The 55,722-nt window shown below is 58.0% G+C and carries 53 protein-coding genes and 2 pseudogenes (2 of these 55 running past the window's edge); 26 read left to right on the top strand and 29 right to left on the bottom strand.

Translation table 11 applies throughout. The features are described 5' to 3' along the window. The 4 genes from GHO32_RS07470 to GHO32_RS07455 form a co-directional block, all read left to right on the top strand. On the top strand, positions 1–63 hold the final stretch of the coding sequence (locus GHO32_RS07470) for a tail protein X (RefSeq protein ID WP_153334678.1). The gene continues 144 nt to the left of window position 1, outside the view; only the last 63 of its 207 coding nucleotides appear in the window; its start codon lies beyond the left edge, outside the window; it ends in the stop codon at positions 61–63. 172 nt (positions 64–235) lie between these two features. Beyond that, on the top strand, positions 236–1,489 hold the full coding sequence (locus GHO32_RS07465; RefSeq protein WP_256665482.1) for a hypothetical protein: 1,254 nt from the start codon (positions 236–238) through the stop codon (positions 1,487–1,489). Between the two features lie 93 nt (positions 1,490–1,582). Beyond that, complete coding sequence (locus GHO32_RS07460; protein ID WP_153334676.1) at positions 1,583–1,969, top strand: hypothetical protein; 387 nt, start codon at positions 1,583–1,585, stop codon at positions 1,967–1,969. Positions 1,970–2,015: 46 nt separating this feature from the next. Next, positions 2,016–2,192 (top strand): tail protein X, encoded by a 177-nt coding sequence (locus GHO32_RS07455; RefSeq protein ID WP_368668400.1) that lies wholly within the window; start codon positions 2,016–2,018, stop codon positions 2,190–2,192. A 15-nt stretch (positions 2,193–2,207) separates the two neighbouring features. Here the strand turns inward: GHO32_RS07455 and GHO32_RS07450 are convergent, their stop codons facing one another. Both GHO32_RS07450 and GHO32_RS07445 read right to left on the bottom strand, forming a co-directional pair. After that, the gene (locus GHO32_RS07450) at positions 2,208–2,498 is read right to left on the bottom strand and encodes a BrnA antitoxin family protein (protein ID WP_153334672.1); all 291 of its coding nucleotides are present in this window, start codon (positions 2,496–2,498) and stop codon (positions 2,208–2,210) included. Positions 2,499–2,554: 56 nt separating this feature from the next. Next, positions 2,555–2,752: a BrnT family toxin gene (locus GHO32_RS07445; protein ID WP_256665483.1), complete on the bottom strand. Its 198-nt coding sequence runs from the start codon at positions 2,750–2,752 to the stop codon at positions 2,555–2,557. A 152-nt stretch (positions 2,753–2,904) separates the two neighbouring features. Here GHO32_RS07445 and GHO32_RS07440 point away from each other — a divergent pair. Continuing rightward, a pseudogene (locus tag GHO32_RS07440) lies at positions 2,905–3,704 on the top strand (phage late control D family protein). Positions 3,705–3,781: 77 nt separating this feature from the next. Here the strand turns inward: GHO32_RS07440 and GHO32_RS07435 are convergent. Next, positions 3,782–7,015: a DEAD/DEAH box helicase gene (locus GHO32_RS07435; RefSeq protein WP_153338158.1), complete on the bottom strand. Its 3,234-nt coding sequence runs from the start codon at positions 7,013–7,015 to the stop codon at positions 3,782–3,784. A 375-nt stretch (positions 7,016–7,390) separates the two neighbouring features. Between GHO32_RS07435 and GHO32_RS07430 the strand changes: the two genes are divergently transcribed. Beyond that, on the top strand, positions 7,391–8,941 hold the full coding sequence (locus tag GHO32_RS07430) for a tyrosinase family protein (protein WP_153334670.1): 1,551 nt from the start codon (positions 7,391–7,393) through the stop codon (positions 8,939–8,941). Between the two features lie 18 nt (positions 8,942–8,959). Further along, entirely contained in the window at positions 8,960–9,235 is a 276-nt protein-coding gene (locus GHO32_RS07425; protein WP_153334668.1) for a hypothetical protein, read from the top strand. 197 nt (positions 9,236–9,432) lie between these two features. Here the strand turns inward: GHO32_RS07425 and GHO32_RS07420 are convergent, their stop codons facing one another. Then, positions 9,433–9,906 carry a hemerythrin domain-containing protein gene (locus tag GHO32_RS07420; protein ID WP_048369323.1) on the bottom strand — a complete coding sequence of 158 codons (474 nt, stop codon included), beginning with the start codon at positions 9,904–9,906 and terminating at the stop codon, positions 9,433–9,435. A gap of 448 nt (positions 9,907–10,354) precedes the next feature. Between GHO32_RS07420 and GHO32_RS07415 the strand changes: the two genes are divergently transcribed. Beyond that, a complete protein-coding gene (locus GHO32_RS07415) occupies positions 10,355–10,654 on the top strand; it encodes an RcnB family protein (protein WP_048369322.1) in 300 nt (99 codons plus the stop codon). 253 nt (positions 10,655–10,907) lie between these two features. On the opposite strand, the gene GHO32_RS07410 is transcribed toward GHO32_RS07415, so the two are convergent. Next, positions 10,908–11,795: an AraC family transcriptional regulator gene (locus tag GHO32_RS07410; RefSeq protein ID WP_153334666.1), complete on the bottom strand. Its 888-nt coding sequence runs from the start codon at positions 11,793–11,795 to the stop codon at positions 10,908–10,910. A gap of 137 nt (positions 11,796–11,932) precedes the next feature. On the opposite strand from GHO32_RS07410, the gene GHO32_RS07405 reads away from it, so the two are divergent. Genes GHO32_RS07405 through GHO32_RS07395 form a run of 3 tightly spaced genes read left to right on the top strand, consistent with a single transcriptional unit; the run spans position 11,933 to position 14,070 of the window. Continuing rightward, on the top strand, positions 11,933–12,676 hold the full coding sequence (locus tag GHO32_RS07405) for an SDR family NAD(P)-dependent oxidoreductase (RefSeq protein ID WP_048386865.1): 744 nt from the start codon (positions 11,933–11,935) through the stop codon (positions 12,674–12,676). 18 nt (positions 12,677–12,694) lie between these two features. Next, positions 12,695–13,096 (top strand): VOC family protein, encoded by a 402-nt coding sequence (locus GHO32_RS07400; RefSeq protein ID WP_153334664.1) that lies wholly within the window; start codon positions 12,695–12,697, stop codon positions 13,094–13,096. Continuing rightward, positions 13,093–14,070 (top strand): trans-acting enoyl reductase family protein, encoded by a 978-nt coding sequence (locus tag GHO32_RS07395; RefSeq protein WP_153334662.1) that lies wholly within the window; start codon positions 13,093–13,095, stop codon positions 14,068–14,070. The genes GHO32_RS07400 and GHO32_RS07395 overlap by 4 nt, the downstream gene beginning before the upstream one ends. A gap of 16 nt (positions 14,071–14,086) precedes the next feature. Here the strand turns inward: GHO32_RS07395 and GHO32_RS07390 are convergent, their stop codons facing one another. Continuing rightward, a complete protein-coding gene (locus GHO32_RS07390) occupies positions 14,087–14,992 on the bottom strand; it encodes an AraC family transcriptional regulator N-terminal domain-containing protein (RefSeq protein WP_153334660.1) in 906 nt (301 codons plus the stop codon). 192 nt (positions 14,993–15,184) lie between these two features. Between GHO32_RS07390 and GHO32_RS07385 the strand changes: the two genes are divergently transcribed. Further along, on the top strand, positions 15,185–15,934 hold the full coding sequence (locus tag GHO32_RS07385) for a glucose 1-dehydrogenase (protein WP_048386876.1): 750 nt from the start codon (positions 15,185–15,187) through the stop codon (positions 15,932–15,934). A gap of 70 nt (positions 15,935–16,004) precedes the next feature. Here the strand turns inward: GHO32_RS07385 and GHO32_RS07380 are convergent. From GHO32_RS07380 to GHO32_RS07365, 4 genes and pseudogenes are all read right to left on the bottom strand, one after another. Further along, positions 16,005–16,761: pseudogene (locus GHO32_RS07380) on the bottom strand (SDR family oxidoreductase). A 157-nt stretch (positions 16,762–16,918) separates the two neighbouring features. Beyond that, the gene (locus GHO32_RS07375; protein ID WP_368668393.1) at positions 16,919–17,845 is read right to left on the bottom strand and encodes a LysR family transcriptional regulator; all 927 of its coding nucleotides are present in this window, start codon (positions 17,843–17,845) and stop codon (positions 16,919–16,921) included. Between the two features lie 302 nt (positions 17,846–18,147). Then, complete coding sequence (locus GHO32_RS07370) at positions 18,148–18,354, bottom strand: hypothetical protein (RefSeq protein ID WP_123751518.1); 207 nt, start codon at positions 18,352–18,354, stop codon at positions 18,148–18,150. A gap of 20 nt (positions 18,355–18,374) precedes the next feature. After that, a complete protein-coding gene (locus GHO32_RS07365; protein WP_082148698.1) occupies positions 18,375–18,584 on the bottom strand; it encodes a hypothetical protein in 210 nt (69 codons plus the stop codon). 221 nt (positions 18,585–18,805) lie between these two features. Here GHO32_RS07365 and GHO32_RS07360 point away from each other — a divergent pair, with 221 nt between their 5' ends. The 3 genes from GHO32_RS07360 to GHO32_RS07350 all read left to right on the top strand — a co-directional run bounded on the left by GHO32_RS07360 (position 18,806) and on the right by GHO32_RS07350 (position 20,570). Further along, positions 18,806–19,255 (top strand): glycine zipper 2TM domain-containing protein, encoded by a 450-nt coding sequence (locus GHO32_RS07360; RefSeq protein ID WP_048369308.1) that lies wholly within the window; start codon positions 18,806–18,808, stop codon positions 19,253–19,255. Positions 19,256–19,298: 43 nt separating this feature from the next. Further along, positions 19,299–20,231 (top strand): hypothetical protein, encoded by a 933-nt coding sequence (locus GHO32_RS07355; RefSeq protein ID WP_278937876.1) that lies wholly within the window; start codon positions 19,299–19,301, stop codon positions 20,229–20,231. Between the two features lie 114 nt (positions 20,232–20,345). After that, complete coding sequence (locus GHO32_RS07350; RefSeq protein ID WP_048369307.1) at positions 20,346–20,570, top strand: hypothetical protein; 225 nt, start codon at positions 20,346–20,348, stop codon at positions 20,568–20,570. Positions 20,571–20,709: 139 nt separating this feature from the next. Here the strand turns inward: GHO32_RS07350 and GHO32_RS07345 are convergent, their stop codons facing one another. Together GHO32_RS07345 and GHO32_RS07340 are read right to left on the bottom strand one after the other, a co-directional pair. Next, the gene (locus tag GHO32_RS07345) at positions 20,710–21,066 is read right to left on the bottom strand and encodes a DUF488 domain-containing protein (protein ID WP_153336311.1); all 357 of its coding nucleotides are present in this window, start codon (positions 21,064–21,066) and stop codon (positions 20,710–20,712) included. Positions 21,067–21,297: 231 nt separating this feature from the next. Next, positions 21,298–22,713: a cytosine permease gene (locus GHO32_RS07340; protein WP_153336310.1), complete on the bottom strand. Its 1,416-nt coding sequence runs from the start codon at positions 22,711–22,713 to the stop codon at positions 21,298–21,300. 250 nt (positions 22,714–22,963) lie between these two features. Between GHO32_RS07340 and GHO32_RS07335 the strand changes: the two genes are divergently transcribed. Beyond that, positions 22,964–23,875 (top strand): LysR family transcriptional regulator, encoded by a 912-nt coding sequence (locus tag GHO32_RS07335; protein WP_047294692.1) that lies wholly within the window; start codon positions 22,964–22,966, stop codon positions 23,873–23,875. 75 nt (positions 23,876–23,950) lie between these two features. On the opposite strand, the gene argE is transcribed toward GHO32_RS07335, so the two are convergent. From argE to GHO32_RS07315, 4 genes are read right to left on the bottom strand one after another with little or no spacing between them, the layout of a single operon-like run. After that, entirely contained in the window at positions 23,951–25,096 is a 1,146-nt protein-coding gene (gene argE / locus GHO32_RS07330) for an acetylornithine deacetylase (RefSeq protein ID WP_153336309.1), read from the bottom strand. Continuing rightward, positions 25,093–25,770, bottom strand: a complete 678-nt coding sequence (locus tag GHO32_RS07325) for a DUF1028 domain-containing protein (protein WP_153336308.1) — start codon at positions 25,768–25,770, stop codon at positions 25,093–25,095. Before GHO32_RS07325 ends, argE begins: the two co-directional genes overlap by 4 nt. A gap of 11 nt (positions 25,771–25,781) precedes the next feature. Next, positions 25,782–26,192: a RidA family protein gene (locus tag GHO32_RS07320; protein ID WP_153336307.1), complete on the bottom strand. Its 411-nt coding sequence runs from the start codon at positions 26,190–26,192 to the stop codon at positions 25,782–25,784. A gap of 24 nt (positions 26,193–26,216) precedes the next feature. Then, the gene (locus tag GHO32_RS07315; protein WP_178113850.1) at positions 26,217–27,548 is read right to left on the bottom strand and encodes an NAD(P)/FAD-dependent oxidoreductase; all 1,332 of its coding nucleotides are present in this window, start codon (positions 27,546–27,548) and stop codon (positions 26,217–26,219) included. An 870-nt stretch (positions 27,549–28,418) separates the two neighbouring features. Here GHO32_RS07315 and GHO32_RS07310 point away from each other — a divergent pair. Continuing rightward, the gene (locus tag GHO32_RS07310) at positions 28,419–28,883 is read left to right on the top strand and encodes a DUF3574 domain-containing protein (protein ID WP_153336305.1); all 465 of its coding nucleotides are present in this window, start codon (positions 28,419–28,421) and stop codon (positions 28,881–28,883) included. Here the strand turns inward: GHO32_RS07310 and GHO32_RS07305 are convergent. The 10 genes from GHO32_RS07305 to GHO32_RS07260 form a co-directional block, all read right to left on the bottom strand. After that, positions 28,880–29,326, bottom strand: coding sequence for a DUF3574 domain-containing protein (locus GHO32_RS07305; protein ID WP_153336304.1), 447 nt, complete (start codon positions 29,324–29,326; stop codon positions 28,880–28,882). The two genes, GHO32_RS07310 and GHO32_RS07305, sit on opposite strands and share 4 nt — an antisense overlap. Further along, positions 29,323–30,693, bottom strand: a complete 1,371-nt coding sequence (locus GHO32_RS07300) for an APC family permease (RefSeq protein WP_153336303.1) — start codon at positions 30,691–30,693, stop codon at positions 29,323–29,325. Before GHO32_RS07300 ends, GHO32_RS07305 begins: the two co-directional genes overlap by 4 nt. A 106-nt stretch (positions 30,694–30,799) precedes the next feature. Further along, positions 30,800–33,184 carry a TonB-dependent siderophore receptor gene (locus GHO32_RS07295; protein ID WP_153336302.1) on the bottom strand — a complete coding sequence of 795 codons (2,385 nt, stop codon included), beginning with the start codon at positions 33,182–33,184 and terminating at the stop codon, positions 30,800–30,802. A gap of 120 nt (positions 33,185–33,304) precedes the next feature. Then, positions 33,305–34,360 (bottom strand): substrate-binding domain-containing protein, encoded by a 1,056-nt coding sequence (locus GHO32_RS07290; RefSeq protein ID WP_153336301.1) that lies wholly within the window; start codon positions 34,358–34,360, stop codon positions 33,305–33,307. A gap of 30 nt (positions 34,361–34,390) precedes the next feature. After that, a complete protein-coding gene (locus GHO32_RS07285) occupies positions 34,391–35,407 on the bottom strand; it encodes an ABC transporter permease (RefSeq protein ID WP_088500386.1) in 1,017 nt (338 codons plus the stop codon). A gap of 1 nt (position 35,408) precedes the next feature. Next, positions 35,409–36,986, bottom strand: a complete 1,578-nt coding sequence (locus tag GHO32_RS07280; RefSeq protein WP_153336300.1) for a sugar ABC transporter ATP-binding protein — start codon at positions 36,984–36,986, stop codon at positions 35,409–35,411. A 236-nt stretch (positions 36,987–37,222) separates the two neighbouring features. Continuing rightward, positions 37,223–38,410, bottom strand: a complete 1,188-nt coding sequence (locus GHO32_RS07275) for a hypothetical protein (protein WP_153336299.1) — start codon at positions 38,408–38,410, stop codon at positions 37,223–37,225. A gap of 13 nt (positions 38,411–38,423) precedes the next feature. Continuing rightward, complete coding sequence (locus GHO32_RS07270; RefSeq protein ID WP_153336298.1) at positions 38,424–39,311, bottom strand: nitrilase family protein; 888 nt, start codon at positions 39,309–39,311, stop codon at positions 38,424–38,426. Positions 39,312–39,482: 171 nt separating this feature from the next. Continuing rightward, positions 39,483–41,423, bottom strand: coding sequence for a flavin monoamine oxidase family protein (locus GHO32_RS07265; RefSeq protein WP_368668394.1), 1,941 nt, complete (start codon positions 41,421–41,423; stop codon positions 39,483–39,485). A gap of 333 nt (positions 41,424–41,756) precedes the next feature. Then, entirely contained in the window at positions 41,757–42,794 is a 1,038-nt protein-coding gene (locus GHO32_RS07260; protein WP_153336297.1) for a LacI family DNA-binding transcriptional regulator, read from the bottom strand. 210 nt (positions 42,795–43,004) lie between these two features. Here GHO32_RS07260 and GHO32_RS07255 point away from each other — a divergent pair, with 210 nt between their 5' ends. Both GHO32_RS07255 and GHO32_RS07250 read left to right on the top strand, forming a co-directional pair. Continuing rightward, positions 43,005–44,333: an MFS transporter gene (locus GHO32_RS07255; RefSeq protein ID WP_153336296.1), complete on the top strand. Its 1,329-nt coding sequence runs from the start codon at positions 43,005–43,007 to the stop codon at positions 44,331–44,333. A 13-nt stretch (positions 44,334–44,346) separates the two neighbouring features. Next, complete coding sequence (locus GHO32_RS07250; protein WP_153338159.1) at positions 44,347–45,702, top strand: amidase; 1,356 nt, start codon at positions 44,347–44,349, stop codon at positions 45,700–45,702. Between the two features lie 102 nt (positions 45,703–45,804). Here the strand turns inward: GHO32_RS07250 and GHO32_RS07245 are convergent, their stop codons facing one another. The 3 genes from GHO32_RS07245 to GHO32_RS07235 form a co-directional block, all read right to left on the bottom strand. Continuing rightward, positions 45,805–46,545 carry an SDR family NAD(P)-dependent oxidoreductase gene (locus GHO32_RS07245; RefSeq protein WP_153337013.1) on the bottom strand — a complete coding sequence of 247 codons (741 nt, stop codon included), beginning with the start codon at positions 46,543–46,545 and terminating at the stop codon, positions 45,805–45,807. Between the two features lie 27 nt (positions 46,546–46,572). Beyond that, positions 46,573–47,400, bottom strand: coding sequence for a shikimate dehydrogenase (locus GHO32_RS07240; protein ID WP_218581131.1), 828 nt, complete (start codon positions 47,398–47,400; stop codon positions 46,573–46,575). 88 nt (positions 47,401–47,488) lie between these two features. Then, the gene (locus GHO32_RS07235; RefSeq protein WP_048369286.1) at positions 47,489–48,202 is read right to left on the bottom strand and encodes a FadR/GntR family transcriptional regulator; all 714 of its coding nucleotides are present in this window, start codon (positions 48,200–48,202) and stop codon (positions 47,489–47,491) included. A gap of 280 nt (positions 48,203–48,482) precedes the next feature. Here GHO32_RS07235 and GHO32_RS07230 point away from each other — a divergent pair, with 280 nt between their 5' ends. From GHO32_RS07230 to GHO32_RS07200, 7 genes are all read left to right on the top strand, one after another. Next, complete coding sequence (locus GHO32_RS07230; RefSeq protein ID WP_088500383.1) at positions 48,483–49,724, top strand: branched-chain amino acid ABC transporter substrate-binding protein; 1,242 nt, start codon at positions 48,483–48,485, stop codon at positions 49,722–49,724. A gap of 59 nt (positions 49,725–49,783) precedes the next feature. Next, entirely contained in the window at positions 49,784–50,725 is a 942-nt protein-coding gene (locus tag GHO32_RS07225; RefSeq protein ID WP_048369285.1) for a branched-chain amino acid ABC transporter permease, read from the top strand. 3 nt (positions 50,726–50,728) lie between these two features. Beyond that, entirely contained in the window at positions 50,729–52,006 is a 1,278-nt protein-coding gene (locus GHO32_RS07220; protein ID WP_153336816.1) for a branched-chain amino acid ABC transporter permease, read from the top strand. After that, positions 52,003–52,758: an ABC transporter ATP-binding protein gene (locus tag GHO32_RS07215; protein ID WP_153442806.1), complete on the top strand. Its 756-nt coding sequence runs from the start codon at positions 52,003–52,005 to the stop codon at positions 52,756–52,758. The genes GHO32_RS07220 and GHO32_RS07215 overlap by 4 nt, the downstream gene beginning before the upstream one ends. Then, entirely contained in the window at positions 52,755–53,477 is a 723-nt protein-coding gene (locus GHO32_RS07210; protein WP_048369282.1) for an ABC transporter ATP-binding protein, read from the top strand. The genes GHO32_RS07215 and GHO32_RS07210 overlap by 4 nt, the downstream gene beginning before the upstream one ends. Positions 53,478–53,595: 118 nt before the next feature. After that, a complete protein-coding gene (locus tag GHO32_RS07205) occupies positions 53,596–54,837 on the top strand; it encodes an OprD family porin (RefSeq protein WP_153336818.1) in 1,242 nt (413 codons plus the stop codon). 126 nt (positions 54,838–54,963) lie between these two features. Beyond that, on the top strand, positions 54,964–55,722 hold the 5' portion of the coding sequence (locus GHO32_RS07200) for an SDR family NAD(P)-dependent oxidoreductase (RefSeq protein WP_153336819.1). It continues 54 nt past the right edge of the window; 759 of the gene's 813 nt are visible here — the first part of the coding sequence; it begins with the start codon at positions 54,964–54,966; its stop codon lies beyond the right edge, outside the window.

The raw sequence follows: 55,722 nt of genomic DNA, 5'->3' as shown, positions 1-55,722 counted from the left end.
GTGGTGATTCACTTGCCGGATGTGGTGGGGGCGAGTGAGGAGGGGGTGATGTTGTGGGGTTGATGACTGCAAACGGCATCGTTTTTAAATGGCCGAGCATGAAATAGATAAAGCCTTCTCAATTAAAGGAAAGGTCTGACAGATCCTTGTTAGAACTGGCCGATACAGTCCGCGCTCTTCAAGACGTTGGCCGGTATCAATCGGCGCGGTCAGTTTTAATTAGGGAAAATACTGCATGCGCCTTATTCGTCGACAAGATCGCGAACGACTCGGAATTAGCTTCAGAAATATAGAATCACCATTCTTTGCAAAAGCGAACGTCGAGCTTGCTTTGCATTTGCCCCATACGCCTCTTAACTTATTTCATGTTGATGTGTTCGGTCGGCCAATGAGTGACCAACAAATCGTAGAGGCTGTTGAAAACGGAGACCTGTTGCTGGTCGACGCTGCTCCCTTCAGTCCGTTAAGCGATGACAACTTGGGTCGGTATGCGCACATTACGGGGCAAGGCAGGCCCGGCAGTTTTCATAGCCCCGTTGAGCGGGAGAGAGAACCACTCCCAGTCTCAAAGCCAGAGTTCAGGCAGCCACTGCAAGAGCCTGGCTTCTATGTTGTTCCCAAAAGTACGACAGTCGATCAGTTAAAGGCTGCTCTGTTCTCGTCGCAATACCCCGCAGTGATGAGCAAGTTTGATGCACTCAACCCCGGGCTGAGCAATGTTAATGCCGGTTCGATGATTGTGTTGAGCGATCCCAACAACCTGCAATGCACCCGCGAAGAAGCGATATTGATGGCGGCCGCTGCCAAAGCCAATGAGGCGGTAAAAGCGCTTAGTCCGGAAGAGGCTGATTTTATGGCCAGACACCGCGATGAAATCGAAACTGTTAATGCGCGGGGTGCAACAGCAATAGGTATTGGCGAGGCAATGTTTGCCAAGAACCTGGATGATGTAAGAAAGCTTTTTAAAGAAGTCGAAGTATTGCACATTCGCTCATTCCAAACGGATGGACATTTACGGTCCCCAGCCTTTTTTGCGGAGCGTAGGCGTTTGCTGGCCCAACTCAACACAAACCTGACCACTTTGACCCGTAAGAGTATAGGGTTTCCAGACCATCCGAATTTAAAAAGTGCGCTCGGGATCTCCAGCCGTAGCTTGGTTCACCGCTGGACGTTGGCCGGTGGTGCAGATCAAATTCCGGGGTATGCCACTCATATTGACAGTGTGTCCAAGGCCTCTAAATATCTTAAGCTCGGTGGTTGGATTGGCACTGGTATTGGTGGTGGTGCTTCGTACATGAAGGTTCAAGACGTTTGTTCGGCGGGTAATTCTGAGGCTTGCAAGCGCGTTAAGTTTACTGAGGCGGGTAATTTTGCTGGTGGGATTGGAGGGGGGGGCAATAGCGGGTGCGCTTTTAACGGCCCCAACCGTCGCCGGGATATGTTTAGCGATTGGCGTACCAACTGTCGGGGTGGGTACAGTAGTCTGTAGCGTGGTGGTTGTGGGGGCAGGATCTTATGTTGGCGGTGAAGTGTTTGGCTCTATAGGCGAGAAAGCTGGAGAGGTTATCTATGAAGCTATTAAATGAATACTGCTGAGTCTTTCTTCGGATACCTGTGTGGTGCTGTAATTCTCGGCGTATTTTCTTGGATAGGCATCGCGCTTCGCATTGCGTATACAAAAATGGATTTAATGTTGCGACATTTAAAAAACAGTTCTGTCGTAGCACATTTAACCCAGTTAAGAAAAGGTGGCCCTTGGGGTAAATTGCTGCTGGTCGGTAGTATTTCAGGGATCGTTACTTTCCCCGGTTTTTACGTCAAACGCGGGCGTGTTTGCCTGGACGATTTAAGCACTTTTCCCATACTGCTCAAGCGTAAATTGGTAATTTTACAATGGGGCGGAATAGTGCTGCTTAGCTTAGGGTTCGTAATGTGGCTTCTAGGTAAAAGTATTGGCTGGCTTGAGTAACTTTCATTCATTGGTTGCGAGCGCATCATCCGCATAGGCGCTATCCATCCTGCACAGCATCGGCATCCGCTGGGCTTACGGCTATCTCGACTGCACAGTCGAAGCCGTGCTCGATGCCAAGCAAGGGCTGGCCGATGAGGTGCCACCGTATCGGGGCGGGCTGGTGATTCACTTGCCGGATGCGGTGGGGGCGAGTGAAGAGGGGGTGATGTTGTGGGGGTGACTCTTAGCTCTGGTGCTATTGCACATACTGTTGCAGTGCTTGATCCAAGCGAGTTTGCCAGCCGCTACCACCCGCTTTGAAGTAGTCCACCACCTGTGGAGAAAGCCGCAACGTGACCCGCTCTTTGACGGGAGCTTTTTGTGGTCCGCGTTCGCCTCGACGACGGACAGTTGCTTGAGTGAAGAACGCATCAACGGCTGCCGGGTCATTGGGGTCATACAACTCACCGGTCTCTGGGGTTACGGGTTCATCGGCATCGGCTTCACGCTGGACACGTTCCCAATCAGTCTTGCTGGAGGTTTGCATAGTGTTTTCTCTCCTGTTTTGAAGCGCGGCGCAATGAGATAGCTCGAATATCCTGGTCACGTTCCACGTAAACCAACACCAGAACGCCCCCCCATAACCTCGACCATGGCGATGTCCAGCAACCGATCTTCATCCTGTCGAGGCGAGCAGAGTGTGATCTTGTTCGGCGCGTCGTACACCAAGCCAGCATCTGCCAAATTAAGACCATGCTTGGCAGGGTTGGCTTGACGCTTAGCATCGTCGAAAACGATCATTGATTTTATCGTGCTCACAAATAAATAAGCGGGCAAGGCGACTGTGGCAACAAGCAGACAGAAGGCGAGCGGCGAAACTAGCCTGTTTGGGCTTTTTTTAAACCTTCCTTGATTCTGTGTTTTGTGTGGGAATTTTCTAATTTGGAGTATTTATGACCCCCACCTTTCGCATCTTCGCAAACGGCGCTGACATCACGTCGTTGATCAATGACCGCCTGCTATTAATGCGCACCACGGACAAACCCGGCATGGAGTCCGACGACTTCGAACTGCGCATCGATGACCGCGACAGTGCCGTCTCCTTGCCAAATCGCGGGGCCAGTATCGAAATCTTCCTTGGCTAGACCGGCACAGTGCTGGCCCGGTTGGGCCGTTACACCGTGGATGAAGTTGAGTTGTCAGGCCCACCCGACACCTTGGTGATCCGAGGCAAAGCCAGCGACATGCGCGGCAGCTGCAAAACTACACACAGTGGCAGTTGGGAAGGCGTCAGCTTGGGCAGTATCGTCAATGACGTAGCAGCGCGAAATGGTTGGTTGCCCATCTGCCCGGTGACGACCGAAGTGCCTCGGGCTGACCAACTGAGCAAGTCAGACTGCAACAACAACGAAGACGCGCCTGAGGGGCTACCTCCCGTACACACCGACCGGCATATCTACCCAAACGAATCTGCCGCCGAACAAGCGGCCAAAGCTCGGCTGACAGCCTTCAACCGCTTTACCGCTGCTGTTCGACTGGAAATGCCCGGGCGTACCGACCTGTTCGCCGGGCGCAGTATCAACGCCCAAGGCTTCAAGACAGGGCTCGATGGCGAGTACCTGGTGGACTCGGTTGAGCAGGTCTTCACCCAAAGCGGCTGGAGCACCACCGTTGAATGCAACAGGGGGAACAAGGCAAAGCCAAGGCAAGTGGTTTGAAGCCTGTAGTGCCGCTGAAAATCGTTGACCTCTAACGATCAAAACCCCAAACCCATCCCGCTCTCTAATTCGGTATAAAGGTTAGAAGAAGTACTTAAGGCGTCGGTATTTGTCATAGATGGATGTCGGTGGTCATTTGGGAATGAGCTGGTAGCAGTTCAATAACGTCACAGAAGAGTTTCCGCTGCTTCCAGTCATTGCGATCGCCAATCACATACAAGCGGCGCTTGGCCCGAGTGGCAGCGACGTTGAGCAGGTTAGGCTTGGACACCGCCCATTCGCGAGCGCCGCCGTTTTCACTGCTCCCACCCAGGACAAGGATGATTATTGCAGCCTCTTTACCTTGCATGGTGTGAATCGTACCGCGCACGATCTTGGTATCTAATCGATCCCTAAGCTGGTTGCGCACGTCCTGAAAGGGCGTGATAACTGCGATGCTATCCAGCGGCACTCCGTAGCTATCTAGCAATGCCAACAAACGTTCGAGCGCCTTGCCTTCATTGTCGACCCAATTGCCAGAGGAGCGGCCACTTGCGTGCACCCAGCCGGTGAGTAGACCGGCAGGAGTTTCTTTGACGGGAGAAGGCTCGATGGTGCCATAGACCATGGCTCCGTCGTAGGCGATGCGATTAGCCAGGTCGAACATTGGTTTGTCACAGCGGCGATGCACCACCAGCGGCAGGCCGACCCAATGTTTCTTGTCCTTGGGACCAGCCATACGACCCCAAGGGGTGGCCTGGTCGGCTAAGGTTTGGGCTGACTGGCGATTGGGTAGCCAGTGTGCATCGACTTGATAGCGGGTACGCATGTGTTCGAGCACGGCATCAGATACGGTGACGATCGGTTCCAATTGCAGCGGATCACCGACCAGCACAGCCCGGCGTGAACGCCATAGGGCGCCCACTGCAGCCTGCGGTGTAGCTTGACCTGCTTCGTCCACCAACAGCCAGCCAATCTCTGCGCAGCCAAGGCTACCGAAGGAGCGGGCGAACGAGGCGAAGGTACTGCTGAGCACCGGTACTACCATGAACAGCGAGGCCCATGCAGAACGTACCACGGACTTGGACACCCCCCGATACTGACTGCCAGTAAGCGTGCTGGTGATGAAGTCCAGGTTAGCGCGTAAACGCGAGGCTTCGATCTGGAAGAAAACGCGGTGCAGCTTGAGCGCTTCAATGAATACCTGTGCCCGAGCCTGACGCCAGCCTTCGACTATCCATGGTTCGAGCAGCTCGATCTCGCTGCCTCTGCCGATCTGACCTTGTTCGAGCCAGACCTGCAAATGCTTGGCCTTGCCCGTTCGGGCAATGCTGCGAGCTTTGTCGAGTTGCAGGGCGGCGTTGAGCACGGCTTCATTGATCTCCTGTTCGTCTCTAGCCAATTGTTGATTGAGTTCGATGAGCCGGCCGCTTAGCCGCTGTGCCTGGCGTTGCGCACAGTCGAAGGCGTCCTTGGCCAAGCTGCAAGTGCTATTGAGCAGTCGTTGCCGAGCTGCCCACGTGCGATAAGCACCCCAAAGGCTGAATAGGTTGGCGAGAAAACCAGGTTTTTTTGCAAGGTGTGCTTCGAGAGCCTGGAGTTCGCGTTGCAGTTGCTCGCGAGCGGGCGTGAGTTGCAGTGTTTCCAGCGTAGCTTGTTCGTCATCAAGACCGCTGCGTTGGGTCAGACGGACTTGGCGCTCCTTTTCCTTCTGTTGTACTCGGGCTTTGGCACTGATCACTGCCTGAACCCGTTCCAGAATGTCGCTGACTTGAGTGCGTATCGCTTGTTCGGCGTTCTTGGCGTCCTGGTATTGCTTTACGGCGGTGCGCCAGAAATTGGTTTTTTCGGCGGACGAGAGCAACTTCATTTGTGGTACTTGCTCGGACAACCATTCGCGCATGCCCTTGGGGGCTGGCTTGTCTTGCGTATTGTTCGCTAAGGATGCGTCGGGCGTTGGATCGCTGTCGTAGAGGTCTTCGTCCAAGGTGCCGTTGTCGATGGCCTCTGGTTGGGAGAGTGTGGATTCGTCTTGGGTCTTATTAGGTGGACGCTTGCCATAGAAGAAGCGATCGACGAACTGGGTACGTTTGGCTTTGCTGCCCAATGCCGCAGAGATCATTGCCCAAGCCGGTTTGCCGCTGGTGAGTTCGCCCAGTTCGCTGAAGTATTCGGCATCGGGCAGCCAGGATGGGTCAACCTTATCCTGCTGGGGCAACTCGAGAGTGACGTTCTCCACGGCACCATTGTTGGAGGAGGCTACCACCATTTCGAAGCCAAACAGGCGGGGGTTGAGCTGATAGGCAAAGCGTTCAAGTCCGCCATTGTTGGCGGATTCGCGACCATCCTGGATGAAGGCGTCCGAGGCCTTGGTCAACGAGGCCAGTACGTCGGCTCGCTGTGTCACCACTGCTGCGATCAGGTCGCGGAGAAGGGTGGTCTTCCCGGTACCTGGCGGACCGTTAACGCCCATTATGCCGGTGTTGTTACTGAGGTTTTGGAGCAGGCTGTTGACTGCCAATTGTTGGGAGTGCACTAACCCCAAATGTCTTTCGGCAGGCCAGCAGCCGGTCGCATAGCGCGAGGGGGCGAGGCGATCAATCAGAGCCAGATCTGCTTCGGGCTTGTCGAGGTGCAGGCGCTGAGTGGTGTCGTGATGACTCAGGTAGCGGGCCAACGGTTCGCTGGTTTCGCCACGGGCCAGGGCATCGGCCATGTCGGCCAAATCGCTTAGCAGGAAACTGTTGAGCGGATCGTCTTCTTGTTCGGGTTTGTTCGGGTTGATCGGTGCTGAGCGGAAGCGATGTTTGCGCGACTCGTCTGCGAAAAACTTGTCGAGTCCCAAGGTTTGACGAATATAGCTTGTTAGGCGTGACAGGTCAGCAGCGTGGACCACGCCACTGAGCAGACTTTTAGCCTGTTCGCGGAGGGAGTCCTGGGTCTCCTCGAAGCCGCGTGTCCAATCTTTCTTGTTGATGGCGCAGCCGACGAACCATGCCTCGCTGGATAGCACCAAGCTATCAACCACCATCATTCCTTGATCGTTGAACTTGAGTGCGTACAGGGCGGTGAGCCTTTGTTGTGGCTCCTTGTAGCCTTGGTCAGCGCCGTAGAGAGTCTCTAGCTGGCGAGAAACATCCAGGTTGTTGTAGAGGTGTGCGTAGAGCGTGTGGCTCCATACGCGTTTGTTCGGCAGGCGCTGTCGGCTCAGAGGATTGGCTGGCATCCAGGGCAGGATTTGTGCCGAGGTGGGGATGTCTTGGAAAAACGGCTGGTAGTCGCTGTCGCGCTTTTTCAGCTTTGGGACTGCCTGAGGTTGCAGCAGTTCGACGGCGTGCCAATAACGGACGATATTTTGCGAATTCATTCACTACGTCCTTGAAAGCGCTGGGGGGCTTGGATTCCTGGCAGGGAAGGATATCAGGCATGTTGCATCGCTTGATGGCGCCCGGCGCGCAAAAGTGATGCTAATCGTGAGCCGGGTCACTTATGGCATCTGCTCAAACAAGTACGCAGCGTTGAATGTGTAAGATTTTTCGACAAATCCTGGCGGAGTTTTGCTGGCAGAGGAGGGTGTCGCCTTTGGCTTTGTCGGTTGTCGATCTTTCTCCGCGACACCTGCATGCAATGCTGTTGCGGCAGCCGAAAGCACACCCTGCGAATGGGGTTCTACCGGCCGGCAGGCCTGATTGACCGCGCGGTAGGACGTATACGCACTGCATAAATCCAAGCCCGCAGGTGCATGGTTGAGGTTGATCACCACCTCCAGCGCATCGGTGGGGGACTGGGTAACCCGCGGCGGCGATTTGCCCGGTTGCAGGCCTGTGCACAAGATCAAGGATTGACCGCTGTTTGTGATTTATTGGAAACACGCTCACGCTCATCGTTGCCGGTGAACGTTAGTTTCACCGCCGTGGCGTTGCTGGCAGGGAGGCACGCAGATGGCAAATCTGCATCCGTGCTGGTATCGCAAATTTACGATTTTTCAGCCTGGATCTGGAGGTCGATAATGAATGGCATGAATCGCAGGCGTTTTATCGTTGGCGCCGGGGTTGCTGGCACTTGCGTGCTGCTTGGGAGCAGTTCGCTATTCTCGATGAATCAAACACTGCCCGCTGCCCGCTCAGGGGTCGCACGATTTACCCGCCTGGATGTCAGTGCCCAAGACTTCCCGGTCGGCATTCTGCAGGACTACAGCAATGCCATTGCCACAATGTTGCGCCTGCCGCCGCAGGATCCACGCAACTGGTATCGTCAGGCGCTTGTCCATCTTCTCGATTGCCCACACATAAACTGGTGGTTTCTGCCGTGGCATCAGATCTATCTTGGCTGGTTCGAGAAAATCTGCCGGGAATTGAGCGGTAACAGTGCATTCGCACTTCCGTATTGGAACTGGACCCACGTGCAGCGCGCGCCCGAGGAATTTTTCTCAGCTGGGCTGGACCCGACCAGTGATATGTTCCAGCAATACATGTATGTGTTCAGGGACAAGCTCGACGAGACCCTGGACGGAATCTGGAGCGGACTCAGTGATCGACAACGCGTGCTGTTGGGGCTGCGCGGCTACACCGAGTTGGAGATCCTCGCTCCGGAGGTGCGGCTGTATTTTATGCAGAACAACAATTCAAGGGATCTTAGCCAGGCCAATCCGGAGTTCGACGACGATAGTAAACAAGGCACCAGCGCAGAGTCTATTCACCGAGTATTGGCATCGCGAAAATTCGTCGGCTTCGGTGGTCAACTGGCACCGCACCATAGCGTATTCAGCGGCTCGGATTTATTGGAGAGCTTGCCGCATAACTCGGTACATGCCGCGGTCGGCGGCACGATGCTTTCGATGTTCTCGCCAATTGATCCGCTGTTCTATCTGCACCACGCCAATGTCGATCGGCTCTGGCAGGTGTGGACTGAAATGCAGACGTCCGAAGACCTCCCTGGTCACCCCGAGCCCGAGCAATTCGAGGCCTGGGCGGGGGAGTATTTTGAATTCTTCAGCGACGAGCATGCGGCGCCGGTACGCGACCTCCCGCTCCAGCACTATCTGCAGGCTGATCGTTTCGACTATTCCTATCATCCGTTGATTGTGGGTGAGACGCGGCCCTTGCCACTGGCGCCGGTACGCAGCGGTACGGTATACGACTCCATATTGAGCGCCAACAGCATAGGCGCAGGCCAAACCATCGATGCTCAGGTGGACGTCCCCGCTGCGGTGCTGCTGGATGCACTGGACCGGGATGGAGCTTCACTGCTTGTGGATGTTCGTATGGAGTATCCGGTACCTGCCAGTGCCTGAGAGTTGGAGTTGCTGCTCATGCCAAACAGCGGCTCTGCTGCGCCTTCCATATCGATCGGTAAGCTGAAAATTCTGGACATGCGCATGCCGCATGCAAACGATCAGCATGGACATCACCATGCAGGCTCATTCGCTCTCAGCGTGAATGCGGCATTGAGCCGGCTGCATGGCACCGGCGGACTGGATCCAAACACCGCGCTCAAGCTTGCACTCAACGCAAGTTTGAGCGGACTACGGCCGCCGCAAAGCAATGCACTTCAGATCCATGGCATGCAGGTTCGGGTCGTGGGCTAGTTGCGTAGCCAAGCTGTCTGAGGTCACACCGGCGCTTTACAACAAGTTTGCCCGGACCAATGCCTTTCATTGGATCGGTGTATAAATCAGGGCTGAGCTTTACCAGTCGTGGTGTGCGGCTACTATTGGCTAGTTTGAGGATGGGTAACAGAAAGCCCGCTGAGTAGCGGGCTTGGGTTTAAATCAAAAAGGTTTTATCAAGCAGCTTTCGACGGGGTCAAACTTTTCTTCAGGCTTGCTTTGAGGGTAAGCATTTGATCCCCGAGCTCATCAAGTTTGGCTTTTCCCAAAATCTTTTTCGCGTGAGGAAACATGTCGGTTTCTTCTTCTTCAATGTGGTGTTCCAAGAGTTCTTTGATCACTTTCACGCGACCGGCGAACTCCGGGCTTGTCGGATCTGTGCCCTTCAGGTCAGGCAGTACCAGGGAGTCGACTGTGCGATGCTCCTCTTTGGCTTCATAGTACATTTCTGCCTCAGCTTTACCGCCTGCAGCTTTATAGGCCGGGTAAAGGATTTCCTCTTCAAGCTGAGTATGAATGCTTACTTCCAGTTCAAGTTTTTCCAATAGTTCCGTGCGTTTCTTGACGGCCCGATCAGTCGACTCGCTTAACTGACTAAGAATGCTTTTCACTTTTTCGTGGTCGGCTTTCAGAAGGTCGATGGCGTTCATGGTATTCCCTCACTATCACGGATGGCGGGTGCCGATCTTTGCCGGCAATGTCCTTATGCCTGTCGCATTTGCCGTGCCAGTTTTCCGGGAATATTTTTCCGCTTAAATTCAGTCGGTTGCGGTGGATGGTGGCTAATAGCGCTCATGCAGCATGCCCGATCCTGTCTTTAGGATGATGCATAAATCCCTGCGCAATTGTTCAAGCGGGATTACTTCTCACTTAGCCGGGATTTTAATGAACGCTTCCTGTGCAGGCTGGTCAACCTCATACCACCCCCAGCGAGCGCACAGCTGAGGTTGCTTCTTCATAAAGTCTGCTTGATTGGGTAAGCAACGTGTCCGCTATGAGTAGGCTAAAGGATTCTGAAAGCCCTGCCTTAGCACTGTCCGATCTGACAGAGGATTGATCAACACACTCGCTCCGCCACGTCTACAGAGGGAATAATTGATGACTTACAAAAAACCATTTGCCGCTTTAACCATCGGGCTGCTTTGCTCACTGTCCAGCCTGTCCTTTGCCGCCGATGAGCCTAGCGTGACGCTTGATCGACCAGGTGCCGGCGCAGTGGAAATGAAGATTGGCGATATAGTCCCGGCTGAATATCAACGTGAGAGCCTGGAAATCAAAGACTGGAAAAATCGCAAGCTTAAAGCACCTGAGCAGCATGAGCAGTGGGTGGAGATCAAGGGCAAATACATGTTGATTAGCGTCCCTACCGGGACCATTAAAGAGATGGTCGACAAGTAATGAAATAGCGCTGGCCTTACGTCGTACGCTTCTTTCAGAGCGCATGCTTTTCGGCCAGGTCAGTACTGTTACTGCCACTCAAAGAAAAGCCCGCTCGGCGGCGGGCTCTTTGAATCGCCCGGATTCTCTTAGCATCTTGCAAGCTGTGTCCGTTCGACAGGTCGCCGTGCGGTGAAATGAAAAAGCCTGAATGCATTTATGGCTATTCGATTGCAGCGACGTCGATAGCTGGCAGTCACTGTTATCTGAAACGCTATCGGGCTCTGGTGCGGCCTAAAATTCTGTTGGTATCTTGCGCAGGGGGAAGCCCAAACACTTTTGCATAATCACGGCTGAACTGTGTTGCACTTTCATAGCCGACTTCGTATGCAGCCGTCATGACGCTCTTCGCGCTTGCCACCATCAGGGTTCTGGCCTGAAGCAGGCGCACGCGTTTCTGATATTGCAACGGGCTCAGGTTGGTTACTGCCTTGAAGTGTCGATGGAACGCCGAGACGCTCATTGACGCTCGTTCTGCCAGGCGTTCTACACCAATGGGCTGCGCGAAGTCGCGGCGGATCCATTGGATGGCCATGTTTACACGCGCTATTGCGCTGTCCGGCGCCGCTATCTCTCGCAACATCCAGCCATGAGGCCCCTGGAGGACCCGGAAGATAATTTCACGCTCGTAAACCGGAGCCAGGGCAGCGATAGCGTCCGGATCACCCATTAATTTCAGCATCCGAACCCAGGCATCCATGAGGTCGCTGGTCATTGACGCGACTGAAAACCCAGGGTTGCTGTCGATACGGCTGGCAGGTTTGGGCAGGTCACTGAACAGCGCTGATAACACCACTGGGTCGAGCGTCAGACTGACCGCCAGGTAGGGCTCTCCGGATTCGGCAGGATGTACCGAGCCCACAGCGGGTAACTCGATAGACATGACAAAGTATGTCGCAGGGTCATACCTTAAGGTTCTGTCCCCTACCGTCATGCTCTTACTGCCTTGCAGGATCACATTGATCATCGGGTCATAGACCGCTGCGAGCATGTGCTCAGGAATTTCCCCCTGAACCATGGCCACACGGGGGATGCCCGTTTCGGTACGGCGATTTTCAGCAGTGGCCGCGAGTGACCTGAGTTCGTTCAGTTGATTGTCCATACAGGCATGCTGAGGCCAGGTGCCAGCAGCCTGCAAGCGAAAAGCACAAACAGGCAGGTTTGGAGCAGGAACAGGTACGTTCCTGGCAGGACCGATAAGTACTCTGGTCATACATTTGAATGACAGAGGAACAGCATATGAGCGTAATCGTCATAACGGGCGGCAGCCGCGGCATCGGTGCCAGTGCCGCCGAGCATATAGCTCAGCGTGGTCTGGGGGTCATCCTCACTTACAACGCTCATCCAGAGGCGGCCGCAAAGGTGGTCGAACGCATCGAAAAGGCGGGTGGCAAGGCGGTAGCGCTCAAGCTTGATGTATCCGACGTTGGCAGTTTTGAGGCGTTTCGCCAGTCAGTGGTCGAGACGTTGCACGAGACTTGGGCTGTCACCACGTTGAGCGGGCTGGTGAACAATGCCGGTTACGGTTTGTTCAATCCCTTGGCAACCGTCAGCGAAGCGCAGTTCGATGGACTGTTCAAGGTGCACCTTAAAGGTCCGTTTTTCCTCACTCAAACATTGCTGCCGCTGTTGGCGGAAAACGCCAGCATCGTCAATCTGACCAGCGCCACGACGCGTGTAGCCACCGCCGGCGTTGCACCTTATGCGGCATTCAAAGGTGGGCTAGAGGTGCTGACCCGCTATATGGCCAAGGAATTTGGCGGGCGGGGTATACGGGCCAATGCCGTATCACCCGGTGCCATTCGTACTGAGTTGGGCGGGGGATTGAACGACGAGTTCGAAGCGATGCTGGCCGCGCAAACTGCGCTGGGCAGAGTCGGCGAGCCGGATGACGTCGCGCGCGTCATTGCAATGTTGCTGTCGCAGGACAGCGAGTGGATCAATGCTCAGACCCTCGAAGTCGCGGGCGGCTACATCATCTGAACCCAGAAGGATTTTGTCATGCTGGATCACGTCTTTTTATCCGTGAGCGATATCAGCCGCTCCGTACGCTTTTACGAAGCAGTGTTGACGCCGTTGGGTATCACTGCGCGTCTGGACTACGACGGTAAGGACGGCCCGCCGGGGCATCCTGACTTGAAAGGCTTTGGCGCCAGGGGGCGAGTGTTTTTCTGGTTGCGCGAAGGGATCGTCGAAGGGCGTGCCGCTCACGTAGGTTTTGTTGCAAACAATAAAGCCGAGGTGGACGCGGCCTACAGTGCAGCCATGAAGCAGGGCGCCGTCGACAATGGTGCGCCTGGTGCCCGTTTGCACTACGACCCCGATTACTACGCTGCCAATGTGCTGGACCCTGATGGATACAGCCTGGAATTCGTCTATAAAAAATGGCAGCACACCCAATGAGCACTCTTCTGATCTACGGAGCAACAGGCTACACCGGCCGCATGGCGGCAGAGCGGGCGAAGGCGCTTGGTCTGAATTTTGAAATCGCCGGGCGCAATCATACCCGGCTGGCGGCACTGGCAGCGCATCTGGGCGTACCGTTTCGTGTGTTCGATGCCGATGTTGATGCCGATAACTCATTGTCTGGCATCTCGGTATTGCTCAACTTCGCGGGACCGTTTGCGTACACAGCTGAGGTATTAATGCGCGCCTGCATCAGGGCCGGGGTCGACTATCTGGACATTACGGCCGAGATCAACGTGTACCGTGTGGCAGAACGGTTAGGCGCTGAGGCCGCTTTACAGCAGGTCATGCTGTTGTCAGGCGTCGGATGGGATGTAGTGCCAACTGATGCGCTGTCGGTGCAGGTGGCCAAGCGTGTTGAGCAGCCTTTTACACTGAGCATTGCACTTCAGGTGCCAGGCTCAATGTCTCGTGGATCAGCCATGAGTGTCAGCGAAATCATCGGTGCGGGGGTGCTCGCGAGGGTCGCTGGGGAACTCGTTGCAACACCCGATGCGGCGCCCCGTCATTTTGATTTTGGTGAAGGTCCGGTTCTCTGCGTGCCACTCTCTTTCGGTGATCTGGTGACGGGCTGGCATTCGACCGGCATCCCTAATATCGCGATATTTGTGCATATTTCGGGGGACGCTTTTCCAGAAGGCGATCTGTCACTGTTGCCCGAGGGGCCCACCCCGGATCAGCGGGATGCGCATCGCGCCCGTGCAGCAGTTGAGGTCACAGGCAGCGATGGCGCCATTGCACGCTCAGTCATCGAAACCGTGAATGGCTATACCTACACGCCGCTGGCGGCAGTGGAAGCTGCACGGCGGGTATTGAACGGTGAGCGCCTGTCGGGTTTTGCAACACCGGCGAAGGTGTTTGGAAGTGGTTTTGCCGAGAGTATCGAAGGGACTCGGATCACCGATTTTTAAGGCTTGAGGCAGTTGTTCATGAGGCTGTTGCGAGCGCTTTGCTCACAACCTTCGCGGGCCTTGAGGGCTTGAATCGCGCCGCGTCCCGCGCCGGTGGCAGACCATACAGGCGCGCGTACTCCCGGTTGAATTGAGAGGCGCTTTCATACCCAACGGTGTAGGCGATGGATGTTGCATCTAGTGTGTCGAACAGCAACAACCATCGCGCCCTCAACAAACGCAGGCGCTTCTGATACTGAATCGGGGTCATGGCCGTTACCGATTTGAAGTGCCGGTAGAAGGCGGCCACGCTCATGTCTGCCATGACGGCCAGCGGCTCTACCCGAAAAGGTTCGGTGTAGTGATCGCGAATCCATTGAGTGACACGGCGGATCTGCATCATCCGGCCATCCGGCCGCGCGACATCCCGAAGAATCCCCCCTAGTGGCCCCTGTAACGCGCGGAACAAAATTTCGCGCTCAATCATCGGCGCCAAAATCGCAGCCTCATACGGGTGATCCATGAGCCGCATCATCCGCAGCCATGCGTCGATCATGTGCGCGGGTGCAAGCACGCCCTCGAAACATGCGCTTTGCGCCGCCCTTGGCGTTTTGCCTTCGTCCATCAACAGCCCAGCGATCACCTCGACGTCCAGCGTCAGGCTGACCGCGAGATAGGGTTGATCCACTGCATTTGCGTGAATCTGACCCGTAGCGGGCACATCGACAGGCACCAGGAAATAGTGGCCTGGCGAGTAACTGTAAACCTCTTCCCCGATTGACAGGGTCTTGGTGCCCTGAAGCACCAAATGCAGCATCGGTTGATAAACCTGGTTGGCACAGGCCTCGGCCCGCACCATCGCCACACGGGGCAATCCGGTATCGGTCCACTTGTCTTGTGCGCGCATCACGATGCTGCGCAGTTCTGCCATTGGTTTTTCCATGCCTTCCACCGTGAGCCAAACCCCGGGGCATAGCAAGCCAACTGATAAGAATAGGCAAGTATGTGCGACTAACCGGCAAACCTCGGTGGCTTCAATGCCCGAATACTGATGGCAAGCGGCTCGATGCCTTGCGGTTGTTTATCGCCTGACTGCACCGAAGCCTTCTGTCACGCAACGTCAAAAGGGCTGGTCATGAAACTCGAAGGAAAAATAGCAGTTGTCACAGGCGCATCGAAAGGCATCGGTGCCGGGATCGCCAAAGCTTTGGCCGCGCAGGGCGCAACAGTCATCGTCAACTATGCCTCCAGCAAGGCCGATGCGGATGTTGTGGTGGGCCATATCACAGAGCACGGCGGTTCAGCATTCGCCGTACAGGCTGACATGAGTCAGGCAACTGATGTTGTGCGGCTGTTTGAAACAGTCCGCACGAAGTACGGCTCCCTGGATATCTTGGTCAACAATGCCGGCGTCGCGGTGTTTCAGATGATCGATGACCTGACCGAAGAGGCCTTTCACAAACAATTCAATCTGAACGTGCTGGGCTACCTGCTTGCGGTACGTGAGGCCGTCAAACTGTTGGGGCCGACAGGCAGCATCATCAATATCAGCTCAATCCTGAGTACTGATCCCTACCTCGCGTCGAGTGTGTACTCAGCAACCAAGGGCGCAGTCGATACATTGACCTTCGCACTGGCCAGAGAGCTGGGGCCGCGTGGCATCAGAGTCAATTCGATTTTGCCGGGGCACACGAACACTCCAGCTACCGACGGCAATTTCGCCGGGGCGTTCGGTGAGAAACTTATTGCCGGAACTCCGCTGGGACGTTTCGCAGAGCCTGAAGACATCGCACCGCTGGCCGTGTTTCTGGCGTCTGCAGATTCGCACTGGGTGACAGGCGAATCCATCCGCGCAGCGGGCGGTGTGCGCGGTGTCGGTTACTAGCGCGACGGGTAAACCTTCAGGCCCACGCTGGCGTGCGCCTGAAGTGTTTGTTAGCGGGTAACCGGCCGGATCAGGCTTGGGCCATGCCGCCGTCTGCAAAGAGTTCGGTGCCATTGACGAAACTGGAGTCGTCACACGCCAGGAACAAAGCAGCCTTGGCGATCTCATCCGCTTCAGCGACTCGGCCCATCGGGATGAGGGTACCCAGATAGTCGATCATGCCTTGCTGCTGCGCCGGATCATCCCCCGCATACCCCAGTAAAGCAGGCGTGTGCACAGGCCCCGGGCTCAACACATTGACCCGGATGCCGGTGCCTTTGAGGTCAAGAATCCAGCTGCGAGCCAGATTACGTACCGCCGCTTTGGACGCAGAGTAGACGCTGAATGCCGCCGTGCCCGCGATGCTGGCGCTAGATCCTGCAAGAATGACTGACGAACCGCTGACCAGCAGTGGCAGTGCTTTCTGGACGGTGAATATCAGCGCTTTGACGTTCAGTCCAAACGTCTCATCCACTTGCTGTTCGGTGATCTGTCCCAAGGGCAGTAGCGTGCCACCGCCCGCGTTTGCATACAGCACATCGATTCGCCCTGCCTCGGTTTTGATCTGTTCGAACACATGATCAAGGATCGGCGATCCGGGTCGAGTCTGCCTGGATGTACGTGACGTTAGCGCCGATAGCGTTGTGCGCCGTTTTTAACGCCTCTGCGTCACGTCCGGTGATGTAGACATGTGCACCTTGTGCGGCGAACAGCTTGGCGGTTGCCAGGCCGATGCCTTGGGTGGCGCAGGTGATGAGTGCGATTTTGCCGTCGAGTCTGTCGGACATGATGAATACTCCTGGTGCCTGAAGAGCCTGGCCTGAAGGGTTCAGGTCAGTAACTTGGGGGGAGTCTAGGAGCGTCGTCTCTAGGGCAGAAGCCCGTGAAAATAGAGACATAATTCCTCTGGATGGATAATCAGACGTGTGTATTGCAACGGGTCCTTCAGCGTCGCTCAACGGCTTGGGTGCTACAACTTTCGTTGTTGAACAGCTCAACTGCCCAGTCGATAAAGGCATGCAATTTTGCGCTGGGGTGGCGCGCTCCCGGATAGACCAATTGCAGTGGATGGGGGGCAGGGGCCCAGTCCTCAAGTAACGGCACCAAACGCCCGGCAGCCAGGTGCGCCCGCGCGCTAAAACGAAAAATTTGCCCGATCCCCATCCCGGTCAGCACCGCTTCGGTCAGTGCCGTGCTCTCGCTCACGCAGAGGGCTGGCTGACCATTGACCTCGTATGTCTCATGACCTTTGGCGAAGTGAAGCGGCAGTGTCTTTCCGGTGTTCGAAAAGAAATAGCGAATCGTGCGGTGGTTTTGCTCAAGCGCTTGTGGGTGAGTCGGTATGCCAAAAGAGGCCAGGTAACCAGGCGTCGCACAGGTGACGAAGTCTGCATTGCACAAGTGGCGTCCAATCAGCGAACTGTCCGGTAATGCGCCGCCGCGAATGACACAGTCGACGCCATCGCCGATGAGATCCGCGGGGCGGTCGTTGACCCCAAGCAGCAATTGCAGGTCAGGGTAGCGGGCATGAAAATGCGGCAGTGCCGGGATAATGACCAGATTGGCCAGCGATGAACCAATGTCCACGCGAAGCCTGCCTCGGGGGCTGGCGCGTGCCTGACGTGCGGCGAGATCCATTTCGTCGAGTCCTGCAAGCAGGTTCAAGGCTTGCTCCCGGTAGGCTTCACCGGCCTGGGTAATAGTGAATGAGCGTGTACTGCGTTCGATCAGCTTGGTGCCCAGGTGTTGTTCAAGGTCCTGAAGCAGTTTGCTGACGGATGAGCGTGGAATGTTCAACGAATCGGCTGCTTTCGCAAACGAGCGGGCGTCAGTGATTCGGATGAAAACCCGTATGGCGAGAAGTTGATCCACAGCTGCGCTCCAGGAAAACTTTGAGGGATGGCTCACATTTCTCTAACATTCAAGTCGGTAGTGTCTCGATTTCTCGGGAGTCGAAATCAGCTTGGGCCTGCATGACCGCAGCCAAGTGGTCGAGCGTCCAGAGGTACAGGGCGTTGAAGGGGTGTTCAAGTGTCCTGCCCAGTTAGCTAAGCCAAGTTGATACGACCCATTCGGTCAGCAATCCCCGAGTGACAATTGAGGGCGATACGGCACATCGACTGAATGATTGCTAAGACCCAGTGAGTTGCCCGGCCAAGCCACGCATCCATCCCTCACTCCCGCTTCCAGGCCATCTCATTACCCGAAAGCATCGGCACCAGCGACCGATCACACATATCGGCCATGGACAACAGTTTCTGCGCTTCTTCGCGATCACCTGCCTGAATCAGTCGCCAGGCTTTGACGCGCATCCTCTGGCCGTGGTCATAAAGGTTTTCGGAGGCTCTGGCTATTCCCTCGTTACCTGAAGGCTTGTTCATGGAGTGGGTTCCTGCTGTGTTCAGTGGAGAGTCACAACACGGCGGCTTTCGCCAATGCGGATTCTGTCTAACGCCCGGTTTAATGCATCAAGGGCTTCAAGCAGTGCTTTAGCCTCGGTTTCTCTGCCATCTCCCCATAAACGTTCAGCCATTTTATTGAGCGTCAAAATGGATCGCTCGATGTCTGCAGCAGTAGCGGCTGCAGATGTTGCAGTTTGTTTCTTCGGCATTGTCACAACTTCTGCAGTTCTGGGTGGGCAGCCATCTAACTATCATTGATCCGCCTGGCTTGCCAGCACCCTTATGTATTCCATTGTTAATGAGGATATGTAAATGCCTGCTTTAGTGATTTGCCCGAACCGTCATGCGTACATCGATCCTGACGCCCGAAAACCATGTGCTACGCTCATTCGGGTTTGAATCTACCTTTCTTTTCAACAGGGAGTGCGCAATGAGAAGCATCATATCCACGTTAACAATCACCCTCGCAGCGCTAGTGCTCAGCGCCTGCGTCACTGGTGGATCTAATAACGGTGGGGAGTTTGAAATCCGTACGGGCGTGCTTGAGCAAGTTGAACTCACGCAAGTCAAGTCAAACCATGACAGTGGTATTGGCGCCATTGTGGGCGGTATCGCGGGTGCCGGTTTGGGCAGTTTGATCGGTGCAGGCACCGGGCGTGATGTGGCCATGGTGGCCGGGGCGCTGGCGGGGGCTGTGGGGGGTAATTACGCCGAGAAGCAAAATTACGACAAACCCCGTGAAGCGCAACAGCTCATTGTGCGTCTGAAAAGCGGTGTTCTGGTGTCAGTAACCCAGCCGGTTAACCCGGCCTTGGCGCCCGGCATGCATGTGTACATCGAAGGCTCCGGCAGCGGTGCGCGAGTTATTCCACAGAACTGATGTGCGCTGTTCGGGCGCACGATATTAAAAGCTCAGGGGCTGTGTGCCCCTGAGCTTTTTGCCAAATCAGTCACTGCTACAAATCCTCATTTCCTTCCTGCATCAGGTGCACCTGATAAATCATGCGTGCGCGATTTTTTGGCGTGCTATACCTAGTTCAAATCCCAACTTAAAAATTAAAAACATGCTCTCAATATTCCATCCCATTGATATGTATTCGTGGTTGATTCTAGTGTCGATGCTGCTGGTTTTGTGCCTGGCAGCGTTTGCAGGCAAGGTGGTGTGGGGCGGTAAAGCTGTTCGCAGTGCTGATTTCGATGATGAGCTAAAAGTTGTTTTAGGCTGCATCCTGTCGATGTTCGGTTTGTTGGTGGGTTTTATTCTTTCTTTTGCAATAAGCGGTTTGAACTCACGCATGGCCGCCGAAGAAAATGAAGCTGTCGCCATCGGTAATGCATTCCAGCGCACGACGTTGCTCACAGAGTCTCAGCAAGAGACCGCAGAGAAGCTGCTGGAGGAATACCTGGCCCTGCGGATTGCATTTTATGCCACCGATGATGACGCCAAACGCGCAGATATCCGTATGGAGTCCATCAAAAAACAAGCCTATATGTGGTTTCAAATCAGCAAGCTCGCGAAGGTTAACCCCAACCCGGTCATTGTGACCGTGCTTAATGCAAGCAGTGAGTTGTATGTGGCCCAACAAAAAACCATGTCCAGCTGGCGGCATCAGATACCGGTCGTTGCCTGGGCACTGCTTGTGTTGAGTGCGGTCTGTTCCAACTTTTTGATTGGCTACAATGCGCGGGGCAAGTCCGGGAGTAATGTGTTGGTGTGCATCATGCCGATTTTTACAGCGCTGGCATTGTTCATGATTGCGGAGATCGATGTGCCGGGCAAAGGCCTGATACGCGTGGCCCCCGATAACTTGAACGCCTTGATCTTGACCCTCGAACAAGGAGGGCTGACGTTCTAGTGGGCTGAAGTTGCCTGAGCGTGTCAGCGAGTCGCCCCCTCGAATCGCTGACCGATTGGCAGCCAGCCCCATTACCGGGTAACGTTAGCGCTCCAGTCCTTATCGATTTACGCCATGTCCTCGCTCAAGTTGCATCGCCTCACCATCCTCGGTTTGATCTTTTTCATTCTCGGCCTGCTCGGCGTCCTTTTCGCCCTGTACAGCATCTATACCGGGCCAAAGCCTACAGAGCCTGCCCTCATGCGCAGTCTAGTGCTGGCCGGGTGCATGCAGTTGACCGGCTGGGTACTGCTCAACCGCAATCGCTGGCGCATGATGTTCGGCAAATCGCGTAAGTAGTCGTTAGCCTGGCACCCTGTGGGAGCGGGCTTGCTCGCGATACAGGCAACGCGGTGTGCCTGTAACAACTGGTCGGTGCAATCGCGAGCAAGCCCGCTCCCACAAGGTGGAGTTCTATATGCCGCGTTAAAAAAGCAACTCAACCCAGCACAAGGCGGCCCTCAAGCATCTCTTTGAGCACCACCGCCTCATTGTGTGATTGATCCTTGGCCGCATAGATCAGCGTGATGTCGCCTTGCTGCGCCTGTTGTTGGAGTTGCGACAGCGCGGGGTTGTTCTTGAGTTCTTCGCAGTAGCGCTTTTTGAACTCAGGCCATTTTTCAGGTGCGTGCCCGAACCATTGGCGAAGTTCGGTGCTGGGCGCGACCTCCTTGAGCCACAGATCAATGTGGGCTTTTGCCTTGGCCACGCCCCGTGGCCAAAGCCGGTCGACCAGAATGCGCTGGCCATCCGTGTCACTTGGGTGTTCATAAGCCCGCTTCAACATGACGCTCATGGCGTCCTCCCTGTTCACGCGACAAGACACATAGCGTAGCAGGGCAGGGTGCGCTTACGTGCAGTAGATCATGTCGTATGTACAGTCTCCACGCTCGCATGCAGGGTCTTCCAATGGCAACTGTTGTCACCAAATCCTGTAGTCGCTGCCAAGGCACGAAGGCTGCGATGAGTGCTTTCACATCCCATCGCAGCCTTATACATCGTCAGCGCTTAAAAGCCGGGCCTTTAATCAGACGCTACCCACCAGTTTCGATTCGTTCATTCGGCGCTTGTACGCACTGTCCCGGCTCGCCAGCCAGTAGTACAGCGGCGACGTCACCAGCAGCCCTACGATCCAGGACAAATCCGCCCCGTCGAGGTGTGCGGAGATCGGACCGACGTACAGCGGAGTGTTCATAAACGGGATCTGCACCGCAATGCCGATGGCGTAGGCCAGCAATGCCTGCGGGTTGTAGCGGCCATAAATGCCACCGTCGACGCGGAAGATCGAAGCGATGTCGTATTTGCCTTTGTGAATCGCATAGAAGTCGATCAGGTTGATCGCCGTCCACGGCACCAGGACCACCAACAGCACCAGCACCATGTCGACGAAATGGCCGATAAAGTCTTTCGAGGCGAAGACCGCCGCAATCGCACATGCCGCCAGTACCACGGTAGAGATCAGCGCTCGGCTTTTGGCCGTCGGAATCCAGCGATAAGCAAAGGTCTGAATCAAGGTGATAAGCGACAGCACGGCGCCGTACAGGTTGAGGGCGTTGTGGCTGATCACGCTGAGCAGAAACAGCACCAGCATCAACGGGCCAATCGCGCCGGTGGCGAGTTTCACGGCGTCCATGGTGTCCATCCCGACCGGCGTAGCGAGCACGGCCACCGCACCAAAGATGAAGGACAGGCTGGAGCCCAGCACCGAGCCCATGTAAGTGGCCCAGAAGGTGGACGCCACCGGCACATCCGCCGGGAGGTAGCGCGAGTAGTCAGACACGTACGGGGCAAACGCGATCTGCCACAGGGCCGCTAGCGACACAGTGGCCAGCCAGCCAGAGATGTTGAACTCGCCGCGGGTCAGAAAGTCGGTGGTCTGGATGTGGGTGAAGATATAACCGAAACCCAGCACGATACCGGCGCCCAGCACCCAGGTGCCGATGCGGTTGAGCACGTGGATAAAGCGGTAGCCGATGATGCCGATGATCCCGGAGCCGATGGCGCCGATCACGATCCCGACCGGTACGGGCACCGAGTCGACCACGCCATGCAGGGACTTACCGGCAAGCACGATGTTGGAAGCAAAGAAGCCGATGTACATGACGCCGGCGATCACCACCACCAGCAACGCGCCGAGAGAGCCGAACTGGGCGCGGCTCTGGATCATTTGCGGGATGCCCATTTGCGGGCCCTGGGCTGAGTGCAGCGCCATCAGCACGCCGCCGAGCAAGTGGCCGACCAGAATGGCGACAATGCCCCACACCAGATTCAGGTGGAACAGTTGCACACCCAGTGCGCCGGTCACAATCGGCAACGGCGCGATATTACCGCCGAACCACAGGGTGAAGAGGTCTCTTACCTTTCCATGGCGATCTTCCGGGGGCACGTAGCCAATCGTGTGCTTTTCGATGAGTGGTGCGGAGGATGTTGCAGTGGTGACCATGATGAACTCCAAGGCAGGAAGAGTACGTGGGCGTACTTCGCAGTGCGCTTTCAGGGCAGCGCTTTGTTGTTGGAGTGATCATCTGTAATGGTGGCAGGCAGGTAAATTAGTAAGTTTGTTGCTATAGACCTTAAAAAATATAGCTCATACCTTTTTTTGCTCCGGTATGTTGCATACACCGCCAACGCTGAAAAAAACGGCTTTTTCCTGCACTTGTTTGGGGCGAAACCCCACGTTTATCGAGGTTCCGATGGCTGCCTACAACCTGCGCCAACTCAAATATTTTATTACCACGGCCGAATGCGGGAGCGTCGCAGAGGCGTCACGCAAGCTTTATATCGCCCAGCCTTCGGTGTCTACCGCCATCAAGCAACTGGAAGACAGCTTTGGCGTGCAGCTGTTTATTCGTCACCACGCCCAAGGCGTTTCGCTGACGCCCAGCGGCGCGCGTTTTTATCGCAAGGCGCAGGAACTGCTTCGCGTGGCCCATGAATTTGAGCAAAACGCCTTGGCGGACAATGATGTGGTGTCGGGCCAGATCGACATCGGCTGCTTTGAGACTGTCGCGCCGCTGTACTTGCCGCGCCTGATTGCGGGGTTCAAAAAGCGCTGGCCGGGAGTGGAAATACGCATTCGCGACGGCGAACAGCAAGAGCTGGTGCAGGCGCTGACGGCGGGCAGCATCGACATGGCCATGCTTTTCGAACACGACCTGGGCGGCAGTATCGAAACCACGCCATTGATGCCGCCGCAGCAGCCGTACGCGCTGTTACCGGCGGACCACCGCTTTGCGCAGCAAGCCAAAGTGTCGTTGGCCGACCTGGTACTGGAACCGATGATTTTGCTCGACGTGCTGCCGAGCCGGACCTACTTCGTGAGCATCTTCGAAGAGCGCGGATTAACCCCGAACATCGTCTTCAGCTCGCCGTCGATCGAGATGGTGCGGGGCATGGTCGGCAGGGGATTCGGGTTCTCGATTCTGGTCACCAAACCCTTTACCGAATACACCTACGACGGGCAGAAACTGGTGTGCATTCCCTTGGCCGAAACCGTCACCGGCTCCGGGCTGTCAGCCGTCTGGCTGCGCCGGGCGCCGCTGACCAAACCGGTGCAATTGTTTGTCGATTACTGCCGCGAAGAACTGGCCAGAGTCCTCAGCTAACCTCACGGCCCAGTAGGAGCGAGCGTGCCTCGCGATCTTTTGATCTTTAAAAAGATCGCGAGGCAAGGGCAAAACTTAAACCCGAATAGAATCCAGCATCCGCAGCAGCATCGCATCACACCCGGCCAGTTGAGTCACGCTCACAAACTCATCGGGCTTATGCCCTTGGTCCATGCTGCCCGGACCGCAGACCACCGTGGGGATGCCCACGGCATCGAATAACCCGCCCTCAGTGCCAAACGCCACCGTGCCGAATTCCCGAGACCCGGAAAACGCCGCAATCAACTCGGCCGCCTGGCTGCGCTCATCGGTGACCAGCCCCGGGTACGCTGACAACTCGGTAAAACGGATCGCACTCTGCGCACTCACCGCCTTCATGCGTGGCAGCACGTGCTGCATGGCATAGGTTTGCAATGCCTCGGCCACTTCACCCGGATCCTGTGATGGCAAGGCGCGAATCTCAAAGTCAAAGCGGCAATCGGCGGGCACGATATTCAGCGCCTTGCCTCCGGCAATCACCCCGGTCTGCACGGTGCTGAAGGGCGGGTCAAAGCGCGGATCCTGGCGCTCGCGCAACTGGCGACCGAGGCGGCCCAACTCGCCAATCAACTCGGCAGCATGCTCGATGGCATTCACGCCATAGGGGGCATAGGCCGAATGGCAGGCTTCGCCGTGTACATCACAGCGCATCGCCAACTTGCCTTTATGCCCGAGCACCGGCTTGAGTTCTGTCGGCTCGCCAATAATGCACAGCATCGGCTTGACCGGGCGCTGCTCCAGCACGCTGAGCAACGAGCGCACGCCCAGGCAGCCGACTTCTTCGTCATACGAGAGGGCAATGTGCACCGGTATACGCAACGGCGTCTGCACCAGCGTCGGCACCAGTGCCAACACGCAGGCGATATAGCCCTTCATGTCTGCCGTGCCCCGGCCAAACAGCTTGCCGTCGTGTTCGGTCAGCTCGAACGGCGGCGTTGTCCAGGGCTGGCCATCCACCGGCACCACGTCGGTATGCCCCGACAGCACAATGCCGGGGCGCTCACTCGGGCCAATGCTGGCAAACAGATTGGCCTTGCTGCGTTCTTCGTTGTGAACCAGCTCGCAGCTCACGCCAAAACCTGCCAGGTAATCGCGTACAAACTCGATCAAATGCAGGTTGGACTCGCGGCTTGTAGTGTCAAACCCCACCAGCGTGTGCAGCAGTTCGCGGCTGCGGCTCATCGATCATCTCCCGCCACGCCGTAACCAGGGGAACGATCAGGCGCGAGGGCGCGGTCGATGTAATCCTGGACCTGCGGGCGGTAGGCGTCCCAGAGTTTTTGCAGCTCACCGATGGGGTTTTCATCGGCCCAATCCACCCGCAGGTTGATGATCGGCCAGGTCAATTCGCCCACCACCACCAACGCGGCAGAATGCACCGGGCCCGCTTCACCGCCGGCGGCAATAGCCGCGTGCATTGCGGCCAGCAGGCGGTCGGCCAACTGACCTTCGCCTTGCTCAAAGGCCTGCACCATCGCGGCAATCACTGTGCGGTCAGCGAGCATGTTGCCCGCCGCCACACACTGTTCGCCCGACAGCGCATTGTGCGTGCCCAGGGTTTCGCTGCCGCTGAAGTGCACGCTTCGGCCCTGATGATCAATCGCCGTCAGTTGCCGGTACTGGCTGTAGCCGTTGCGGGTCAGCGCCGTGTCGATGGCCGCGCCGGGCGCGAGGCCTTGCTCCAGCAGGTCGAGCACATCCGGGCCCAATGCCGGCAGCGTGATGTTCTGGGTCGACACCGCCCCCACGCCGGGGCGCAGCCAGGGGCAACGGGCGCCCACGGCGATGCTCGATGAGCTGATGGCGATGCCCAATTGGCCGGTTTCTGCGCAGCGGGCGACGATTGAAAAGGTCATGGCGAGCCTCCTTACTCCGGGATAACCGCGATCACGTCAATTTCCATCAGCCACTGCGGCTGACCCAGCGCCGACACCACCAGCCCGGTGGAAATCGGGAACACGCCCTTGAGCCATTTGCCGACTTCCTGGTACACCGGCTCGCGGTAGCGCGGATCGGTCAGGTAAGTGGTGGTTTTAACAATGTGGCTCAGGTCGCTGCCGGCTTCTTCCAGCAGTTGCTTGACGTTGCGCATGGCTTGCTCGGCCTGGGCACGCGGGTCGCCGAGGCCGATCAGGTTGCCCTCGAAATCGGTGCCCACCTGGCCACGGACATACACCGTGTTACCGGCACGCACGGTCTGGCACAGGTCGTTGTCCAGGCTCTGGTTCGGGTAGGTTTCTTTGGTGTTGAACATGCGGATGCGAGTGTGAGTAGGCATCAAAAAAACTCCAGTAATAGTTAATCAGGCGCTGACAGGTGATTGCCGAACAACCGGTGCGGCGTCGCGGTATTCAAGGTATTGGCGCTGGATGCTGATGTGATCGGCCACGTATTTGGCGTCGTGCCAAACGCCCCAGATAAACGACGAGCCACGGCGTGATTGCCATGGCAAACCGAGAAAGTAGATCCCCGATTCACTCGACACACCGCGCTGGTGCTGCGGCTTGCCAGCAGCGTCAAAGGCATCGACTTGCAACCAGCTGTAGTCCACGGCAAAGCCGGTGGCCCAGATAATCGAAGTGATCCCGGCGGCGGCCAGGTCCAGTTGCAGAATCGGGTTTTTCACGCAGTCGGCGTCCGGGAACACCCGGCGGGCCTCTGGCTCCAGCGGCAAGTCGAGGCCATTGCGCTCGATGTAGGCGTCTGCCGCATCCAGCAGTGCCAGGTAGTTTTCATCGCCGCGCTTGAGGTTTTCCAGCAGGTTGGGCTGGAAGCTGGCGACGCCGTTGTTGAACGCCTGGGTCAGCCCCACCAGGATCATGCCTTGCTGGGCCAGCTCACGAAAATCGATGGTTTTGCCACCGTGGGCGCCGCTGACGGCAATCGTCACGTGCTCGCGGCCCGGCTTCATCGCCGCCTGATCCCATTCGCCCAGCACCCCCAGCCACCAGCAGAAATCGCGGTTACGGTAGGCGCGGGGAGGGCGGTCGTGAGCTCCCACCGACAAGTACACCTGGCGCCCGGAGCGTTGCAGTTCATCAGCGATCTGCACCCCGGACGAACCGGCGCCCACCACCAGCACGGCGCCCCCAGGCAGTTGCGCCGGGTTGCGGTAATCCGCTGAGTGGATCTGATGCAGCGCGCTGTCTTGCGGGGCAATGGCCGGGATCACCGGCTTCTGGAACGGGCCGGTGGCTGCAACCACACGCTTGGCGTCGATCACGCCTTCGCTGGTGTGCACGGTAAAGCCCGGACGGCCGACATTGCGCACCACCGAGAGAACATCCACACCGGTGCGGATCGGCGCATTGAACTTGCGTGCATAGGCTTCAAAGTAATCGGCGACGCGTTCTTTGGGGGCGAAGCCATCGGCGGCCACGTCATCGAATTCCAGGCCGGGGAAACGGTCATGCCAGGCCGGGCCGTTGGCGACCAGCGAATCCCAGCGACCGGTGCGCCAGCGTTCAGCGATACGACTGCGCTCCAGCACCAGATGAGGCACACCTTGCTTGCTCAGGTGCTCACTCATGGCCACACCCGCCTGGCCAGCCCCCACTACCAAGGTGTCTATTGTTGTTGTCGCTAACGTCATGTCTCTGTCCTTGCGTAATGCAGTTGGATTCAGTTCGTGCATGACTTCAAGGCTAGGGGGAGGGCTGTTTTAAATAAAATATTATTAAGCTGGGATGTGAGCATAAATATCAGATACAGAGACCTGATCCATGCCCGTAGGAGCCACTGTGTAGCTGCGCCATAGTGTCAGATTGCTAAAAACCTTCAGCATCCCCCAATCGGTTCCCTCTCCTTCGGGAGAGGGCTAGGGTGAGGGGCTTTTGATCTGATGGTGTCTTGAAATGTCAGGGTCAAAAGATCGCGAGGCAAGCTCGCTCTTATCAAACATGAAATAAGTGATTGATTCTAAAGACTCTGTAGGAGCGAGCTTGCTCGCGATCTGTTGATCTTGATCTGGCTTTTGATCTTGATCTAAGAGGCCCCGTTAAACCACGCTGGCCGAACGCAGGTTTTGCGCAGAGGGTAACCCGGCAGGACGCCGGGTTAGCCGCGACACGGCCAGGGATGGCCGATCGCGGCGGCCCTCTAAGCAAGGCCTGTGGCGAGGGCATGCCGAGCCTAAGCGAGGCACCGAGGGGTTGGGGCAAAAAGCGTTTGGCCACTTTGCGCTTTTCAAAGTGGCACGGCGTAAGGCCGGAACCCTAAGTGGCCGTTGCCGCAGCAACGGATATGTACAAAAAATCAAGGCCTCTCACCACGCCTCTCCCGAAGGAGAGGGAACCGATTGGGGGATGCTGAAGATACTCGCTGTCCTGTTTGCTGCGCGACAGCGCGGCGTCGAAGACGGGGCGGCCCCTCCTACGCGAGCAGGGGGCGATTCTTATGCCTTTAAGCTATTTAAAAAGCTTTTTTTAGTCTTGGATGAGCCATCAAAACGCCCTCTATAGTGTCGGCCTTTCCACCCCCACCCACCAAGATTGCAGGTCGTTTCATGCCGTCACGTTTTCTGTTCGCTGCACTGTTTCTGGCGCTTGCCGGTTGTGCCAGTGCACCTCCCGTTGCCGTCCACACCAAAGACCCGGCCAGTTCATCACTGCACGGCGACCCCACGCGACCTGCCCAGGCGCAATGGCTGCGCACGGAGCTGTATTTCTCATTGGGGACGCTGGGCGGCAGCGGCGCTGACGTCATCAGCCCGCAGCGCTGGACAGAGTTTTTGGACAAGGAGGTCACGCCACGCTTTCCGGACGGCTTCAGCGTGCTTGAAGCCTACGGCCAATGGCGCGACCATGGCGCCCCCGAGCCGGAGCGGCTGAGCACCAAGGTGATCGTCATCCTGCACGAAGGCACCGCGCAGCATGAGCAGGACATCGAAGCCATTCGCCTGGCCTGGAAGCGCATCACCGGCGATCTGTCTGTATTGCGCCTGTCACAACCGGCGCAGGTGTCGTTCTAGTGTGAGAGTTGCTGATTGTCGTCCAGACGTTCGGCTGTCCAGTCCGGGTCGCTGGCCCGGACCGGATTGACCACTTGCAGCACGGCATAGCCGAAGCGTTCCTGGAACAACCGGCCGATGGTGGCCAGCGCTTCACGGTTGGCGCTGTTGTCGGCATGGATCAGGATCATGATGCGCGACGCCAGCTTTTCTGGCTTGCCGGACGGCCCGCGCCATTGCCCGTTGACCTTGTACCAGCTCAGGCCATCCGGGAAGCGTGGCGTTACCTCGGCAGATAAAAACTCATCCCACGCCTGCGGGTCCACCGCAGCAAAGTACAGCTCACTGCGCACCATGGCGCGGCCATCAAGGTCGCCCGCCAGCGGTTTTTTGTCTCGCGTGACGCCCACGGCGACCACGGCGGCAACCACCAGCAGCAGCGCAAACACGCCCCATTTTTTCATAACAGCTCCTCAGTCGATGACGGCTTGATGCTGGTGTTGCCCAGCAACGCCAGCAAAATCGCGCCCAGCACCAGTACGGCAATCCCCAGCAGCGCGCCGTAACCAACGAACACCACGCTGGAATACAGCATGTACAGGCATAGCGAGAAAAACAGCAGCGGCAGCACCGGGTACAAAGGCACTTTGACCGGTCTTGGCGCATCGGGAAACTTGTGCCGCAAGATCAACAGGGCCAGGGTGCTCAGGCTCAGAAACAGCCAGTACACCGGGGTCAGGTATTCCACCATGGTGTTAAAGCCGCTTTGCGAAAAACTGCCAAACAGCACCAACATCAGCGATACGGCACCAATCGCCAGCAACGCCCGACGTGGCACCCCATGGCGTTTGTCCCACACCGCGAGGCCGCTCAGTTGCGGCACTTGCCTCGCCGCCGCAAAGGTGGTGCGGGCACCCACCAGCAGGGTTGAGTTAATGCTGGCAATCGCTGAAATACCCACCACCAGCAGAATCAGGCCGACACCGGGGGCACCAAATGCCCGGTTCAGCAGTTCGACACCCGGCGCCTCGCTGGCCGCCAGCCCCTCGTAGCCCAGCCCCTGAATAAAGGCCCAGTTCAAGGCCAGATAAATAGCCAACAGCAGGCTCAGCGCGCCGAGCATGGCGATGAACATACCACGCCGCCCATCACGCACCTCAGCCGACAACGTGGCCGCATCGCTCCAGCCACCAAAGGCCAGAAAAACAAAAATCATCGCCGCTGAAAAACCGGCAAAGCCGGTTTGCTCAGGCACCGCCAGCACTTTCGGCACCTCGGGTACAAAGTCCTGCCAGGCCAACCAGCCACCTGCTGCCGCAATGCTCAGAAACCCCAGGGCGAGCAACACCACCAAGGCTGTCTGGGTCAGAAAGCCGATCTCACGGCCGAGCAGATTCAACAGCACCAGGGCGATGATCACCCCGGCGGCAAACAGCCCGGAACCATAAGGCCCGAGCGGCAGAACCGCGTTGACGTAATCGGCAAACATAAAGGCTGAAAGCGCGATCCAGCCGGTGTGCATCACCGAAAAGCGCGACCAGGCAAACAGCATCCCCACGCGCTCGCCATAGGCCAGACGCAAAAAATGGTAGTCACCGCCGGGGTGCGGAAACGCCGTAGCCATCTCTGCAAAGCACAAGGCGCCCGCCATCGACAGCAGCCCGCCGACGATCCACACCCAATAAAAATGGTCGCTGCCCACATTGAGCGCGACCGTGGGTGCGGTTTTCAAAATATCGGTGGTAATCACCATGCCGAGGGTGACCAGTAATGCCTGGAAAACCGGCAAATGGCGCTGAACACCGGCAATGGCAGATACGTCTTCGCTCATAAAGTGTTCCCCAAAAGCCCGAATCCCCTGTAGGAGCCAACTTGCTCGCGATCTTTTGATTTTTTAAAAGCTCGCTCCTACAGTCGTTTATAGGCGCCCCCGAAATTTAAAACGCGTAAGTAAGACGGGTGTAGTAGTACGCGCCATTGGTGCCGATCGGCGACAGCACGTCATACGGCAGGTTGCCCCCGTAGTTGATCTGCGAGTTGGAGCGGTCCGGGTATTTGTCGGTCAGGTTGGTGCCACCCACCGCGATGTCGAACGCCGGGGTGAATTTGTATTGCGCTTCAGCATCCAGTTGCCAGACCGCGCCGTAGGTTTGCGTCGGCCAGGAATCGCCAAAATCGAACACGCGGGTGGTTTTGCCCTGACGCGTCAGGCGGCTCATCAGCCCCCAGTGCTGGTTGGACCAGTTGGTCGAGAGCACGATGCGGTCCTTGGGCGCCGCGTCGGTCAAGGTGTTGCGTTCCTCGACACCCACCAGCGCATCGCTGCCGATGCCCAGGCCCGACAATTGCGAAGGTGTGCCACGGGTCTTGGTGACTTTGGTGTGGTTGTAGGTGTAGGCACCGGTCACGCCCCACACGCCGTCGAACAGCGGCTGGTGGTAGTTGAGCACCAACTCGGCACCGTTGGTGCTGGTGTCGGCGGCGTTGGTGAAGAAGCTCACGTCATGCACGCCCGGCACACCAAAGTTGTCGTTGATGTACTGCTCCAGTGCGTCGCTGCCAATCCGCTGAGACAGGGTGATGCGGTCTTTGACGGCGATATGGAACACGTCCAGCGACGCATCAAAGCGGTCGTTGAGCTGAGCGGTCAGGCCGAGGCTGAAGTTTTTTGAGGTTTCCGGGTCGAGCTTCTGGGCCCCGAGGGCGCGGGCGATCGGGCTGTTGACCGGCAAAGTGCGGATGTCGGTCAGCACGCCGTTGTCACCGTAGTTGGTGGTGGTGTTCTGGAACCCGACCTGTGCCAGCGACGGCGCGCGGAAGTTGTTCGACACCGCACCTCGCAAGGCCAGTTGCTCAGTCAGGCGGTAGCGCCCGCTGAGCTTGCCGGTGAGTTTGCTGCCCGCGTCGTCGTAATGCTCAAAGCGTGTGGCCACGTCGACAAACAAACGGTCGGTGAGGTCGCCGGACAACTCGGCGTACGTACCGAACACATTGCGGTCCAGGTTCACCTCTTCGCTAGGGCGCAGGCCGTTGGCGCCGTCGGCACCGTTGCCGAAGTAAGAGGCCTGATCACCGGCAAACGTCAGGTAGTTTTCGTAACGGTATTCACCGCCCACGGCCAGCACGAACGAGCGATCGGCAAAACGTACTTCGCGGCTCAAGTCCAGGTTGGCGGTGGTCTGGCGGAACTCATAGTCGCCGGTGTTAAAGCGGGTTGGCGAATCAGCTCCGAGGCTGGGGTTGAAGGTGCGCTGGGTTGAGCCATCGAAGCGGTTGCGCCCGTGGGTGAGGCTGCTGTCGTAGTCCCAGTCATCATCGAGCATGCCTTTAAAGCCTGCGGTCAAAGACAAGTCTTTGTTGTCGCCAAGGGACTGGGGGAGGTAGCCGTTGGGGTAAAACTCCGGGTGCTCGGAAGCTTCGCGGTAAAAATCCGAGCCGGTGGTATGGCGCTCGTTGTAGGTGCCGAACGAGTAAGCTTTGCTGTCGCCAACAGGCAGCTCAGAGTTGAACCACACGTTCACATCCCGCGCGAGACCATCGCCCATGGCGAAGTTGCGTTGCCCTGGAGTGTCAGCGAAACCGTCATAACCGGCGCGGTTGGTCGGGTTGCGGTCCTTGTATTCGGTGCCCACGCGGATAAACCCGCCGTCTTCACCCAGGCGGGTGCCGATCTTGGCTGAAGTCTGGCTGCTCTGGCCGTCTGTGATGCGCTTGTCGATGGCGTTTTCACGGGTGTGATACGCGCCATACGTGGTGGACACTTCGCCGCCTTCCGGAGCGTCATCGAGAATGATGTTGATCACCCCGGCAATCGCGTCGGAACCGTATTGGGCGCCCGCGCCGTCGCGCAGCACTTCAATGCGTTTGATGGCGCTGATCGGGATTGAGTTGAAGTCCACTGGCGCCGTACCGCGACCGATTTTCGACGAGTCGTTGACCACCGCCGAAGTGTGTCGACGCTTGCCGTTGACCAGCACCAGCACCTGATCCGGGCTCATGCCACGCAATTGCGCGGCCCGCACGTGGTCAGCGCCGCCGGAGTTGGACTGGCGCGGAAAGTTGAACGAGGGCAGCAAGGTCTGTAATGCCTGGCCCAGCTCGCCGCTGTTGGCACCGGCAGACTTGAGGTCAGCAGCGGTCAGCACATCCACCGGGACCGGTGAGTCCAGCACAGTGCGGGCCTTGCCCCGTGTACCGGTGACCAGCACCGTGTCCAGACGCTCGCTGCTGTCGGCGCCGGGTGCCGGATCGTCGGCGTAGGCGGGCAGCAAAGTAAAGGTTGAGATCACTGCAGCCAGTAAAGAAAGTGAACGGTTATGCATATGCAACTCCTGAACTGCAGCTAATACTCGCCCGTTGCCGAGAACTTGCGTTTTCGGCATTAGCGTCGCGGCAGTACTGCTCTGTCGTTGTTGTTGAGTGTTGGTTGAGTGCGAAACGTGTTACTTGGCCAGCGGTATCCAGGACGCGGTGGCAATCCCTGATGTGTCCCCAAACGCAGGTAGTTTCTGCGCCAGATCGCGAACGTTCTTCACATCAAGGTCCAGCAACTGCTGACGGGTAATCAGCGTGGGTGGAACCAATACTTTTTGCCCCGGATTCTCGCCGGCAATCAGCATTGCCAGGCTGCGAACACTGATTGCCCCGGCCACTTGCGGGTTGACCGCTGCGGTCGCCACCCAGGCGCTGTCAGGTTCTTTCATGATCTGTATGTCGGCCGTGGAAATGTCGGCGCTGTAGATTTTCACTATGGAACTCAGGCCCGCCTCATCAACGGCAATTTTTGCGCCTTTGGCGAACTCGTCAAACGGCGCGAAAATCACGCTGATGCCCGGGTTGGCGCGCAACACGGCACTGGCCTGGTCGGCGACCGAGTTGGCAATCGGCGGGTTGAGCGTGCCAAAACGGGCCTTCTCGACAATGCCCGGATTTGCCGCCTTGACTTGGGTCCAGATCTCGTTGCGCAACTCCATCGGGGTAAAGCCGCTGATGTACACATACCCGGCATCGAACTTCGTGCCGTTGTCTTTAACTGCCTGCTCCAGCGCCAGGCGCGCCAGTGCGTGGTGGTCCTGCTCGACCTGAGTCACTTTCGGATTGTTCAGGTCGACGTCAAAGGTCACCACCTTGATGCCTTTGGCCACGGCTTTATCGATCGAGTCCTTGAGGGTTTCGGCCAGGCCCAGTTGCACGATGATGCCGTCGACCCCCAGGTCAATCGCCTGCTCGATCATCTCGCGCTGACTGGCCGCCTGTTGCCGCGCATCGAAAATCCGCAGCGTCGCACCCAGGGCTTTGGTCTGTTTCTCGACGCCTTGCAGATACGCCTCGGGGAAGTCGCCGGAAAACAGATAACCGACCATAGCAATCTGCACATTGCCTTTGTCGAAGGGCGCGGGGGCGCCCGGCAAGCCGGCTGCCTGCACGCCCAAAGCCGCGCCTGACAGCAGCGCACCGGCCAGAGCATGGCGGATGGCGCTTTTGATGGATGTGTACATAGGTGATCCTTGCAAGTAAGGGCGTCCAGATCAGCGCACGCGCTGTCCGACACCAAAGGTGAAAATCAGCGCCAGCACCAACACCAGTCCTTTGACGAAATCCTGGGCGTAATAGGGTGCGTTGAGCATCGTCAATCCATTGAGCAAGGTGGCCACCAGTAACGCGCCTATCAACGTGCCAAACGCGTTGGGTTTCTTCGCGCCCAGCACGGCAAAACCAATCAGCGCTGCGCCCAGTGCATCCAGCACCAGCCCGTTGCCGGAGCTGACATCGCCGCGCCCCAGTCGTGCCGCCAGCAGCAAACCGCCCACGGAGGCCAACAAGGACGACAGCACGTACGCCAGCAGTTTGTAGCGATGCACTGGAGCGCCCGCCAGGTGCGCCGCTTGCTCGTTGCCGCCGATGGCATAAAACAGCCGGCCGATGCGCGCCCGCTCCAGAAACAGCCACACGGCCAGCGCCGCGACAGCGGTAACCAGCACCGGCACCGGCACCGTGTCCCACAACCGCCCGCGCCCCAGCGCCAGAAATGCCGCGCTGAACACGCCTTCGGTTTCTTCGCCGTTGGGTAGCGTCATGCCTACCGCAATCGAGCGTCCGCCGGTGGGAATCAGTTGCACACCGATCACCAAAAACATGCTGCCCAAGGTGGCGAGAATGTCCGGCACGCGCATTTTGACGATCAGCCAGCCGTTAAAAAGACCGACCAAAGCCCCGCCCGCCAGGCTGATCAACACCGCCGGCACGGCGCCCCAGCCCAGCACCACCATCACGTAGCTGGCGATCATCAGGCTCATCGCCGCCACCGCGCCGATGGACAAATCAAGGCCGCCCACGGCCATGGTCAAGGTCACGCCAAGGGCCAGCAAGGCGACGATGGACACCGACTGCAAAATGATGAACAGGTTGTTGACCCGCAAAAAGGCCGGTTCGGCAATGCTGAAAAACACCACCACGGCGGCCAGCACCAGCAGCAGGCCATAACGGATCAACGCGTCCAGCACGCGCTTGGGCTTGGGGGCACTGCCCGGCAAAGAGGAAATCAAATCAGCCACGCGCACTACTCCCGGGCGTTGCGGTACGGTTTAAAGGGGAAGAGCAAGGGGTAGGGGGTGGAGCGTCACTGCCCACCAACTGCGCCACCAGCGTGGCGCGGTTCAGCCCGGCCCGGGCGTAGTCAGCGACCAGGGCAAAATCACGCACCACCAAAATTCTGTCGGCGATCTCCAGGGCCTCGTCCACGTCAGTGCAAATCACCAGCGTGGCCCGGCCTTCGCAGCTGTTACGCAGCAAATGGCCAATCTCGCGACGGGCGCGCACATCAACGCCCTGGAACGGTTCATCGAGCATCAGCACATGGCCGTTGCCCAGCAGCCAGCGGCCCAGCACGACTTTCTGCTGGTTACCGCCAGACAGCGTCTCCATGGGTAACTCGATACCCGCAGTCTTCACCCCCAGCGCGGACACGGCGTCTTCTACCGCCTGCGCCTCCAACCGGGTGTTGATAAAACCGTAGCGGGTAAAACGCTGCAAAAAGGGCAGGGTCAGAGTTTTGCGCAACGAAAAGCCGGGAATCAACGAGTGACTGGCGCGGTCTTCGGCGGCGTAAAACACCCCGGCTTTAACTGCGTGTTCCGGCGAATTGAACAGCCCGGCAACACCCTCCACGTGCAGCGTTCCGGCAGCCGGGCGACGCAAACCGAACAGCACCTCGGCAATTTCACTTTTGCCCGCGCCCAACAAACCGGTGAGCGCCACCACCTGGCCTTCGTGCAGGTTCAAATCAAACTCAGCTGAGTTCGCCGTAACCTTCGCTGCACGCAAACTCAGCACCTCGCGGCCCGCCGCACGCGGCTCAAAAGGCCGGGTGTCCGGCGCTTCACCGAGCATGGCGTACACCGCCTCGGTGAGTTGATCGGCAGCAAACTCACCGGCCAGCCTGCCGTCACGCAACACCACGGCGCGATCCGCCAGACGCTGCAAATCGGACAAGCGATGGGAGATATAAACAATCGCCACCCCGCGCTCGCGCAAGGTATCGACCAGGGCAAATAAACGCTGCGCTTCGGTATCCGAGAGAGCGGCGGTCGGCTCATCCAGAATCAGCAAACGGGGCTGCAAGGCAAAAGCCCGGGCCAACACCACCAATTGGCGTTCCGCCTGACCAAGGTGCTCAATCGGCTGCTCCAGCGGCAGATCCAGCCCCAGCCCGGCAGCGATTACCGAGGCACGTTGCAACACGCGTTTGCGCCCCAGCCAAAACCCGGCACCGGGTTGGCACAACTCATCCAGCAGCAGGTTTTGCGCCACGCTCAAACCCGGCGCAATCGCGTCATTGACGTGCTGATGCACCGCCACAATCCCGACCTCACGCGCCGCCAGCGGCGAATTGAAACGCTGCAACTGCCCGTCAACCAACAGCTCGCCCGCATCATGGGACTGGCTGCCGGCGAGAATCTTCACCAGCGTCGATTTGCCCGCGCCATTGGCACCCAACAACGCCACGACTTCGGCGGGGTAAATCTGCAAATCCACACGATCCAGGGCACGGTTGGCCCCGAACGATTTACTCAAACCGCGCACACGAATCAGCGGATCAGGCGCCACAGCGGCAGACGCGTTCATAAAAAGCACCGAAACAGAAGTCGCTGAAACATCAGCAAACACAAGACGTTGGGGCCGCGATTAAAAGCATTTCCCTAGGAACAATCCAATATATGTATCGAATATGAAATATCTTTTAGTTATATGAGGAAGCGCCCGAATGGGCGCAGAGGGGGGCTGTTCACCCTGTAGGAGCGAGCTTGCTCGCGATCTTTTGATCTTGATCTGGCGCTTGATCTAAAAGATCGCGGCCTCTCCTACGGGATGAAATAACCAATCACCGGCACAATCAGCAGCGTGCTGATCGCCATCGACAACACATTGCCAATGTAAGGGTGCATGTACTGGGGCAATCGCCGGGCAATGGCGTTGGCCAAAGGCGGGGCGACCAGAGCCCCCAGCACAGCGCTGGCGATCATCACCGTCGCGCTGGCGCCGTAGGTCAACACCGCCGCCGGAACCACTGACACCAGCGGCACATACGTGGGGTACCAGCCGAGTTTCTGCCATTGGCTGCGCCAAACAATCACGCCCAGCAACGAGGTGAATGCCTGTGCTGCGACCAAGTGCAGCAGTAAGCCGGAGCCATAAGCGGGGCTCAACGGGTTCAACGCATAGGCCAGTAAAACACCGGCCAACATTCCCAGGCTGGCCCACTCATTGCCAAAAAAAGGCGCTTCGGAAAAGTCTGCTAACACCCGGCGTAACGTCCAGATCACACCGTAGTCAGGCTTGGGCCTGGCGGCGGGCTTCTCAACGACGGTTTCGACCTGACTTTTGACCAGTACGGGCACACACCGGCACAAGCCAAAAGCCAGCGCACTGCCCAAAGCCATGCCCAGTACATTGCCAATCACAACGGGCAACCCCAACGGCAGGCAGACGAAGTTAACGATCAGCAGGCAACAAGGTGTGACCAGCAGGGCCCCGAGAACCGCTCCGTTGAGGGTGACTTTCCAGCCGCCACCAAACAGCAACACCATCGCGGCGGGCAAGGACACAAAGGCGGCAAACGTTGGCTGCCAGGTGTCGGCAGTCAACGTCCAGCCCCACAGTGCATTGCTCAGCGCCAATCCCAACAGTGAACTGGTGACAAGCCAGGGCCACAGCCCCGTGCCGTAGCTGATGCTGAACCCTTGCCACGTTTTGGCGTACCGACTGGCCCAATACCCCAGGGCGCCCCCAAGCAATAACCCCAACGAGGCGAACTCGTGCTTGTAAAAAGCGACCTCGCTGATATCGCCGATCACCCAGCGCAGCCAGGCCAGCGGTGAAGGCCAGTCGCCCAGCATGTCGGCATATCCGGGCCAGTAACCGGCTGCCGATGCTGAGTAGAACCACGATAAACCGCCCATCAAAGTCATGATTAGCAGCGCGCTGGCTACAAGCAAAACCAGGTAGCGCACTGACGCAGTGGAAGACACTCTTGGTGATAAAGACGACATGATGGCGTCCTCATCAGCGTGGAAGGAGAGGGTGGTCGGTATAACCGAGCATGGCGTCATACACGTCGACGCGGCGGTCGCGATGCAGGTCGTTCAAACTGTTCCAGATCGGCGCACTGCGTGCGCTGGTCAGATCAATATCGGCATAGAGAATGGTCTGCTCATCCGCTGAGGCCACCTTGCCGATGGGCCAGCCATTGGTCCCGGTAATCAGCGAGCAGCCCAGATAGCGTTCGCCTTGTTCCTCACCGATGCGGTTGGCGGCGGCAATAAACACGTTGTTAGCGTGAGCAGCGGTCATCGTCAGGTACGAGGCCATGCATTTTCCGCTGTCATCGAACAGAGGCGGTGGCGTCCAGATCCAGTTGTTCAAACTGCAGATAATGTCAGCGCCTTGCAGGCTCAACAGGCGCGGTACTTCGGGAAACCAGATGTCCCAGCAAATCAGCAGGCCGATGCGGCCAATGGGTGTGTCAAACACCGGAAAACCCAGATTGCCGGGAGTAAACCAGAGCTTCTCGCGGTTCCATAAATGGGCCTTGCGGTACTTGCCAATAAATCCGCCAGGGCCCACCAGCACCGCGCTGTCAAACAACTGCACACCGTCTCGCTCCGCCAGCCCTGCGGCCAGATACACCTGATGCTTTCGGGCAAAATCGAGCCAGGCCTGCATGCTCGGACCCTCGGGAATCAACTCGGCATGCAGGAAGGCTTCCTGGCGAGTGCCGAACAAATACCCGGTATTGGCCAACTCCGGCAGCACAATAAGATTTGCCCCGTTAATGGCCGCCTCGCGGGCCAATTCAAGGCTGTGCTCCAGATTGGCCTGGCTATGTTGAATGCCCACCTGCGGATCGAATTGCACAACCGCAACGCGCACTGCACTGACCGCTTCGTTCATGGCTGACACCTCTTTTTTATTGTTATGACCCGCTGGGTTGCGGGTCTTTAGTAAGAGGATTTATCAGTGCGAGTGTATGTCGGTTGTGTCCCCTTGGTGTGTAGTCCGTTGCCTTGCCTGCGGTGCTATATATCCAATTGGACTACGTCAGAAGGGAATTTAAACGGTTCGCTAAGGGCGCGTTTGGTACTCGGGATAGTCATCCATACAGAAGCCTCCGTTGAACTCGGCCTGCGTGGTGTTGCACAAGTTGATGACTGCATCAATTGCACCTCGCAGGCAGGGTTCAGTCCAGCCGGCATCGACAGAGAATGATTCACCGGCAAGGTAGAGACCTGATACATGCGCATAGTCGCGGTTGTATTTCATTAGGCTGACTGCTTCGTAATAAGTACCTGCGCGATACAGTTTGGCGCAGCCGAGCGCGTTCTTGTCCGTGATCCAGCGTTGAACAACAGCATTCTGAGCGTCGATGTAAGGTGAAATTGGGCTCTTTATGTTTGAGGCTCGCAGCAGGATGCGATCGAGTTCAGTGATGCATTTTGCGACCAGGGTCTTGTCATCAAAAGAGGCAAGTTTAGTTGCATCATCTTCCCAAGTGTAACTAAGCAAGATGCAATCGTAGGGATAAGCATCGTGATAGCGGTAGGCATATACATCGTGGACAAAGCTATCAGTGACGATAACTTGCGGGATTTTTTTGTTTTTAGATAAGAAGCTTTTTTTCAGTGGTGCGTAGACTTTACAACTGGTTTCCCAGTGAGCAGTTTTGTATGCATTGATGATTGAATAAGGCAACATGTTTTGGCTGAAGTTTTCCAGCTGGATATGGGTTTCAATGATCCAGGAAGGAAGGGTCAAGATGACTGAATCGAAATCTTCATGGCGTTCAGATTTTTCCTCCGAACTACTGACTTTCCAGTCGTAGGTTACGCGAAGTTGTCCTGAGTCCAGCTTGGTCAGTCGAGTCACTGAGGTGTCTGTCAGGAAGCCTGCACCTCGATTCCGGCAATGATCGTAGAAAGACAGTCCATTGACCGAGGTCTGCGTGAACATCAAGCATTCATCAAGTGCTGCCAGACCTAGATAACGGGGTGGCTCAAAGTCCAGATCTTTACAGTCCTTCAGCGAAGGAACACCTAGATATGGCGAAGGTATAGGATTGCCATCTGTGTCTACGCGACCATGCACTAACTGCAATTGGCTGCTGAAGCCGAAAATTGCAGTACGTAAGGGATACAGGCAGCAAACATCATAAAAGGCGCCCCAACTGCCATCACCTATGCCGATGGAGTAGAAAATAGCGGATTCTTCTTGGTTCATGCCAAGCCCGCCGAAATCCCCCGGGTTCTCTGCTGCCCAATGAGTGAGTGCTTGCAGTGTTACCAAGTCGCGAAAGGACAGCGCTTGATAGCGTGCGACGATAGATGCCCACTGATTTTCCCATTGCGGTGAGCCATAGATGCGTGCGACTTCTCGTGTCATTAGTTCGGCAAAATGTCGCCACTTCCCGTAAACCTGTTGAAGTTTCTCAGTGGGCGGTGGCGTGTGACCCTGCGGATTTTTCCAGATCAGCATTTGTGGTTCTGGTTGGCCATCCAGTAAGCCTTCGCGCAGGTATATGCCTGTACTGCGGACCTGTGCGGTACCAGGATTAGGGAAGTCTGATAACTGCAAATCAAACAGTTTGCAGTAATAGGCCATGAGTGACTGGCCTTCTGTAGGAATTTCGCCTGTTGTGTTAAATAGCGGCATGCGCATTGCCCCCATTTCAAACGGCGTGCTTCCCATTAAGGGTGATTGTCCGTTTTTAACTACAGACAAGTGGCGACCGCCAATACGATGAGACTGTTCAATCAGAGTGACGTGAGTGAAACCGCATCGCAGAAGTTCCCGAGCTGCGGTGAGACCGGTAACGCCAGCGCCAATGATGCAAATTTTGTGGTCGGGTTTCGTTGCGCTGGCAATACCGAACTGTTGCTCAACTAATTTGCGGTAGTTAAAACATAAATCGGGAGGGCCTGGAAATCGCCCCCGCCATGAAGACGCTTCATGCGTGGGCAAATGCTTGGCGATGAATGCCGGATAGTCATAGGTTGATCCAATCGTCACAGTTTTGCGCTCCGTATGGTGTTCAGCGGTGGAGTGCGCACATTGCGAGTCAGCGATGGATCGCGGGTGGTAGATATTTACGACATCGTGCACCTGATGCACTGATTTTTCTGGTTATGAAAGCAAGGATAGAGATGGTTTCTACGTAGTTGTCGAGGGGCTTAGCGAGGCTGTGACTGGTTGGTTGCATCACCACGGGCAGTCAGTCTTTGCGAGGACTGCGTCCTCGTTCGCAGCCTCGCTACGCTGCTCAGCGGCTACATGAATTGACTGAGCCTCGAAGCTGCACCTCAAGGGGAAACGATATGAAGGGCTGAGACATGCCCTCAGCAGTTACAGCGGCTTGGGCGACACTGTAGAACTGGCCCGCACTTGCAACTGCGGGGTCAGCACAATCGATTCAACAGCCTCGCCCTTGATCCGTTTCAGCAATAACTCCACCGCCTGCTGGCCCATTTCGGCCAGTGGCAAGCGCACGCTGGTCAGTGGCACGGTGAGTTCGTGGGCGAGGGCGATGTCGTTGAAGCCGACCACGGCGATGTCTTTGCCCGGCAGCAGGCCTTTGTCCCGTGCGGCGCCCATCAGGCCGATGGCGAGGAAGTCGTTGACCGCGAAAAACGCTTGCGGGCGCGGGCTTAGCCCCAGCAGGCGCTCACCTTGCTGGTGCCCGGTGAGGCTGTCAAAGGGGCCGTTGAGGGTCCATTCCGGGCGCAAGGTGATGCCCTGTTCGCGAAAGTAGCGGGTGAAGCCGCGTGTGCGATCGGCGCCGGTTGAGGCGTGGCGTTCGCCTGCCAGAATCGCGACGTCGCGCCAGCCCAGGTTGTACAAATGCTCCGCCGCCAACCAGCCGCCCAGCTCATCGTTACTGCACGACGCGACTTGCCCGGCTATCTGGCGGCTGACCAGCACGTAGGGGATGTGTTTGCGGGTCAATAACTCGAACAGTGGCTGGGTTTCTCCCACGTGGGAGTCGGCCACGATCAGCCCGGCCACCGAGCGGCGCAGGGCGTGTTCGGCACGTTGCATCTGGCGCACGGGCTGGTCGTCGGTGTTGGACACGAATGTGAGGTAGCCCGCCTGTTCAGCGCTGCTGTCGATGCTGTCGTAAATGGTCGCCATTACCAGGTCGGTGATGCGCGGCATCAGCACGCAGATTTCCTCACTTTTTCGCAGTTTCAGGTTAGATGCCTGCGTGTTCGGTCGATAATCCAGCTCTTTCGCCAATGCACGAATACGCTCAATCACCTCGGCTGATGCCGCCCGTTCGACACCCGCCGGGTCGCCGTTGAGCACCCTGGACACGGTGGACACATGCACGCCAAGTGCAGTCGCCATGGACTTGAGGGTGGCGGGGCGGGCTGGGTTCGGCATGTTCGAGGGGTTTCCTGCTGTCTGTTATGAGCGCGCGGATTCTACCTGAACGAGCGATTTTCAGCCGGGCAAAATTTTTACCCAAACGTTTGACTAAAATTTTCACTCGCTCTACATTTCGTCAACCCAAACGTTTGGGTAAAAAAATAAAAATACGCCGGAAGCGGCCGACTTTTTGACTTCTGCCATCATTTGAAGAGTCAGATACCTATGAACAACCCAGCTATCCCTTCCTTCCGCTATCAGATTTTCTTCTTGATTATGCTGATGGCGCTGCTCAATTACATTGACCGCGGTGCCATTGCCTACGCATCGGCGAGCATCCTTCCCGAGTACGGTTTCGACAAAGCCGACTGGGGCAAGGTGCTGGGTTACTTCGGTTACGGTTACATTTTGGGTGCGTTGATCGGCGGCATTCTGGCCGACCGTTTTGGCGCCAAACGTATCTGGCTGATCGCCGGTGCCACCTGGTCGATCTTTGAAATTGCGACCGCTTTTGCCGGTGACTTTGGTCTGGCGTTTCTGGGCGGTTCGGCGATGGCCGGTTTCGCCACCATCCGGGTGATGTTCGGTTTCGCTGAAGGCCCGGCGTACTCGGTCATCAACAAGAGCGTGGCGAACTGGGCGACCCCCAAAGAGCGCGGTTTTGTGGTGTCGGTGGGTTTGCTCAGCACGCCGCTGGGTGCGCTGTTGACCGCGCCGATTGCGGTAGGCCTGCAAACCCTGACCGGCGACTGGCGCAGCATGTTCGTGATCCTGGGTGTGATCAGCCTGGCGCTGTTGATTTTCTTCATGACGCGCTTCACCAACACCCCCGATGAAAACCCGCGAGTGTCCAAGGCGGAGCTGGACTACCTGCGCAAAGAGCGCGCCGAAGCGGTCAATGCCTCGACGCCAACCACCACACTGACACCGGTCTGGCACTTCTTCAAAAACAAGGACCTGTTGCTCAACGCGGTCGGCTACTTCTCGTTCGTCTACGTGACCTTCTTGCTGCTGACCTGGACCCCCAAATACCTGCAGGACGAGTTCCACTACAACCTGTCCTCGCTGTGGTACATGGGCATGATCCCGTGGACCGGTGCCTGCTTTACCGTGCTGCTGGGCGGCAAAATCTCCGACCTGCTGCTGCGCCGTACCGGCAACCTGAAAGTCGCCCGCAGCTGGCTGGCCGCGACTTGCCTGCTGTTGACCACGCTGTGCTTCATCATGGTTTCACAGGCCCAGACCGTGTGGGGCGTGATTGCCCTGATGACCCTGGCCAACGCCCTCAATGCGCTGCCTAACTCGGTGTACTGGGCCGTGGTCATCGACACTGCGCCGTCCAACCGCGTCGGCGCCTACAGCGGCATGACCCACTTTATTGCCAACACCGCTTCGTTCATTGCCCCGATGCTGACCGGCTACCTGACCGTCCGCTATGGCTATTCGTCGATGTTCGTGGCCGCCGCCGTGGCGACCGCGTTGGGCATGAGCGCCATGTTGATGGTGCGCCCAGGCGGCCGTCCGGCTGCTTCCCCCCTTCCTGCTGCTGTTTGATTGAGGTGTTTGTATGAGCCCGGTACTACCTGCCCATGCTGGCTATTTTTTCGGTCGATCGGTCGTCGAGCTGGCTGAACGCCTGCGCGACGGCAGCTTGACCAGCGTTGAACTGACCCAAGCCGCTCTCGACAGCATCGAGCGGCTGAACCCGACCCTGAACGCCTTCGTTCAAGTGGATGCACCGGTTGCTCTGGCCCAGGCGCGCAAGGCCGATGACCTGTTGGCCCAAGGCCAGGACTTGGGGCCGCTGCACGGCATACCCGTAGCGGTCAAAGACAACATCGATACGTTGGATTACGTCAGCACTTATGGCTCGGCGCATTTCGAAGGCTTCAGGCCGCGTCGTGATGCCGTGTGTGTGCAGCGCTTGCGCGAGGCGGGTGCGGTAATTGTCGGCAAAACCTTGACCCATGAATTCGCCTACGGCCCGACGGGCGACCGCTCGCTACAGGGCGCGGCCCGCAACCCGTGGGACCCGGATTGCATTACGGGTGGCTCCAGCGCGGGCAGCGCGGCGGCCGTGGCCAGCGGCATGGTGCCGTTGGCCTTGGGCACGGACACTGGCGGCTCGATCCGGATTCCGGCGGCGTTGTGCGGTGTGGTCGGCTTCAAGCCGTCCTATGCTGCCGTGCCACTGGAAGGCGTATTCCCGCTGTCGTCCAGCCTCGACCACGCCGGGCCGATTGCCAACTCGGTTGAAGACGCGCGTCTGCTGTTCGAAGTGTTATCGGGCAAGGCATGCGCGGCGACGGCTACTGAACCACGTGCAGTACGGGTTGGCTGGATCCGCTCGGGCAGCTTCGGCCCGGTCGACGCCGAAGTGGATCAACAGGTTTACCAGGCGGCCAAGCAGGTGTTTGGCGATACCTTGCACGAAGTGACGGAATTGGCCGCCATGGCTGCTGGCATGAAAGAAACCCTGCTGATGCTGCAACGCGCCGAGGCCTACGACGTGCATGCCGAGCGCATGCAAGAGGCGCCGCAATTGTTCGACCAGGAAGTGCGCGAGCGCCTTGAACTGTCGCAAGACGCTCGCGGCTGGCAATACATTCGCGCGCAGCGGGGCCAGCAGCAGTATCAAGCGCAGATGGCGCGGTTATTCGAAGACTATGACCTGCTGGTTTCGCCCAGCGTACCGATCATCGCCCCGGCAGTGAACGCACGGGAAACACTTGTGGACGAGCAACTCATCGACGTCCGCGCTGCAGTGCTCAGCTACACCAGCCCCTGGAATCTCACCGGCCTGCCCGCCATCAGCCTGCCAGCAGGGCAGGTGAGAGGCCTGCCCGTGGGCCTGCAAGTGATTGCAGCGGCGGGTGAAGATGAGCGTTTATTGCAGTGGCTGACCCACCACACCCCCACATAAACCCAAATCCCTGTAGGAGCGAGCTTGCCTCGCGATCTTTTGATCTTGAAAAGATCGCGAGGCAAGCTCGCTCCTACCGGGTTGTGGTTCAACAGAATTGCCTCACCCCGCGATATACAACCCGCCATTCACATGCAGCACTTCCCCGGTCATGAAGCTCGATCCGTCACTGCACAAAAAGGCGATGACAGAGGCGATTTCACTCGGCTGGCCGAGGCGTTTGAGCGGGGTTTGTTCCACCGAATCGCTGCCACGGGTGGCGATCAGGCTTTGTGTCATCGGGGTTTCGATGATGCCCGGCGACACCGCATTCACCCGCGTCTGCGGCCCCAGTTCACGGGCCAGCGCGCGAGTCAGGCTCAGCAGGCCGCCTTTGGAGCTGCCGTAGTGGGCGTTGGAATACGCGCCTCGGTGCGCAGCCACGGAGGTCAGGTTAACAATAGCGCTGTTGGCGCGCAGGGCAGGGATGGCGCGGCTGCACAGGTAAAACACGCCGTCGAGGTTGATGCCCAAGGTCTGGCGCCATTGCTCGTCGGTCATTTCGCGAATCGGTTGTGATTGGTACAGCCCGGCGGATGGCACCAGAAAATCAATCCCGCCAAAGCGATCGACCGCCAGTTGCACCGCTTTTGCCGAATCCTCCGGGTCGCCAGCGTTCATGCGCAAGGTGGCCACACGCTCACCCTGAGGGTCCAGCGTCCGGGCGAAGTCCGCCAGCCCTTCACCGTCCAGATCCGTCAGCACCATCGACGCGCCGTATTGATAAAACAGCTTCGCCACTTCGCGGCCGATACCGCCGTTGGCGCCGGTCAGCAGCAAGACGCGGTTGTTGAAGTCATACATGAGCAGTGTCTCCAGAGAGGGCAGGGGTCAATGGCCGAGAATGCGCGCAACGTGTTCAGGCTGCAGGTCAACACCGAGGAAGCGGCAGATTTGCACCACCTGCCCGTAAATCATGTGCTGACCGGGGTGAGTGCCGCAGCCGCGTTCGCGTGCCGCCGCCAGCAGCGCGGTGCCGTCGGCGCGCATCACGGCTTCGCAGACCAAAGCGCCTGCTCGCAAGGTGTTCGGATCGAGGGGCAGGGGATCATCGTCCTTGAGGCCCAGCGAGGTGGCGTTGATGACCACGTCGTAGTCCTGCGCATTGCCGTCACTGATGACCAGATCGAGCGCAGGAAAGTGTTTTTGCAGACGCTCCAGCAACGCTTGCGCACGGGCCGGTGAACGGTTGTAGAGGGCCAGTCGTGCAGGTTTCTGCTGGGCGAGGGACCAGGCAATAGACTTGCCCGCGCCTCCCGTGCCCACCAGCAACACACGTTTGCCAGCAACCGTATGCCCCTGTAGGTGCAGGCCGGCAAGCATGCCTTCGCCATCAAAATTGCCGCCCGTGAGGCGCCCGGTTTCAGGGTCGATGCGGATGGCATTCACCGAACCGACCTGGCGGGCGATGTCGGTCAGGTCGTCGCAGTATTCAAGGATGCTCTCCTTGTACGGGATGGTAACGACCAGGCCTTGCAGGTTGGCGAAGCCGCCTACGCCACCCAGCACCTTTTGCAGGTTTTCGGCGTGCACGTGCAGGGGTACGCAGACCACATCCAGACCTTGATTGGCCGTACTTTGATTGATGACTTGCGGGGTTTTTACATGGGCGATCGGATCAGCAACGATGCCGATCAAACGCGTTTGGCCAGTGATCATGAGGATTAACCTGTCTGACATTTGTTTTTGTTGTCTGACAGGATGGTAGGAGGCTTCCCTTTTCAGTGTCAAGGGTGCTGCAGGAGGATCAGTCCTGCAGGTACATGTCCATGCGCTTGGCGGCATTGCGCAAATGACGCTCGGCGGCTTCGCCCGCCCGCACCGGATCGCGCGCCTGAATGGCCTGGAAGATGGCCTGGTGTTCGTCCTGCACCGCCTGGATCAGCTCGTTGTAGATCGCCGCCGTGTTGCTGCGGGCCTCGCGAATCAGGCGCCGGACACTGTGATCGAGGTATTCATTCAGCGATTTGAAGTGCGGGTTATGGGTGGCCGCGACAATCGCCTGGTGGAAGGCATAGTCCTCTTCGTCGCCCAGTTGGTCGTTGACCATGGCGTATTCCATGCCGACCAACGCCTGGCGAATTTTCTTCAGGTCTTCGGGGGTATGGCGCAACGCCGCAAGGCGCGTGGCGCCCACCTCGATGGTGATCAGGAACTCGAGGATGTGCAGCAGGGAGTCTTCTTCGTCGAGCGACACTTCGTTGAGGCGGAAGGCGTGACGCTCGCCGCGCTTGGCCACGAAAGCGCCTTTGCCTTGCTGGGTGGTGATCAGTTCTTCGAACTTGAGTTGCGACAAGGCTTCGCGCACCACCGCCCGGCTGACCGAAAACTGTTCGCACAACTGCCGCTCGCTGGGCAGTTGATCGCCGGTGGCCAGCCGCCCGGAGTGGATTTCGCCACTGAGCCAGTTGACGATTTCCATTGGCAAGGGCTGGTTGCTTTGTACGTTAACGCTTTTCATTGTGAGTCCTCTGCCGCGAGGCAGCGCGGGTACGGGCATAAGTGATTGGCTGAGAATAGTGAAGGAATGGGCTGTGGTCTTACAAGTTTAGAAATTTTTTTCTCGGCTCAAGCCTGCACATTTCAAGGTGTTTGAGTGAATCAATCGGAAATAAATGCACTTTTTTGCCCGTGGGTGCTTTGACTTCGGCGCAGCGTTGTCGTAATTTTCGCCAACTGGTCTGACATGTAGTTAATGATGTTCGACCAGATCGTACATAAAAATAAAAAACGAGGCTTCCATGCACACAAAGACCACGCTGCGTCTGCTCACCTTCGGCACGACCCTGCTCGCCGGTATCGCCTGCGCTGATCCTTTGAAAGTAGCGTTGGTCGAGACCCTGTCGGGACCCTCCGCCGCCACCGGGCAAATGTTCCGGGCCGCCACGCGCTTCCAGATCGACCGCCTGAACGCTGAAGGTGGCTGGAATGGCGAACCCATCCAGCTGCTCGAATTCGATAGCCAAGGCACCCCGGCCGGCGCTTCCGAAAAACTCAAGGCCGCGATTGGCAGCGGCGCACAAATGATCGTTCAGGGCGCCTCGTCAGTGGCAGCCGGGCAAATCACAGAAGATGTACGCAAATACAACCTGCGCAACAAGGGCAAGGAGGTCGTGTTTCTCAATGTCGGCGGTGAGGCCCTGGAACTCACCGGCAGCAAATGCCACTTCTACCACTTCCGCTTCAACGGCAATGCGCCCATCCGGGTCAAAACCCTGGTGGCAGCCATGAAAGAAGCCGGCACCCTGGGCACTAAAGTCTATTCCATGAACCAGAACTACAGCTGGGGTCAGGACATGGAAAAAGCCATCACCGACAACGCGGCGGCGGGTGGTTACCAGTTGGTGGGCAAAAGCCTGCACGACACCCAGAAAGTCCAGGATTTCGCCCCTTACATCGCCCGTATCCAGGCCTCAGGCGCTGAAACCGTGCTCACCGGTAACTGGGGCAACGACTTGCTCTTGCTGATGAAGGCCAGCCGTGCGGCGGGCCTCAAACTGCGCTTTGGCACCGCCTTCCTCGATCAGCCAGGCAACCTGGCCAACGCCGGTGATGTTGCGTTGGGGCATTACGTTTCGCACCCGTTCAACATTGAAGCCGCAGGCGAGCAGGGCGAGAAATTCGCCACCGAGTACCAGGCCAAGACCGGGCACCTGCCAGCCTATATCGAGCCGCAAACCGTGTTCGCCTTGCAGATGGTGGGCAATGTGCTGAAAACCTTGCCGGCTGAAGACGGCCGCCTCAACACCCGCAGCTTCGCCCTGGCCCTGGAAAAAGCCAGCGACAGCAACCCGCTGGGTGCCGTGCGCATGCGCGCCGAAGACCACCAACTGTTGATGCCGTTCGTGGTGTCGGTGGTCTCCAAAGACGCGCGCTACAAAGTTGACGGCACTGACATGGGCTTTGTCCCGATCAAGTCGTTCAGCGCCGATGAAGCCGCAGCGCCGGTGCAAGCTGACTGCCGCATGCAACGGCCCGACTGACGCCGCCTGGCGTGCCACCCGGCACGCCTTTTTGTCCATCGCGAACGCTGGAGTCGCCTATGGAATTCCTCACAGTTTCACTGCTTAACGGCGTGATCTACGGCCTGCTGCTGTTCATGGTTTCAGCTGGCCTGACGCTGATCTTTGGCATGATGGGCGTGCTCAATTTCGCCCATGCCTCCTTTTATATGGTGGGCGCCTACCTGGCCTACACCCTGCAAAAATACGTCGGCTTTGTCGGCGCGGTGCTGCTTTCGACCGTGCTGGTGGGACTGATCGGGGTGATTGTCGAGCGCTTCTTCCTGCGTCGCGTACACAAGTACGGGCACGCCCACGAACTGCTGCTGACCTTTGGCTTGACGTTCATCATTGTTGAGCTGATCAAGTTGTTCTACGGCAACTTCTCGGTGGAATACCGGGTGCCGGAGTTCCTCAACTTCGCCGCGTTCCAGGTGTTCAGCACCGACTACCCGTTCTACCGGCTGCTGATGGGCATTGTCTCGCTGCTGGTATTTGCCCTCATCTATCTGCTGCTGACCCGCACCCGGGTCGGCATCGTGGTGCGCGCAGCAATCCATCGCCCGCAAATGGCCGAGGCCCTGGGGCATAACGTGCCGCTGGTGTTCATGGCGGTGTTCGGCATTGGCGCGGCCCTTGCCGGGCTGGCCGGTGCACTGGCGGGCGCCTTCTACACCACCAACCCGAACATGGCGCTGGAGCTTGGGGTGATTGTGTTTGTCGTGGTGGTGGTCGGCGGTTTGGGCTCAATGGCCGGGGCGATGGTGGCCTCGCTGTTGATCGGCCTGATTTCATCCTTCGCGGTGGGTGTGGACCTCAGCCTGGCGTCAGTGTTCGGCTTGTTTGGTGCCGGTGAATGGGCGCAGCAAATGGGTGGTTTGATGACCCTCAAAGTGTCCAGCGTCGCGGCCACCATTCCATTTGCGCTGATGCTGCTGATTTTGCTGATCCGGCCATCCGGGTTAATGGGCGAGAAGGGGTAGACCATGAAACTCACAAAAATCCTGCTGCTGGTCTTGCTGCTGGCACTCGTTGTGGTGCCCGCTGTTGTACCGGCGTCGATGGTCAACGCGGCCATTCAAATGCTGATCGCGGCCTTGTTTGCCTGTGCTTTTAACCTGCTGTGCGGGCAGGGCGGCATGCTTTCGTTTGGCCACGCGGCGTACTTTGGCGTCGGCTCGTTTGCCACGCTGCACGCGATGAACGCGCTCAATGGTCATGGCCTGCTGCCAACACCTTTGCTGCCGCTGATCGGCGCCCTCGGTGGTTTTATCTGCGGGGTGTGCGCGGGCTGGTTCGCGACCAAACGCGCTGGTGTGTACTTCTCGATGATCACCCTGGCGCTGGCCGAGTTGCTGCACTCGCTGGCTCCGCACCTGAGCGCGCTGTTTGGCGGTGAAGCGGGTATTTCGTCCATGCGCAGCCCGGCGTGGGGCCTGGATTTTGGCGATGCGACCCAAGTCTATTACCTGACCCTGGTGTGGGTGGTGATGTCGATTGCCTTGCTATACGCCTTCACCCTGACGCCCATGGGCCGCCTGACTTTCGCCCTGCGCGAGAACGGTCACCGGCTGCAATTTCTCGGCTACAACGTGCACCGTTTGCGGGTGCTGGTGTTTTCCCTGTCAGCGATGTTTTCCGGGATCGCCGGCGGCTTGCAGGCCCTGAATCTGGAGTCGGCCAACTACGTGCTGTTCGACATGCACTATTCCGCAGAGGTGGTCCTCAACACCTACATCGGCGGGGTCAACGTGTTTCTCGGGCCGGTTCTGGGCGCGGCCTTGATGACCTTTTTTGGCAACGCCGCCTCCGACCTCACTCAATCCTGGTTGCTCTATCAGGGCCTGTTGTTCGTGCTGGTGATGATGTTTATGCCCAGCGGTCTGGCCGGGCTGGTGCTGGCCTGGAGCGCGCAGATCCGGCGCAACGGCTGGCTGGCGGTGATCCCGGCTGCCGTGACGGCGTTGCTGACGGCAGCGCTGGTGAGCCTGGCCGTGGTGTTTGCCATCGAAACCTTGCAACGGGTGTTCAGCCAGGATTACCAGGCGCTGCTGATTGCCGGTCAGCCGTGGCCCGCCATCAGCCTGTTTGGCCGCGACTGGTTACCCGGTTCGCCACTGACCTGGGCCATGCCGCTGCTACTGGGCCTGGCCGGGCTGTTGATGCTCAAACTGGCACGGCGCCAATGGCTGCGCCTGCTGGACGATGAACGCGGGTCCAAACCTGCCGCCCTCACGCTGCAAGCCGAAGGAGATGCCCCATGAGCCGCGCGATTCTGCAGTTACACGACGTGCACAAATCCTTTGGCGAGGCCCACATCATTCGCGGCGCAGAGCTTGAACTGCGTGACGGCGAACGGCATGCGGTGATTGGCCCCAACGGTGCGGGCAAGTCGACGTTGTTCCACTTGATCTCCGGACAGTTGCAGCCCACCAGCGGCAAGATCGTGCTGGGCGATACGCCGATTCAGGGGCGCTCGCCGGAGCACATAAACCATTTGGGGCTGTCGCGCTCGTTTCAGATCACCAACATTTTTCCGGGGCTGACGGTGTTCGAAAACCTGCGCATTGCGGTCATGCGCAAGCACCACATGCAGTACCACTTCTGGCGCTCGGTCCAGCGTTACCCCGAGGTGCGCGAGCAGACCCAAAAGCTGCTGGAGCAAGTGCGCCTGCAAGACAAACAAAGCGTGTGCGCGGCGCAGCTGTCTTACTCCGAGCAGCGTGCACTGGAAATCGGCATGACCCTGGCCAGTGACCCGCGGGTGATCCTGCTCGACGAGCCCATGGCGGGCATGTCTCACGAAGAAACCGACTACGCCTTGCAGTTGATTCGTGAGGTGACCCAAGGCCGATCTTTGCTGATTGTCGAGCACGACATGGACGTGGTGTTTTCACTGTACGACCGCATCAGCGTGCTGGTCTACGGCCAGGTCATCGCCACCGGTACGCCGGATGAAATCCGTGCAGATCGCCGGGTACAGGAAGCCTATCTGGGTGAGGAGCAATGCGCATGAGTGCGACCCCGCAAAACCTGCTGTCGATTAGCGACCTGCATGTGCATTACGGCAAGAGCCACGTGCTGCACGGGGTCAACCTCAACATCGGCCACAACGAAGTGGTCAGCTTGCTGGGGCGCAATGGCGCCGGGCGCTCCACCACCATGAAAGCGGTGATGGGTCTTGTGCCTGCCAGCGCGGGCAGCATCCAACTGGCAGGCCGTGAATTGACCGGGCTCAGGCCGTACCGGGTCAGTCGGGCCGGGGTCGGTTTTGTCCCGGAAGAGCGCGAAGTGTTTGCCAACCTCAGCGTCGAAGAAAACCTGCGCATGGGCCAGCAAGAGCCGACGCCGGGCGCCACGGCCTGGACGGTCGAGCAGATGTTTGAGTTTTTCCCGAGGCTGCGTGAGCGTCGCAACACCGGCGCGGGCAACCTCTCGGGCGGTGAGCAGCAAATGCTTACCTTGTGCCGTTCGCTGCTGGGTTGCCCGAAAGTGCTGCTGATCGATGAGCCCACCGAGGGGCTGGCGCCGAAGATCGTGGCGGTGGTGGCCGAGGCCATTCGCGACATCCACCACCGCGGGGTGTCGATCCTGCTGGTGGAGCAAAAGCTGACCATCGCCCTGAAGGTGTCTTCGCGGGTTTGCGTGATGGGCCACGGGCAGATTGTTTTTGAAGGTACGCCGCAAGCGCTGACCGACGACCCCGATTTGATGAAGGAGTGGCTGGCGGTCTAGAGCACCAGCCGCAACATTCAACCCGGCAGGTTCGCCTGCCAATTCCCCCGACGGTATGGCGAAACACGCGTTCGCCAGGGGTTTCTGCGTCTTAAATCCAACAGGAAAAACAATAAAAATGAACCTGAATAAATACATCGCCGCACAACCCCTGCTGTTGCTGAGCACCTTGCCGGGCCTGGTTCTGGCGCAGGAGCATGGCTTTATCGAGGACGCCACGGCCAACGTGCTGATGCGCAACTTCTACTTCAATCGCGACTTTCGTGACAGCAACGCCAGCCAAGCCAAGAGCGAGGAATGGGCGCAGGGCTTTCTGCTCAATGCGCAGTCTGGCTACACCCAAGGGTTTGTGGGGGTAGGCGTAGACCTGATCGGCCGCCTCGGGGTCAAGCTCGACAGTGGTGGTGGGCGTGCGGGCACGCTGTTGCTGCCTGCCGACGGCAAAGGCTCGGCGGATGACTTTTCCAGCCTGGGCGCGGCGCTGAAATTAAAGATGTCGAAGACCGAACTGAAAGTGGGTGAACTGCTGCCCAGCCTGCCGATCCTCCAATACAACGATGCGCGCCTGCTGCCGCAGACGTTTCAGGGGGCGATGCTGACCTCCAAGGAAATCACCGGCCTGACCCTGAATGCCGGGCAGATGCGCTCCTTCACCCAGCGTAATTCCAGCAACCGCGAAGACATGTTTATCGATGGCCGCGCCTTCGCCACCTCTGACCGCTACAACTACCTGGGCGGTGAATACCGCTTCAACCAGGAACGCACCATGGTCGGCCTGTGGGGCGCTGAGCTGGAGGACATTTACCGGCAGCGTTTTATCCAGTTCACCCACAAACAACCCGTGGGCGACTGGACCCTGGGCACCAATATCGGCTTGCTCGACTCAGAAGAGCAGGGCGATGCCAAGGCCGGCAAAATCGACAACCGCTCGTTCTTCACCACCCTCAGCGCCGCCCATGGCGGGCACACGGTGATGGCTGCCTGGCAGCGCATGTATGGCGACGACGGAACCATCTGGCTCAGCCCGACCACCACTGTGTTGCCAAGCGATATTCAGGTGCGCAATTTCGCCTCCGCCCAGGAAAAAGCCTGGCAACTGCGTTACGACTACAACTTTGTCGCCATGGGCATCCCGGGGCTGACCACCTTTGTGCGTTACGTCAGTGGCGACAATGTGCTGGTGGCGGGCAGCAACACCGGCAAGGAATGGGAGCGCGACTTTGACGTGTCGTACGTGATCCAGAGCGGCCCCCTGAAAAACCTGGGCCTGCGCTGGAGAAACGCCATGGTGCGCTCCAGTTTCGGCCCGTCAGTGGACGATAACCGCCTGATCGTCAGCTACAGCCTCGCGCTGTTTTGATCGGCAAGTTGACTGATCCGGTAACAATTTCCTTTGACAGAGCCCTTACTGCGGGTTAATTTTTCGTCACTGGTCTGACAAGTTAATTTAAATGTATGACCAGCTATAAAAATAAGTGAGAACCTCATGTCCCATTCAGATAGTTCTGCACCTGTTTTCCAGCACAGCGCCTATGCCGGCATCCAGGACAACGTGGTGGTGGTCACCGGCGGCGGCAGCGGCATTGGTCTGGCCCTCGCCAAAGGCTTTGCGCGCAACGGCGCACATTTGCTGCTGATCGATATCAACGCTCAGGCCATGGCCGATGCCAAAGGCGAACTCCAGCAAGAATTCCCCAAGACCCGGGTTGAATGCTTCGAGGCGTCGGTGACTGACGAAGAGGCCATTGACGCAGCCTTTGCTCACGCCAAGGCATGCTTCGGGCGCATTGATGTGCTGCTCAACAACGCCGGTGTTTCCATCAACAAACCGTCCCTCGACATCACCCCGGCCGAATGGCGCCGGGCCGTAGAGATCAACTTCAGCAGCGTGTTCATCTGCGCCCAGGCGGCTGCCCGGCACATGATCGAGCAGCAAGCGGGCGTGATCATCAACACCTCGTCGATGTGGGGCGTGTCGCACTCCGCAGAGCGCACCGCGTATTGCTCTACCAAAGCGGCGGTGGTGTCCATGACCAAATGCCTGGCCGTCGAGTGGGCGCGCCACGGTATCCGCGTCAACGCCATCGGGCCTGGTTACACCCGCACTCCGCTGGTCGATGAACTGCAACGCGCAGGCCGTCTGGACGTTGACGCCCTGAGCAAGCGCACGCCGCTGCACCGCCTGGGTGAACCGGGCGAAATGGCCGAGTTGGCGCTGTTTCTGGCCTCTGGCAGCGCGACCTTC

Source organism: Pseudomonas sp. FSL R10-2189 (genome assembly GCF_009600325.1).
Lineage (GTDB): Bacteria > Pseudomonadota > Gammaproteobacteria > Pseudomonadales > Pseudomonadaceae > Aquipseudomonas > Aquipseudomonas helleri.
The sequence above is the reverse complement of the archived record's forward strand: the minus strand, read 5'-3'. Positions and strand labels throughout refer to the sequence as shown.

Excerpts from the sequence above, each read along its gene's own strand:
- GHO32_RS07465 (WP_256665482.1), top strand. The coding sequence starts at position 236 with ATGCGCCTTATTCGTCGACAAGATCGCGAACGACTCGGAATTAGCTTC.
- GHO32_RS07460 (WP_153334676.1), top strand. The coding sequence starts at position 1,583 with ATGAATACTGCTGAGTCTTTCTTCGGATACCTGTGTGGTGCTGTAATT.
- GHO32_RS07450 (WP_153334672.1), bottom strand. The coding sequence starts at position 2,498 with ATGCAAACCTCCAGCAAGACTGATTGGGAACGTGTCCAGCGTGAAGCC.
- GHO32_RS07445 (WP_256665483.1), bottom strand. The coding sequence starts at position 2,752 with ATGATCGTTTTCGACGATGCTAAGCGTCAAGCCAACCCTGCCAAGCAT.
- GHO32_RS07435 (WP_153338158.1), bottom strand. The coding sequence starts at position 7,015 with ATGAATTCGCAAAATATCGTCCGTTATTGGCACGCCGTCGAACTGCTG.
- GHO32_RS07430 (WP_153334670.1), top strand. The coding sequence starts at position 7,391 with ATGGTTGAGGTTGATCACCACCTCCAGCGCATCGGTGGGGGACTGGGT.
- GHO32_RS07425 (WP_153334668.1), top strand. The coding sequence starts at position 8,960 with ATGCCAAACAGCGGCTCTGCTGCGCCTTCCATATCGATCGGTAAGCTG.
- GHO32_RS07420 (WP_048369323.1), bottom strand. The coding sequence starts at position 9,906 with ATGAACGCCATCGACCTTCTGAAAGCCGACCACGAAAAAGTGAAAAGC.
- GHO32_RS07415 (WP_048369322.1), top strand. The coding sequence starts at position 10,355 with ATGACTTACAAAAAACCATTTGCCGCTTTAACCATCGGGCTGCTTTGC.
- GHO32_RS07410 (WP_153334666.1), bottom strand. The coding sequence starts at position 11,795 with ATGGACAATCAACTGAACGAACTCAGGTCACTCGCGGCCACTGCTGAA.
- GHO32_RS07405 (WP_048386865.1), top strand. The coding sequence starts at position 11,933 with ATGAGCGTAATCGTCATAACGGGCGGCAGCCGCGGCATCGGTGCCAGT.
- GHO32_RS07400 (WP_153334664.1), top strand. The coding sequence starts at position 12,695 with ATGCTGGATCACGTCTTTTTATCCGTGAGCGATATCAGCCGCTCCGTA.
- GHO32_RS07395 (WP_153334662.1), top strand. The coding sequence starts at position 13,093 with ATGAGCACTCTTCTGATCTACGGAGCAACAGGCTACACCGGCCGCATG.
- GHO32_RS07390 (WP_153334660.1), bottom strand. The coding sequence starts at position 14,992 with ATGGAAAAACCAATGGCAGAACTGCGCAGCATCGTGATGCGCGCACAA.
- GHO32_RS07385 (WP_048386876.1), top strand. The coding sequence starts at position 15,185 with ATGAAACTCGAAGGAAAAATAGCAGTTGTCACAGGCGCATCGAAAGGC.
- GHO32_RS07370 (WP_123751518.1), bottom strand. The coding sequence starts at position 18,354 with ATGAACAAGCCTTCAGGTAACGAGGGAATAGCCAGAGCCTCCGAAAAC.
- GHO32_RS07365 (WP_082148698.1), bottom strand. The coding sequence starts at position 18,584 with ATGCCGAAGAAACAAACTGCAACATCTGCAGCCGCTACTGCTGCAGAC.
- GHO32_RS07360 (WP_048369308.1), top strand. The coding sequence starts at position 18,806 with ATGAGAAGCATCATATCCACGTTAACAATCACCCTCGCAGCGCTAGTG.
- GHO32_RS07350 (WP_048369307.1), top strand. The coding sequence starts at position 20,346 with ATGTCCTCGCTCAAGTTGCATCGCCTCACCATCCTCGGTTTGATCTTT.
- GHO32_RS07345 (WP_153336311.1), bottom strand. The coding sequence starts at position 21,066 with ATGAGCGTCATGTTGAAGCGGGCTTATGAACACCCAAGTGACACGGAT.
- GHO32_RS07340 (WP_153336310.1), bottom strand. The coding sequence starts at position 22,713 with ATGGTCACCACTGCAACATCCTCCGCACCACTCATCGAAAAGCACACG.
- GHO32_RS07335 (WP_047294692.1), top strand. The coding sequence starts at position 22,964 with ATGGCTGCCTACAACCTGCGCCAACTCAAATATTTTATTACCACGGCC.
- argE (WP_153336309.1), bottom strand. The coding sequence starts at position 25,096 with ATGAGCCGCAGCCGCGAACTGCTGCACACGCTGGTGGGGTTTGACACT.
- GHO32_RS07325 (WP_153336308.1), bottom strand. The coding sequence starts at position 25,770 with ATGACCTTTTCAATCGTCGCCCGCTGCGCAGAAACCGGCCAATTGGGC.
- GHO32_RS07320 (WP_153336307.1), bottom strand. The coding sequence starts at position 26,192 with ATGCCTACTCACACTCGCATCCGCATGTTCAACACCAAAGAAACCTAC.
- GHO32_RS07315 (WP_178113850.1), bottom strand. The coding sequence starts at position 27,548 with ATGCACGAACTGAATCCAACTGCATTACGCAAGGACAGAGACATGACG.
- GHO32_RS07310 (WP_153336305.1), top strand. The coding sequence starts at position 28,419 with ATGCCGTCACGTTTTCTGTTCGCTGCACTGTTTCTGGCGCTTGCCGGT.
- GHO32_RS07305 (WP_153336304.1), bottom strand. The coding sequence starts at position 29,326 with ATGAAAAAATGGGGCGTGTTTGCGCTGCTGCTGGTGGTTGCCGCCGTG.
- GHO32_RS07300 (WP_153336303.1), bottom strand. The coding sequence starts at position 30,693 with ATGAGCGAAGACGTATCTGCCATTGCCGGTGTTCAGCGCCATTTGCCG.
- GHO32_RS07295 (WP_153336302.1), bottom strand. The coding sequence starts at position 33,184 with ATGCATAACCGTTCACTTTCTTTACTGGCTGCAGTGATCTCAACCTTT.
- GHO32_RS07290 (WP_153336301.1), bottom strand. The coding sequence starts at position 34,360 with ATGTACACATCCATCAAAAGCGCCATCCGCCATGCTCTGGCCGGTGCG.
- GHO32_RS07280 (WP_153336300.1), bottom strand. The coding sequence starts at position 36,986 with ATGAACGCGTCTGCCGCTGTGGCGCCTGATCCGCTGATTCGTGTGCGC.
- GHO32_RS07275 (WP_153336299.1), bottom strand. The coding sequence starts at position 38,410 with ATGTCGTCTTTATCACCAAGAGTGTCTTCCACTGCGTCAGTGCGCTAC.
- GHO32_RS07270 (WP_153336298.1), bottom strand. The coding sequence starts at position 39,311 with ATGAACGAAGCGGTCAGTGCAGTGCGCGTTGCGGTTGTGCAATTCGAT.
- GHO32_RS07260 (WP_153336297.1), bottom strand. The coding sequence starts at position 42,794 with ATGCCGAACCCAGCCCGCCCCGCCACCCTCAAGTCCATGGCGACTGCA.
- GHO32_RS07255 (WP_153336296.1), top strand. The coding sequence starts at position 43,005 with ATGAACAACCCAGCTATCCCTTCCTTCCGCTATCAGATTTTCTTCTTG.
- GHO32_RS07250 (WP_153338159.1), top strand. The coding sequence starts at position 44,347 with ATGAGCCCGGTACTACCTGCCCATGCTGGCTATTTTTTCGGTCGATCG.
- GHO32_RS07245 (WP_153337013.1), bottom strand. The coding sequence starts at position 46,545 with ATGTATGACTTCAACAACCGCGTCTTGCTGCTGACCGGCGCCAACGGC.
- GHO32_RS07240 (WP_218581131.1), bottom strand. The coding sequence starts at position 47,400 with ATGATCACTGGCCAAACGCGTTTGATCGGCATCGTTGCTGATCCGATC.
- GHO32_RS07235 (WP_048369286.1), bottom strand. The coding sequence starts at position 48,202 with ATGAAAAGCGTTAACGTACAAAGCAACCAGCCCTTGCCAATGGAAATC.
- GHO32_RS07230 (WP_088500383.1), top strand. The coding sequence starts at position 48,483 with ATGCACACAAAGACCACGCTGCGTCTGCTCACCTTCGGCACGACCCTG.
- GHO32_RS07225 (WP_048369285.1), top strand. The coding sequence starts at position 49,784 with ATGGAATTCCTCACAGTTTCACTGCTTAACGGCGTGATCTACGGCCTG.
- GHO32_RS07220 (WP_153336816.1), top strand. The coding sequence starts at position 50,729 with ATGAAACTCACAAAAATCCTGCTGCTGGTCTTGCTGCTGGCACTCGTT.
- GHO32_RS07215 (WP_153442806.1), top strand. The coding sequence starts at position 52,003 with ATGAGCCGCGCGATTCTGCAGTTACACGACGTGCACAAATCCTTTGGC.
- GHO32_RS07210 (WP_048369282.1), top strand. The coding sequence starts at position 52,755 with ATGAGTGCGACCCCGCAAAACCTGCTGTCGATTAGCGACCTGCATGTG.
- GHO32_RS07205 (WP_153336818.1), top strand. The coding sequence starts at position 53,596 with ATGAACCTGAATAAATACATCGCCGCACAACCCCTGCTGTTGCTGAGC.